General features: G+C 49.9%; 42 protein-coding genes (1 of these 42 only partly in view). 35 read left to right on the plus strand and 7 right to left on the minus strand.

Going from position 1 to position 53,411, the window contains the following annotated elements:
* From HZA49_10700 to gatE, 3 genes are all read left to right on the plus strand, one after another.
* A protein-coding gene (locus HZA49_10700) for an aldehyde ferredoxin oxidoreductase family protein (protein MBI5779903.1) crosses the window boundary here: on the plus strand, positions 1-893 show its 3' portion. The gene continues 946 nt to the left of window position 1, outside the view; 893 of the gene's 1,839 nt are visible here — the last part of the coding sequence; its start codon lies beyond the left edge, outside the window; the stop codon is at positions 891-893.
* Positions 894-923: 30 nt separating this feature from the next.
* Positions 924-2,423, plus strand: a complete 1,500-nt coding sequence (locus HZA49_10705; GenBank protein MBI5779904.1) for a glutamine synthetase — start codon at positions 924-926, stop codon at positions 2,421-2,423.
* A 112-nt stretch (positions 2,424-2,535) separates the two neighbouring features.
* Positions 2,536-4,533: a Glu-tRNA(Gln) amidotransferase subunit GatE gene (gene gatE / locus HZA49_10710; GenBank protein MBI5779905.1), complete on the plus strand. Its 1,998-nt coding sequence runs from the start codon at positions 2,536-2,538 to the stop codon at positions 4,531-4,533.
* Positions 4,534-4,982: 449 nt separating this feature from the next.
* Here gatE and gatD read toward each other — a convergent pair whose 3' ends face one another.
* Positions 4,983-6,368 carry a Glu-tRNA(Gln) amidotransferase subunit GatD gene (gene gatD, locus HZA49_10715; GenBank protein ID MBI5779906.1) on the minus strand — a complete coding sequence of 462 codons (1,386 nt, stop codon included), beginning with the start codon at positions 6,366-6,368 and terminating at the stop codon, positions 4,983-4,985.
* A 178-nt stretch (positions 6,369-6,546) separates the two neighbouring features.
* On the opposite strand from gatD, the gene HZA49_10720 reads away from it, so the two are divergent.
* From HZA49_10720 to HZA49_10750, 7 genes are all read left to right on the plus strand, one after another.
* Complete coding sequence (locus HZA49_10720) at positions 6,547-6,753, plus strand: amino acid transport protein (protein MBI5779907.1); 207 nt, start codon at positions 6,547-6,549, stop codon at positions 6,751-6,753.
* A gap of 89 nt (positions 6,754-6,842) precedes the next feature.
* Entirely contained in the window at positions 6,843-6,995 is a 153-nt protein-coding gene (locus tag HZA49_10725; GenBank protein ID MBI5779908.1) for a hypothetical protein, read from the plus strand.
* A 496-nt stretch (positions 6,996-7,491) separates the two neighbouring features.
* On the plus strand, positions 7,492-9,186 hold the full coding sequence (locus HZA49_10730; protein ID MBI5779909.1) for a M3 family oligoendopeptidase: 1,695 nt from the start codon (positions 7,492-7,494) through the stop codon (positions 9,184-9,186).
* A 28-nt stretch (positions 9,187-9,214) separates the two neighbouring features.
* Positions 9,215-9,733, plus strand: a complete 519-nt coding sequence (locus HZA49_10735; protein MBI5779910.1) for an ORF6N domain-containing protein — start codon at positions 9,215-9,217, stop codon at positions 9,731-9,733.
* A gap of 39 nt (positions 9,734-9,772) precedes the next feature.
* A complete protein-coding gene (locus HZA49_10740) occupies positions 9,773-10,030 on the plus strand; it encodes a hypothetical protein (protein MBI5779911.1) in 258 nt (85 codons plus the stop codon).
* A 207-nt stretch (positions 10,031-10,237) separates the two neighbouring features.
* On the plus strand, positions 10,238-10,654 hold the full coding sequence (locus HZA49_10745) for a DNA-binding protein (GenBank protein MBI5779912.1): 417 nt from the start codon (positions 10,238-10,240) through the stop codon (positions 10,652-10,654).
* Positions 10,655-10,802: 148 nt separating this feature from the next.
* On the plus strand, positions 10,803-12,122 hold the full coding sequence (locus tag HZA49_10750; protein ID MBI5779913.1) for a HEAT repeat domain-containing protein: 1,320 nt from the start codon (positions 10,803-10,805) through the stop codon (positions 12,120-12,122).
* Between the two features lie 836 nt (positions 12,123-12,958).
* Here HZA49_10750 and HZA49_10755 read toward each other — a convergent pair.
* Positions 12,959-13,762, minus strand: coding sequence for an Hsp70 family protein (locus tag HZA49_10755; GenBank protein MBI5779914.1), 804 nt, complete (start codon positions 13,760-13,762; stop codon positions 12,959-12,961).
* Positions 13,763-13,975: 213 nt separating this feature from the next.
* Between HZA49_10755 and HZA49_10760 the strand changes: the two genes are divergently transcribed.
* Together HZA49_10760 and HZA49_10765 are read left to right on the plus strand one after the other, a co-directional pair.
* Positions 13,976-14,410, plus strand: coding sequence for a hypothetical protein (locus HZA49_10760; protein MBI5779915.1), 435 nt, complete (start codon positions 13,976-13,978; stop codon positions 14,408-14,410).
* Positions 14,411-15,007: 597 nt separating this feature from the next.
* Positions 15,008-15,847 carry a hypothetical protein gene (locus HZA49_10765; protein ID MBI5779916.1) on the plus strand — a complete coding sequence of 280 codons (840 nt, stop codon included), beginning with the start codon at positions 15,008-15,010 and terminating at the stop codon, positions 15,845-15,847.
* Between the two features lie 86 nt (positions 15,848-15,933).
* Here the strand turns inward: HZA49_10765 and dnaK are convergent, their stop codons facing one another.
* From dnaK to HZA49_10780, 3 genes are all read right to left on the minus strand, one after another.
* Positions 15,934-17,913 carry a molecular chaperone DnaK gene (gene dnaK / locus HZA49_10770; protein ID MBI5779917.1) on the minus strand — a complete coding sequence of 660 codons (1,980 nt, stop codon included), beginning with the start codon at positions 17,911-17,913 and terminating at the stop codon, positions 15,934-15,936.
* A 274-nt stretch (positions 17,914-18,187) separates the two neighbouring features.
* Positions 18,188-18,679: a HEAT repeat domain-containing protein gene (locus tag HZA49_10775; GenBank protein MBI5779918.1), complete on the minus strand. Its 492-nt coding sequence runs from the start codon at positions 18,677-18,679 to the stop codon at positions 18,188-18,190.
* Between the two features lie 43 nt (positions 18,680-18,722).
* Positions 18,723-22,433 (minus strand): M20/M25/M40 family metallo-hydrolase, encoded by a 3,711-nt coding sequence (locus HZA49_10780; GenBank protein ID MBI5779919.1) that lies wholly within the window; start codon positions 22,431-22,433, stop codon positions 18,723-18,725.
* 205 nt (positions 22,434-22,638) lie between these two features.
* Here HZA49_10780 and HZA49_10785 point away from each other — a divergent pair, with 205 nt between their 5' ends.
* The 23 genes from HZA49_10785 (at position 22,639) to HZA49_10895 (ending at position 51,469) form a co-directional block, all read left to right on the plus strand.
* Complete coding sequence (locus HZA49_10785) at positions 22,639-23,202, plus strand: SIS domain-containing protein (GenBank protein ID MBI5779920.1); 564 nt, start codon at positions 22,639-22,641, stop codon at positions 23,200-23,202.
* 62 nt (positions 23,203-23,264) lie between these two features.
* Complete coding sequence (gene plsY / locus HZA49_10790) at positions 23,265-23,978, plus strand: glycerol-3-phosphate 1-O-acyltransferase PlsY (protein MBI5779921.1); 714 nt, start codon at positions 23,265-23,267, stop codon at positions 23,976-23,978.
* Positions 23,979-24,080: 102 nt separating this feature from the next.
* The gene (locus HZA49_10795; GenBank protein MBI5779922.1) at positions 24,081-25,076 is read left to right on the plus strand and encodes an NAD(P)H-dependent glycerol-3-phosphate dehydrogenase; all 996 of its coding nucleotides are present in this window, start codon (positions 24,081-24,083) and stop codon (positions 25,074-25,076) included.
* Positions 25,077-25,079: 3 nt separating this feature from the next.
* Positions 25,080-25,736, plus strand: coding sequence for a 2-C-methyl-D-erythritol 4-phosphate cytidylyltransferase (ispD, locus tag HZA49_10800; protein MBI5779923.1), 657 nt, complete (start codon positions 25,080-25,082; stop codon positions 25,734-25,736).
* 32 nt (positions 25,737-25,768) lie between these two features.
* Positions 25,769-26,377 carry a nicotinate (nicotinamide) nucleotide adenylyltransferase gene (gene nadD / locus HZA49_10805; GenBank protein MBI5779924.1) on the plus strand — a complete coding sequence of 203 codons (609 nt, stop codon included), beginning with the start codon at positions 25,769-25,771 and terminating at the stop codon, positions 26,375-26,377.
* A 139-nt stretch (positions 26,378-26,516) separates the two neighbouring features.
* Positions 26,517-27,278: an ABC transporter permease gene (locus HZA49_10810; protein MBI5779925.1), complete on the plus strand. Its 762-nt coding sequence runs from the start codon at positions 26,517-26,519 to the stop codon at positions 27,276-27,278.
* A gap of 70 nt (positions 27,279-27,348) precedes the next feature.
* Entirely contained in the window at positions 27,349-29,169 is a 1,821-nt protein-coding gene (locus HZA49_10815; protein MBI5779926.1) for a TIGR03960 family B12-binding radical SAM protein, read from the plus strand.
* A 63-nt stretch (positions 29,170-29,232) separates the two neighbouring features.
* A complete protein-coding gene (locus tag HZA49_10820; GenBank protein ID MBI5779927.1) occupies positions 29,233-29,928 on the plus strand; it encodes a hypothetical protein in 696 nt (231 codons plus the stop codon).
* Between the two features lie 558 nt (positions 29,929-30,486).
* Entirely contained in the window at positions 30,487-31,809 is a 1,323-nt protein-coding gene (gene mtaB / locus HZA49_10825; GenBank protein ID MBI5779928.1) for a tRNA (N(6)-L-threonylcarbamoyladenosine(37)-C(2))-methylthiotransferase MtaB, read from the plus strand.
* Positions 31,782-32,816, plus strand: coding sequence for a bifunctional oligoribonuclease/PAP phosphatase NrnA (locus HZA49_10830; protein MBI5779929.1), 1,035 nt, complete (start codon positions 31,782-31,784; stop codon positions 32,814-32,816). The genes mtaB and HZA49_10830 overlap by 28 nt, the downstream gene beginning before the upstream one ends.
* 90 nt (positions 32,817-32,906) lie before the next feature.
* Positions 32,907-34,718 (plus strand): pilus assembly protein PilM, encoded by a 1,812-nt coding sequence (pilM, locus tag HZA49_10835; GenBank protein ID MBI5779930.1) that lies wholly within the window; start codon positions 32,907-32,909, stop codon positions 34,716-34,718.
* Positions 34,719-34,767: 49 nt separating this feature from the next.
* On the plus strand, positions 34,768-35,799 hold the full coding sequence (locus HZA49_10840; GenBank protein ID MBI5779931.1) for a hypothetical protein: 1,032 nt from the start codon (positions 34,768-34,770) through the stop codon (positions 35,797-35,799).
* Positions 35,800-35,804: 5 nt separating this feature from the next.
* Positions 35,805-36,743 (plus strand): fibronectin type III domain-containing protein, encoded by a 939-nt coding sequence (locus tag HZA49_10845; protein ID MBI5779932.1) that lies wholly within the window; start codon positions 35,805-35,807, stop codon positions 36,741-36,743.
* Between the two features lie 91 nt (positions 36,744-36,834).
* A complete protein-coding gene (locus HZA49_10850) occupies positions 36,835-39,387 on the plus strand; it encodes a hypothetical protein (protein ID MBI5779933.1) in 2,553 nt (850 codons plus the stop codon).
* 132 nt (positions 39,388-39,519) lie between these two features.
* The gene (locus HZA49_10855; protein ID MBI5779934.1) at positions 39,520-42,483 is read left to right on the plus strand and encodes a tetratricopeptide repeat protein; all 2,964 of its coding nucleotides are present in this window, start codon (positions 39,520-39,522) and stop codon (positions 42,481-42,483) included.
* Positions 42,484-42,558: 75 nt separating this feature from the next.
* The gene (locus HZA49_10860; GenBank protein MBI5779935.1) at positions 42,559-43,686 is read left to right on the plus strand and encodes a tetratricopeptide repeat protein; all 1,128 of its coding nucleotides are present in this window, start codon (positions 42,559-42,561) and stop codon (positions 43,684-43,686) included.
* A gap of 43 nt (positions 43,687-43,729) precedes the next feature.
* Positions 43,730-44,491 (plus strand): MotA/TolQ/ExbB proton channel family protein, encoded by a 762-nt coding sequence (locus HZA49_10865; GenBank protein ID MBI5779936.1) that lies wholly within the window; start codon positions 43,730-43,732, stop codon positions 44,489-44,491.
* A 23-nt stretch (positions 44,492-44,514) separates the two neighbouring features.
* Positions 44,515-45,042: a biopolymer transporter ExbD gene (locus tag HZA49_10870; protein ID MBI5779937.1), complete on the plus strand. Its 528-nt coding sequence runs from the start codon at positions 44,515-44,517 to the stop codon at positions 45,040-45,042.
* Positions 45,043-45,045: 3 nt separating this feature from the next.
* Complete coding sequence (locus tag HZA49_10875; protein ID MBI5779938.1) at positions 45,046-45,534, plus strand: biopolymer transporter ExbD; 489 nt, start codon at positions 45,046-45,048, stop codon at positions 45,532-45,534.
* Positions 45,535-45,561: 27 nt separating this feature from the next.
* On the plus strand, positions 45,562-48,669 hold the full coding sequence (locus HZA49_10880) for a hypothetical protein (GenBank protein ID MBI5779939.1): 3,108 nt from the start codon (positions 45,562-45,564) through the stop codon (positions 48,667-48,669).
* A 96-nt stretch (positions 48,670-48,765) separates the two neighbouring features.
* The gene (locus HZA49_10885) at positions 48,766-49,515 is read left to right on the plus strand and encodes an HAD-IA family hydrolase (protein MBI5779940.1); all 750 of its coding nucleotides are present in this window, start codon (positions 48,766-48,768) and stop codon (positions 49,513-49,515) included.
* 159 nt (positions 49,516-49,674) lie between these two features.
* On the plus strand, positions 49,675-50,448 hold the full coding sequence (locus HZA49_10890) for an ATP-binding cassette domain-containing protein (protein MBI5779941.1): 774 nt from the start codon (positions 49,675-49,677) through the stop codon (positions 50,446-50,448).
* A 142-nt stretch (positions 50,449-50,590) separates the two neighbouring features.
* On the plus strand, positions 50,591-51,469 hold the full coding sequence (locus HZA49_10895) for an ABC transporter permease (protein MBI5779942.1): 879 nt from the start codon (positions 50,591-50,593) through the stop codon (positions 51,467-51,469).
* Between the two features lie 34 nt (positions 51,470-51,503).
* Here HZA49_10895 and HZA49_10900 read toward each other — a convergent pair whose 3' ends face one another.
* Together HZA49_10900 and HZA49_10905 are read right to left on the minus strand one after the other, a co-directional pair.
* On the minus strand, positions 51,504-52,403 hold the full coding sequence (locus HZA49_10900) for a helix-turn-helix domain-containing protein (GenBank protein ID MBI5779943.1): 900 nt from the start codon (positions 52,401-52,403) through the stop codon (positions 51,504-51,506).
* Between the two features lie 148 nt (positions 52,404-52,551).
* On the minus strand, positions 52,552-52,995 hold the full coding sequence (locus tag HZA49_10905) for a helix-turn-helix domain-containing protein (protein ID MBI5779944.1): 444 nt from the start codon (positions 52,993-52,995) through the stop codon (positions 52,552-52,554).
* Between the last annotated feature and the right edge of the window lie 416 nt (positions 52,996-53,411).

The raw sequence follows: 53,411 nt of genomic DNA on the forward strand, positions 1-53,411 counted from the left end.
TCGAAGGCCCGGAATACGAGACGGCCGCGCTTATCGGCGGCGACTGCGCCATCGGCAACATGGCTGATCTGACCTACGCCAATTATATCTGTGATGAACTGGGCATTGACACTATTTCCGGCGGCTCGGTGGTGGCCTTTGCCATGGAGTGCTATGAAAAGGGTATTATTACTAAAAAAGATACCGGAGGGATGGACTGGAAGTTCGGCAGTATCGAGGCCTTTGACAAGATAATAAATATGATTGCCCGCCGCCAGGGTATCGGAAACCTTCTGGCTGACGGCGTAAAGATTGCTTCCGAGAAATTGGGTAAAGGCTCCGAGAAATTCGCCATGCAAGTCAAGGGACTGGAGATTTCCGGCTACGAATCACGCAATGCCCCGGCCATGATGCTGGCCTATATGACCTGCGACATCGGCGCCCATCACAACCGGGCCTGGGCCATTACCCACGACATCCAGGTCGGCCGCGACATCATCGAAGGCAAAGCCAAGAAGGTGGTGGAGCTTCAGCACATCAGGCCGATTTTCGATATGGTCGGCTGCTGCCGCCTGCAGTGGGTGGAGCTGGAACTTAAACTGGATTATTATCCGCAGTTGCTCAAGGCCGCCACCGGCTTGGACTTTACCTGGGATGAAATGCTCAAGGCATCGGAGCGGGTCTGGAACCTGACCCGGCTGTTCCTGATTAAGGAACACACCCAGACCTTCGGCCGACAGTTTGATTATCCGCCGGCCCGGTGGTATGAGGAGACCGTGGTCAACGGCCCGACCAAGGGCAGTATCATCAGCAAGGCCAATATAGATATACTCCTGGATGAATATTATAATGTGCGCGGCTGGGACAAGAACGGCAAGCCCACACCGGAGAAGTTAAAGGAATTAGGGCTCTGATTTACGGATCAATGAAGAAAGAATTACATTATGAAGCAAACCGAATTAAATCCCCATCCCATCGTTCGTTATCTTCATAAGCCGTCCGCGGATTTTACCAGACAGGACTTGATTAAATTCATCGTTGATAACCAGATCCAGATGCTTAACTTCCGCTATGTCGGCGGAGACGGCAAGTTAAAGACCCTGAACTTCGCCCTGACCGGCCGGACGCACCTGGACCGGATTCTCTCGGCTGGCGAGCGGGTGGACGGCTCGAGCTTGTTTTCTTATATTGACGCCGGCTCGAGCGATCTCTATGTCATCCCGCGCTACCGGACCGCCTTTGTCAATCCGTTCTCGGTTATACCGGCCGTGGATATCCTCTGCTCTTATTATACCAGCAAGGGCCAGCCGCTGCCCAGCGCCCCGGAATTCATCACGGCTAAGGCTAATCAGGCGCTCAAATCAGCCACCGGACTGGAGATGGAGGCCATGGGCGAACTGGAATATTACATCCTCTATAACAAAGACCCGCTTTATCCCAACGACGCCCAACGCGGGTATCATGCCTCAACGCCCTTTGCCAAGTGGGAGCATCTTCGCCTCGAGGCGGCGCACGCCTTGTCTTCAATGGGCTGCCAGATTAAATACAGCCACGCCGAGGTCGGCCATATACCTGATACCGACCTGGAAATGGAACAGCACGAGATAGAATTCCTGCCGGTTAATATAGAATCCGCGGCAGACCAGATTGCCCTGGCCAAGTGGGCGCTCAGGACCTTGGCTTACAAATACGGAGTGACCGTGACCTTTGCGCCCAAATTATTGGTCGGCCACGCCGGCAGCGGGATGCACATCCACAGCCGTCTGATAAAGAACGGCCGGAATATGATGGTGGCCAACGGCGAACTGAGCGACATTGCGCTCAAGGTCATTGCCGGCTATCTTAAGATGGCATCATCCCTGACCGCATTCGGCAATACCGTGCCGGTTTCGTATCTCCGACTGGTACCCAAACACGAAGCGCCGACCAATATCTGCTGGGGCGACCGCAACCGCTCGGTCCTGGTGCGTGAGCCGCTGGGCTGGCGCAATAAGCGCGATATGGCCCGCAATGCAAATCCCAAAGAGAGGCAGAAATCATTGGGCAAAGGTGACAGCCAGACCGTGGAATTTCGCTGTCCGGACGGCTCGGCCAACGTGCATCTGCTGATGGCCGGACTGGCCTCAGCCGCCCGGCACGGACTGGAGATGCCCGGCGCGCTCAACCTGGCCCGGAAACTCTATGTCGATGTCAATATCTTCCACGATGAATATAAAAAGGTCCAGAAGACCCTGCCCCAGTTGCCACTGTCCTGCTGGCAGTCGGCTGACTGCCTGGTGCGCGACCGGGCGGTCTATGAAAAGGATGCGGTGTTTTCTCCCAAGGTGATTGACGGCATTGCCCGGAATTTAAAGAACTATAACGACCAGGATTTGAGCCGGAGGTTATACGGAAAACCGGCCAAGATAAAGGATTTGATTAACCAGTATCTGCATTGCAGTTAGGGGGATTAACCACAAAGACACAAAGGACACAAAGAATAAACGATTCTGTGTTTTCTGTGCCTCAGTGGTTAATAATATATTTAATCGGTGTAATCTGTAGAATCTGTGGTTTATGAATAAAATTGATTACAACAATCTGGCGTTTTACAGCGCGCTGGGTTTTAAGTCCGGTATAGAAATCCACCAGCAAATATTCACCCAAGAGAAACTCTTCTGCCATTGCCCGGCCGGCAGATATTCCAAGGTGCACGACGCCGAGGTGCTGCGCCATATGAGGCCGACCCTGTCCGAGCTGGGCGAATACGACGGCTGCGCCCTGATGGAATTCAAGACCAAGAAAGACGTGGTTTACCAATTGAACCGGGAAACCGTCTGCACCTATGAAATGGACGACACCCCGCCCTTTACCGTCAATCAGGAAGGACTGGATATCGCCATTGAGATTGCCTTGCTGCTAAATTGCAGTATCGTGGATGAGATGCACATCTCGCGCAAGCAGTACTTAGACGGCAGTATCCCGACCGGGTTCCAGCGCACGGCCGTAGTCGGCATCAACGGCTGGATTCCGTTCAAGGACCGGAAGATCGGTATCAGCCATATCTGTTACGAAGAAGATGCCTGCCGCCAGGTTAGTAATGTTGGGCATCGGGTAACATTCCGAACCGACCGGCTGGGCATGCCGTTGATTGAGGTAATCACTAGAGCGGATATGCGAACGCCGGAAGAGGCGCGCCAGGTGGTCAACGAAATCGGGCGCTTGGTCCGGGCCACCAAAAAGGTGCGCCGGGGCCTGGGTTCGGTTCGTCAGGACGTCAATTCCAGCATCACCGGCGGCTCGCGCGTGGAAATCAAAGGCGTGGCTCAGACCTGTATGATGCCGGCTTTGCTCCACAACGAAGCCCTGCGCCAGGAGAATCTGCTCAAGATAAAGAACATATTGACCAAACGTAATATTGGCGAGAAGAATCTTAATGTGGTTAAGCATGACCTGACCGCGGAATTGTCAGGGACGAAATCAAGGACTCTGCTTGATGCCATATATCGCAAGAAGGTTATCGGCGGAATCAAACTGGTTGGCCTAGCCGGCATATTCAATCATCCCTGCCAACCGACTACCACGCTGGCTGACGAGGTCAGCGACCGGGTGCGCATCATTGCCTGCCTGGATGAACTGCCCAACCTGTTCCATACCGATAAATACCCGTCTTATGACGGTGCGTTGGCTGACCTGGAAATAATTAAGAAGGCGCTGGCTGTGGGCAGGGATGATGTGGCTGTGGTTACCTGGGGTAGTCCGGCAGATGTCAAGACTGCGCTGGAAGAGGTGCGTCTGCGTATCGTGGACGCCATTAATGGCGTGCCTAACGAAACCAGAAGGGCACTGAAGAAGGGGATTACTGATTTTGAACGGATTCTGCCCGGCGCCAACCGGATGTATCCGGATACTGACTCTCCGCCCACCAAGATTACCCATGAGCGAGTCAACAAGATAAAGGAATATCTGCCTGAAGCGCCCTGGGCCAGGGAACAGCTCTACGCTAAGATGGGCATGGCTTATACCGTGGCGCGTGATTTAGCTATCTCTGACAAGGCATCTCTAGCTGAAACGATTATCAAGGATTACAAAGTAAATCCGACATTAGTCGGCGCAGTCCTGACCCAGCAACTGACTGCGCTAAAACATAAGGGTATGAGAGCGGATAAAATATTAGATGAATCATTCAAAGAACTCTTTGAACTCTATTCTAAAGGCCTGTTCCACAAAGAGGCCATTCCGCTGATTCTGACCCAGTTGGCTGGTAATATTCCTGATGATTCCGCGCCTGTCATTGCGACCCCGCCGGGGCGGGGGAAGCAATCTCATTTGGTTAAGGATATTATATCAAGGATGGATTTAGGCATCCTTTCGGACAAGCAACTTGACAAAGTAATCAGTGATATGCTCAAATCCGGGGAATTCAAGACATTTCACAAGAATGGGGCAGACACGCGGGGCAAGCAGATTGCCTATTACAGCGGCGTAATTATGAAGACCTGCCGTGGCCGGATTAGTGGCCAGGCGCTCCAAAAAGCGCTGGCCAAGCGGGTGAACCATGCCGAACAGTTTTAAAGGTGTTTTTGTGGCACACCGTATTCTTTTATAAACCGATACGGTTTCTGTTAATAACATTTGGCACCTCTTGTATACTTAGTGTTTTAGTAAGTTTACAAGAAACGGCGCTTGTTCGTATTTCGGATGCCGTTCGTTCGGTAAACAAATGCCGTTTCTTTGCCCATCAGATGCCATCCCTTATCAGCTTACTAAAACATTAAGTTTACAAGAAATGGCGTCTGTTTTGATTAGTAATGCCATTCGGTTATCAATCAGACGCCACTTCTTTATCAATCAGATGCCACTCCTAAGGAGCAGGGTGGGAATGTAACTCTGCCAGGGGGGTGGGGGGACTCCCCCCTGCCTGCGTAAGAGTTTGATTTATAAGGAGTTAAAGAAGGAATAATGGCAAAAAATGGTGGTTTTTAAGGCAAAAATAAGGATTTTTGTATGTGTAAATACCTGTTTTACTTCAAATGCTGTGAAATAAAGAGGTCCACCTCAGGCAGGCCGCCCTGTAGAATCAAATAGCCGTCGTGCGGCTCGCGTTCCGTTATTTCGTGGGCTATGGATGTGAGCATCATCTCCTTGACCTTGGCCGGTTCTTTGGTGTGGCCCAGCACCCAGCACAATTTCATATAGGCCACTTCAGGCAGCATATTGGCGCAGGGGATGACGCCCAGGTCCATCAAATCACGGCCCGTGTCATAGACATACATCTGGACATAGCCCCATAATGTCTGAACCGTCATCACGACCGTAATGCCTTTATCCACCGCCTTCTTTAACGGCGCATAGAGCGGCTTATTGACGTGGCCCAGCCCGGTGCCGGCAATGACAATGCCTTCATACCCGTGGTCAATCAGGGAATCAATCATGTCCGGCTTCATATTGGGATAATAATAGACAATGGCCACCTTTTCGTTAAAGGCCGTGTCTATCTTGACTTTCTTATCCGCGCGCCGGCGCTTGTAATCATCGGTAAAGAACTTGAATTCGGTCGGCGAGGCCAGACCTATGGGAATCCCGCCGATGGTCCTGAATGTGCTCCGGTAGCTGGAATGCATCTTGCGCACCCGGGTGCCCCGATGGAGCAGGCAATACTTATCGCTGGTCGGGCCGAACATGCAGACCATGACTTCAGCTGCGTCGCTGTAGGCCGCGGTCCGGACCGAGTTTATCAGGTTTAGGGCTGCGTCACTGGATGGCCGGTCGCTGGAACGCTGTGAGCCGACCATGACAATCGGCACCGGCGTATCTTGGACCATAAAAGAAAGTATGGCCGCGGTGTGGTGCATGGTATCCGTGCCGTGGCCGATGACAATGCCGGCCGCGCCGGCCTCGATTTCCTGGCCGATGGCCTGGGCCGTGGCGATATACTGCTCCGGGCCCATATTTTCGCTAAACACCCCGAAGAGTTTTATGGTCTTGAGGTTGCAGATATCAGCCAGTTCCGGCACCGCGCCGTAGAGTTCGCCCGGCGTAAAGGCCGGGATGACCGCGCCGGTCCGGTAATCCAGCCGCGAGGCAATGGTTCCGCCCGTGCCCAGCAGCGTCACATTGGGCTTGGCCGGGTCAAACGGGAATGCCTTTTCGGGAATCTTATAGATGGCTTCTTTATAGCCCAGTTCCTTGATGGCAGTGATGGAATCGATATTGATGCCGGTATTATATCCGGCCCGGATTTTCAGGACGATATGCTGGCTGTCGCCGGTCTCGGATCGGGGCAAGATGATGCCCTCGAACTCGCCTTTGGTGGTATTGATGATGACATCGCTCCAGACCTTGACGTTGAACTGGATGAGCTTCTCTTTGGCCTTGCCTTTATAGCCTTTATAAAAATCAGTGGTCATAAAATTAGAACACGAATCACACGAACACCGCAGTGACCGCGAAGCGAATTAAGCGAATCACACGAATAATATTAAATACAATACAATTATTATCGGAATAATCGATAAATAAGAATAGGCGGATTATTAAAGCTGTTATTCATTGCCAATCAGGGCGGGGTTTTATAGGATATATCGTATGACATTCACTAATTTATTCGGCGGGCTGTTATTTGGATGCATCGGGCTGGCTGCCTTCACGATAGGCAGGAAACGGGCCAGGTTTAAGATGATGATAACCGGTATCATTTTGATGGGTTTCCCTTATTTGATGGGTGATAGCGCCATAGCACTGTATGCCCTGGGTGGGCTTTTAACCGCGTCATTATTTGTGTTTAAAGAGTAATTTATAACAACTGGATTCAACTGATTAAACGGATAAACCTAATCTGATAAATCCGTTAAATCCTGTTGTCTAAATAAGGAGATTAACTTATGGTAGAAAGAACCGAATACAAAGGCAATCCGATAATCGTGCTCAAGCGCGACGAGAATGATAAATTCCCGTTCTCATTCGGATTATCCAAGGCCAAACTTATCCTGGAGAACCTAGAAGAAATCAAGAAGTTCGTCGAGGAAGGGAAATAGGCCCGGCAAGTAGGTAGTAGGTAGGATGTGGAATGTAGGTGGCCGGCGCGCGAGGGCCGGGACGGGAAATATATGACACGCGAAACCAGAAATAAAATATTGACGGTAGGTTTCATGTCTTTATTTACCATAGGGTTTTTAGTGGTATTGTATATCGGTCTAAGCGAAAAGAGCGCACAGGGAAGGATAAATGAATCCGCCAGAACGCCTATTCTAATCGGCCTACCAATAATGATTGTTGTTATGTCGGGTTTTTTATATGCGGCATATTATTGGAATTGGGGAAGTAAGCATTTTGATACTATGCCGAAGTTTTTTAAGATGTTCTGCGGCTCAACGACACGATCCGAATACGATTTCTTTTATAAAGCGTCAATAATTGCAACATTAATATTTTGTGTAATCTTGTTTATTTTCTTTCTATTTTGGAAATGGTAACTCTCATCGGTGAATAATATATTTAATCTGTGCAATCTGTGGTTTAGAAAGGTCTTGAATGAAATTCGGCGAATTTGGATACCTGCGACCGGATATCAAGGATGTCCAGACCCGTTACCAGATACTGCTGGACAAACTGGAGTCCGCGCCTACGCCTCAGGATATGGAATCCCTGATGGCTGACATCAATAAACTCCGGATTGAATTCGGGTCAATGGGCGCGATTGCGGCCATCCGCCACACCATCAACACCACGGACGAATTCTATAAGAACGAGCAGGCCTATTTCGACCAGGCCGGCCCGTTGCTGGGCCAATACGAGACCCGGTATTACGCCATCCTGATAAAATCCAAGCACCGGGCCTGGCTGGAAAACAAGGTGGGCAAGCATCTTTTTGTCATGGCTGAACTGGCCCTCAAGGTCTTCAAGCCCGAAATTGTGCCGGACCTGCAGGCCGAGAACAAACTCTCCACCGAATACACGGCCCTGCTGGCCTCGGCCCGGATAATGTTCGAAGGCCAGGAGCGGACCCTGTCCCAGATGGGTCCGTTCCTGATTTCGCCGGACCGGCAGATGCGCCAAAAGGCGGCTAAGGCCAAATACGCATTCCTGTCCAGCCACGAAGCCGAACTGGACGAACTCTATGACAAGCTGGTCAAGACCCGGGTGGCTATTGCCCATAAACTCGGATACAAGAACTTTGTGCAACTGGGCTATGACCGGATGGGCCGTTCGGATTACGACGCCAAGATGGTGGCCAATTTCCGCAAGCAGGTCAAGGAATTCATCGTGCCCATCGCCTCGGGTTTAAGGGAACGGCAGCGGGTCCGGCTCGGGCTGGACAAACTAAAATACTATGACGAGGGCCTGAATTTCCAGGACGGCAACGCCAAGCCCAAGGGCGACCCGGACTGGATTATCAACAACGGCCGGCAGATGTATTCCGAACTCTCGCCTGAAACAAAAGAATTCTTCGACTTTATGCTGGACAGCGAACTCATGGACCTGGTCAGCAAACCCAACAAGGCCGGGGGCGGTTACTGCGCCTTTATCGGCAAATACAAGGCGCCGTTTATATTCTCCAACTTCAACGGCACCTCAGGCGACATTGACGTCCTGACCCACGAGGCCGGACACGCCTTCCAGGCATACACCACCCGCGATTTTATTGTGCCGGAATACCAGAGCCCGACTTCTGAAGCGGCCGAGATACATTCCATGAGCATGGAATTCTTCACCTGGCCCTGGATGGAAAAATTCTTCAAGGAAGATACCCGCAAATACCGGTTCGGGCATCTCAATAACGCTATGCTCTTTATTCCCTACGGCGTCACCGTTGATGAATTCCAGCATTTCGTTTATGAGAATCCCAATGCCACGCCAACCGAGCGCAAGAAACAATGGCGCGAGATAGAAAAGAAATACCTGCCGCACCGGGATTATGATGATAACCAATATCTGGCCAACGGCGGGTTCTGGCACCAGCAGTTGCACATCTTCAAGAGTCCGTTTTATTATATTGATTACACATTGGCTGAGATATGCGCCTTCCAGTTCTGGAAGAAGTCGTTGGAAGACCGGACGAACGCCTGGTCGGATTATGTCAGGTTATGCCAGACCGGGGGCAAGCAGGCATTTGTCGGCCTGACCCAAGTGGCCAAACTGATATCCCCGTTCCAGGACGGCTGTGTCAAATCCGTGGTCGGGACCATCAAAACTTGGTTAGACGACGAGCAAAATAGTAGAATGTGAGGGTTTGAAAGGGAAAGGATATTAAAATATGAACAATAAAATTTCTATTATTCCGGCAGAACGTATTGAGCATTCCATCCTGTTAATTCGGGGCCACAAGGTCATATTAGATAAGGACATGGCTGCGCTTTATGGCGTAACGACTTTCAACCTTAATAAGGCGGTTAAACGCAATCTTAAAAGATTTCCGCCTGATTTTATGTTTCGGCTGACATCGGCTGAATTCAAATCTTTGATATTCCGGTTTGGAATATCAAAGCCAGGCCGAGGCGGAACACGATATTGCCCGTATGCCTTTACGGAACAAGGTGTGGCAATGCTGTCCGGAGTTCTCAATAGTGAAAGGGCGATATTGGTTAATATTGAAATCATGCGGACATTCGCCAGATTGCGCCGGATACTTTCATCGCACAAAGCAATGGCCCGTAAACTTGATGCATTAGAACAGAAATACGATACTCAATTCAGAGTGGTATTTGATGCGATTCGTCAATTGATGATAGAAGAGACCAAGCCAAAGCCGCGGATAGGATTTCGTAAACAATAGTCCGGCCGGTGCGCGGGGGTGTAAAGGAGGAAGGTAGCGATGAAAGTTCATGAGAAAATTGATTCTGTTAAGTCGCGAGAGGACTTTATAGATTTTCTTAATGCTTTAAGTAAGGATTTTCATGATAACCATGAATCCTGGGAACACATTAATTTAGAAGGTTATTTTGAGACTATTGCAGCTTGGTTAAAAGATACAAAAAATCCTGGTCCTTTGTATCAGGGGGCGCTTATTCCCGCAGATATTGATTGGAAATCTCTAGCGACAATATTTTATGTGGGTAAAATATATGAGTAGTTGAATTCGGAGTTTGGAGCGCAGAATAGTGAATTCTTTGTGGTCTTTGTGTGCTTTGTGTTGAATAATATATTTAATCTGTGTAATCTGCGTAAGTACCCGGTGCGCTTCAGCCACTGGCTGAATGCTGTCCGACCAGTGCTTCGCTTCGCGGTCTCTGCGGAGTTCGCACAGGGCTGTGGCTAATATTTATTTAGGAGTTTGATTATGAAATACCATAAAAGTTACGACCATTTGCTGATAGTGCTGGCCAAAGGCGATAAGATAATTGAGAAACTGAGCGAGGTCTGCCGCAATGAGAATATCCTGTCCGGATTCTTTAATGCCATCGGCGCAGTCAGTGCGGTGGAGATAGCGCACTTTGACCCGGCCAAAAAACAATACAGCTACAAACAGATGTCCGGCGCCCTGGAGATTGTCAGCTTAACAGGCAATATAACACGCAAGGACGGAGAGGTAGTAATTCACAGCCATATCTCAATCAGTGCCGAGGATATGCTCTGCTACGGCGGCCATCTCAAGGAGGCCGTAGTCAACCCGACATGTGAGATTACCCTGACCGACCTTAAAACCACCATATTACGCACCCTGGATAAAGACACCGGCCTGAATCTGATACAGTAAATCTATAACAGGGATACCCACGGAATTCAGACCTATTGGTAAAACGCCCGAATTAGCCGGAAAAGGATTGACAAATCCATTTGCGTGAGTATAATCAAACACACAATTTCAGTAAGGTATTCCCGGAATTGCAGATTCTTAAAATGGAATGGGAATGATTCCAGCGATGAAAATACGTAGTTTACTAATATTCCTGATTACTACCATTGCAATTAGTTCCTGTAGTAACTTTTCAGAAGAAGTGCAAGAAGATTTCATACCTATTCCAGCAGAAAAAGTTTACGGCAAATACTATCGAGGAGATGGCTTGGGTGTAAATCACTATTTGGAATTAGTGATGAATGGCAGGTTTATTTTCCGCTGGGATGGTTGCCTTGGGGAATACGACAAGAATGAAGGTGCATTTAAGATAGAAGGAGATAAACTGATTCTTTCGCCTGAACTTCCTAATATTCAGAAAGGTTTCCAGGGGACGCCTACTCAGTTTATCATCAGGCAGGCAGGTGAAGATATTTTCTTAATAGAAAAAGGAGATTTAAGAAAATTTGAGAAGGACCTAATGGGAAATGTAAGTTCACATGGCATATATTACAGGAAAATAATACTGGATGTTCAAGAAGACAATAGATATGAAGTCGGGATTGATTCTTCACTGCGCATTTATGACCGGGAGAGGACGAAACTCCTGGCAACATACACATCAAAAGACCTGTTTGGCGAGCTGGATAAATCATCCCCGTTTTCTCGTAGACATGCCCTTAGAAAATATAACGAATTAGATGATTGGCCGCTCTTTTTTATTTCCAATAATGACGCTAAATTAAATGTAATAACACGACGCAATAACCGGGCGTCGATTAACCTTGCTGATGGGAAAATTATTAGGAGTATTTCAGAATTTGATACAGAAGCAATTACGCCTGCATTAAAGAGTCTTGATTCTCCAATACCCCGAAGAAAGAAAACTGGTCTTATAGTTCTGGGCTATCTTAAAGTCGCTGAGTCAATTCCGGCAATAATAAAAATGCTTGATGACGAATCGTATCAACATACAATAACATCGGGTGAATATAAATACGAGCCTAAAACTATTCGGATAGCGGCTATTCGGGTACTGGCTAAAATCCAGGGGGATAAAGCATCTGATTTATTGCTGAAGTATTCCAAAGATGATGACCCTCATACCCGCGCTGCTGTTGTCTGTTCTTTCGTTGATATGAAACAAACGGTAAATGAGGGGTTGCTGTTGGAATTTATCAAAGACAACGACCCTTATGTAAGGTTAAGTGCAGTAGAGACAATAGGTCGAATTGGCGACAAGAAATACAGGGGATTGTTAGAGGTTCTTAAGGATGACAAGGAGGGCTATATCTGCGATTGGGCAAAAAGCATATTGGATTTATGGGACGGCAAAAGAACCTCTGTCGCCATACTTTCCGGGGATAATTATCCGCAGGATGACGATTAAGTATCGGAATCTGTCGAATCTGGGGTGGCTGGCAGGATATGGGGACGTCATATCTAATTATTCACCACCCCGTTAGAAGCGACCTAAATAAGATAGCAGAACAATCACCAAATCTAATCTGCCCCGATGGTTAATCGGGACTCCGTTCCGACTCCGCTGTCATTGAACCTGTCTGCGTGCGGATACGCACAGGCAGGAGCTTCTAACGGGGCTAACGAAAAACTTGCACAATCCCGCTGGCGGGGAAGAAATCCGCCTTGGTGGGAAAGAAATCCGCTTGAGCGGGGAAGAAATCCGCTTGAGCGGGGAAGATTTCCTGCCTACCGGCAGGCAGGCCGCCTTAGGGATGAAAGTTTTCGCCCAAGGATGAATGACTCAGACCAAGGGATGAAAGAGTCATCCCCAGGGATGAATGACTCAGCCCAAGGGATGAACGGCTCAGACCAGGGTCTGATTGGGTCAGACCAGGGTCTGATTGGGTCAGACCAGGGTCTGATTGGGTCAGACCAGGGTCTGATTGGGTCAGACCAAGGTCTGATTGGGTCAGACCAAGGGATGACCGGGCCAGACCCAGGGATGAAAAGTTCCGCCCCGGGGGTTGATTATTAGTATAACTGCTTTATTTTATTGGGTTGTAGTTAATTTACCCTTCGCCCTGCCCTCTCACGTCCCGAAGTTATCGGGACTTCGCTTCGGCTCCGCAAGGGGAGAGGAAATTAACGACCTAAAGGTCGTTGTCTACCGGGATTGGTAGACAACGCAATTTATTACGTTGTCAGGGAATAAAAAATCCCCCCATCCCTCCGTACGGAGGGAAAGGGGGATTAGAAAGATGCTTATTTATCCTTGGTCTCGAATTCGGCGTCTATGATGTTGTCGCCGTCCTTGCCTTTGCCTTTTTCACCACTGGGCGGTTGCTCCTGCTGAGGGGGTTCTTGGGTTCCCGACATATCGTCGGGACTACGCTCGCCTTGGAAAGAGCTCGCTCCGCCTGCCTGACCGCCGGTCTGTTTGTTGGCCTGTTCATACAATTTCTGAGCCAGGGTATGGCTGGATTTGGTTAGTTCCTCCATAGCGCTTTTGATTTCGGCTACGTCTTCCTTTTCCTTGGCTTTCTTGAGCCGCTCCAGCGCGGAGTTAATCTTGCCTTTTTCGTCCGGAGTGACTTTGTCGCCTAATTCGGCTACGGTATTTTCCGAGGAGTAGATTAACTGGTCGGCCTGGTTGCGCGCCTCGGCCAGCGATTTCCGCTGCTTGTCGTTCTCGGCATATTGTCCGGCGTCCTTGACCATCCGTTCCACCTCGTCCTTGGCCAGTCCTGAAGACGCCTGGATAACGATGGACTGCTTTTTGTTGGTGGCCTTATCAAGCGCCGCGACATTGAGTATGCCGTTGGCGTCTATGTCAAATGTTACCTCGATTTGTGGCACGCCGCGCCGCGCGGCCGGAATCCCGGCCAGGCGGAACTTGCCCAGGGTCCGGTTGTCGGACGCCATCTCGCGTTCGCCCTGGAGGATGTGGATTTCCACCTCGGTCTGGCTGTCGGCCGCGGTGGAGAATATCTCTTTCTTGCTGGTCGGAATCGTGGTATTGCGGGGTAATCCGGGGACACGTACCAATTTCTGACCAATCCGCAGTATTTTTCAAATCCAGCTTGACTAAACCATAATAATAGTTATATTATATTGGGAGAGGGATTTACTAATTAATCCTTGACTGTTTATAAAACAAGCCCCCGCCGTAAGCGGGGGCCTAACTCGCTGTCCCTTGCGGGATTCTATTATAATGGAGTCCCGTAGGGATAACGCCCCCGACTCCATCTGGGGACTAACAGCGAGTAAGAAAGGCATTTTATGGCCTACAAATCATTCAAGAGCAAGCAACGTTGGGAGGCATTCGGCGACAAGCCCGTTATCAGTATCCTTTCCACCGGTCTCATCTGCCTTAACAAGGTTTGTTACGATACATACATCAAGCCGACCAACTGCGGCTATGTGAAACTTTATTATAACCCGGACGAGAAAAAGATTGCTTTTGAGATGCGCCCGGCCAAGGCATACGGCGAGCCGGTATTCCTGGTTACGATGGCCAAGACCGGACCCATCGCCATCGTCAATGCCAGGTCGTTCCTGAAGCAGTGTGGCATAAAATATAATGAAAAATCCAGGTCTTATTTGGTCTACCCTGTCCCCCTGCCTGAAGCTGCATCGGGATATAAGCGCAAGTGGAGCGAGATACCCAGAGGCATTGAGATTCGCCTTACTGATGAGTATAGTAGTCCGGAATAAAAAATTCGTAAGGGTGGATATACCAAGATAGAGCGTAGCCTCCCGTCAGGGACAAGACGGTATGAGTATAGACACAAGACAGTATAGGTATAGACCAAAGACGTTAGGGGGATAGACCAAAGGCAATAGGGGTGTAGAGCAAAGGCAGTATAGGGATAGGTCAAAGGCAGTATGGGTGTAGGCCAAAGGCAGTATGGGGACAGGCCAAAGGCAGTATAGGGATAGGCCAAAGGCAATATGGATGTAGAGCAAAGGTAGTATAGGGATAGAGCAAAGGCAGTATGGGGATAGACCAAAGGCAGTATAGGGACAGGCCAAAGGCAATATGGGTATAGACCAAAGACGGTAGGGGTATAGAGCAAAGGGAGTATAGGGATAGAGCAAAGACAGTATGGGGATAGACCAAAGGTGGTATAGGGATAGGTCAAAGGCAGTATGGGGATAGACCAAAGGCAGTATAGGGGCAGGCCAAAGGTAATATGGGTATAGACCAAAGACGGTAGGGGTATAGAGCAAAGGGAGTATGGGGTGAGGTGGGAGAGGGGGGTAGGATAACTCCTGTTTTGCCTAACCCTATAATTTACAGGAGATATAAAAATGGGGCAAATTAAGTTTAAAACCAGCTTGGTTGCGCCGTATTTTACCGAGGCGCCTTCGGAAATCAAGGAGAACTGGCTGAAAAAGATGATAGCGAATAGGCAAAAGACCTTTCGCGGTCTGAAAAAGGCCATCAAGACCCAAAAGGATTTTAAGGAAAAGATTGCCAAACCGGCCCAGAAAGGGATTGCCTCTTTCATTAATCCGGAATATATTACCAGGGGCGGCCGGAGTTACCAGAATATAATGGACAAGACCAAAGATAGTTTTGGCCGGTCTGTAAAGCACTATTTCCAAAAACGGAAAGACGCCTTTGAGAGCGGGAAATATGAGGAGAAGTTGGAATCCGGTCAAAATGAATATGCCCGTCAGTGGTGCAGATACCTTGGACCGCTTAGGGGCTATAAGAAAGATAACATATTAGGGCTTCCCGCAATGGCCATAATGGCCCTGACCGGAGCGAAAGGCCTTGTGTCTTACCTGAGAGAACGAAAGGTTCAAGTGGATGGCGAATCGGTAAATATCATCACCCCTGAGAAACTCAACCAATTCAAGCGTCGGCTGAACGGCCGGATTGTCCATTGGGGCAGTGAGATAATCACCTTGGACTATGAAGTCACGGTCATCACGCGGGCCAATGAGGAATTAAATGAATTGGTTAACGAATATCGCCGCCCCGAAATTGCGACGTTCAGTCCTGCGGGCGCTTCGTCCCGATTAGGTCGGGATTCCGCTGTCGCTTCACATATCGACTTTATAATAGAAAAGATTCCGAATCCGGCCAAGCCGGGTGAACGGATAAAACAATTGGGATTGGATATCAGTATAGTTGTGGAATAATGGGACGCCCCGATGTAGTATCGGGACGTCCCTTAATAATCATATCCGCCAGAGGCGGATCTAATAGTCCCGCCTGAAGCGGGACTCTAAGATTTATCCTTGGTCTCGAATTCGGCGTCTATGATATTGTCGCCTTCCTTGCCTTTACCCTTTTCGCCACTGGGCGGTTGCTGTTGAGGTGGCTCTTGTCCCTGCTCAAATCCGCCACCCATCGGCCCGCCGGCATCTGGGCCAGCGCCGGGTCCTGCCTGGCCGCCGGTCTGTTTGTTGGCCTGTTCGTATAACTTTTGAGCCAGGGTATGGCTGGATTTGGTCAGTTCTTCCATAGCGCTTTTGATTTCGGCCACGTCGTCTTTTTCCTTGGCTTTCTTTAACCGTTCCAGCGCGGAGTTAATCTTGCCTTTTTCGTCCGGGGTGACCTTGTCGCCTAATTCAGTCACGGTATTTTCCGAGGAGTAGATTAACTGGTCGGCCTGGTTGCGCGCCTCGGCCAGCGATTTCCGCTGCTTGTCCTGTTCGGCGTATTGCCCGGCGTCCTTGACCATCCGTTCCACCTCTTCCTTGGCCAGTCCGGAAGACGCCTGGATGACGATGGACTGCTTTTTGTTGGTGGCCTTATCAAGCGCCGCGACATTGAGTATGCCGTTAGCGTCAATGTCAAATGTTACCTCGATTTGGGGCACGCCGCGCCGCGCGGCCGGAATCCCGGCCAGGCGGAACTTGCCCAGGGTCCGGTTATCGGATGCCATCTCGCGTTCGCCCTGGAGGATGTGGATTTCCACCTCGGTCTGGCTGTCGGCCGCGGTGGAGAATATCTCTTTCTTGCTGGTCGGAATCGTGGTATTGCGGGTGATTAACGGGGTCCGGATGCCGCCCATGGTTTCTATACCTAAGGTCAGGGGCGTCACGTCCAGGAGCAGGATGTCCTTGATGTCGCCTTTCAAGACCGCGCCCTGGATAGCCGCGCCCACCGCCACCACCTCGTCAGGATTGACCGAGCGATTGGGTTCTTTCTTGAAGTATTCTTTGACCAGTTCCTGGACGCGCGGGATTCTGGTTGAGCCGCCCACCAGGACCACCTCGTCCAGTTCTTCGGGCTTGAGTTTGGCGTCGGCCAGCGCCTGCTTGCACGGCGCCAGCGACGAGACCAGCAGGTCTTCGATGAGTTGCTCCAGCTTGGCCCGGGTAATGGTCAGCTGGAGATGTTTCGGGCCGGTGCTGTCAGCCGTGATAAAGGGCAGGTTGACCTCGGTCTGGACCGAGGATGACAGTTCGCACTTGGCGCGTTCGCAGGCCTCTTTCAGGCGCTGTAATGCCATCTGGTCTTTGCGCAGGTCAATGCCTTCCTTTTTCTTGAATTCGTCAGCCACGAAATTAATCAGGCGCTGGTCAAAATCATCGCCGCCCAGATGGGTATTGCCGTTGGTGGACAGGACCTCGACCACGCCGTCGCCCACTTCCAGGACTGAGACGTCGAAGGTGCCGCCGCCCAAATCATAGACGGCCACCTTTTCGTTCTTCTTCTTATCCAATCCGTAGGCCAGTGCCGCGGCGGTCGGCTCGTTGATGATGCGCTTGACGTCCAGGCCGGCGATTTTTCCGGCGTCCTTGGTGGCCTGGCGCTGTGAGTCGTTGAAATATGCCGGCACGGTAATGACCGCGTCAGTCACCTTTTCGCCCAGGTATGCCTCGGCGGTTTCTTTGAGTTTCTGGAGAATCATGGCCGAGATTTCCGGCGGCGAATACTGCTTGCCCCGGGCCTCCACCTTGACCATTTCATCGCCTGAGCCGACCACCTTGTAGGGAACCATCTTTTCCTCCTGGGCTACTTCGGAGCGCCGGCGGCCCATAAAGCGCTTGATGGAATAGACGGTATTGGCCGGGTTGGTGATGGCCTGGCGCTTGGCTAATTGTCCGACCAGCCGTTCGCCCTTGTCCGTGAATGCCACGATGGACGGGGTCAGCCGTCCGCCTTCGGCGTTGGTGATGACGGTGGTCTCGTTGCCTTCGCGCACGGCCACGACTGATAAAGTGGTGCCCAAATCAATGCCTATAGTTTTTCCCATATAAAACTCCTTTTTAGAGCCAGTTAAACAGACAGACACGAAGTGGCTGTATGTTGTTACTGGGTCTTATCCCGATGAGTCCCACAGGGACGACATCGGGGCTTTCCTTTATCTAACCATAATATACATTATTCCGCCTAACTCTCCTTGACTTAGGTCAAGGGACACGCAATTTTACCGGTTCCGCAATCAATGAGTATATATTAAGTGCGCGGGTTTGTCAAGTAAAAATGAAACCGCAGATGAACACAGATAAACACGGATAATCAGCGTTCTATTTCTTTTCTTTCGCCTTATTAATTTCCTCTTCCGGCACGCCGAGTTTCCTTAATGCTTTCTCGGCGGCTTCATATACATCGTTGCCTTTATAATCAAGAAACTTCTTTATCTCAGGGATGGATTTCTTATCTCCCAATTTAGCAAGCGCAGTAATAGCAGCTTTACAGCAAATTGGGTTTTGACCAGTAAGAAATTTTCGTATTTCCGGGATAGATTCTTTGTCTTCTAAATTGCCGAGAGCAGATATGCATGCACTTTGTAACACTACTTCGTCATCGTGAAGCAATTTACGGATTTCCGGGATAGATTCTTTGTCGCCAGATTCTCCAAGGATAAGGACATTATGATAACAGACACGTTTATCTTTATTATGAAGTTCATGACGTGTATAATAAATAGAATTACGGTACCAGACGAATCCGGTTATGGCGATTACGACAAGAGTAATCTCGCCTATCAAAATAATCCATTTGGTTCGTGTGGTCATATTTTAATCTGCGTAATCTGTGCAATCTGTGGTTTCCGACTACCTATTTCCCACCCGGACGGCCGCCTGGATGCCCGCCGCCCATGCCTCCACCCATTCCACCCATGCCGGACGGGAACGGGACTTCCACTTCCTTGGGCAAAGGGAATGTTATGCTGGAATTGGCAATATCCAGCAGGGCTGCGGATACCAGATTGATGGCGTTATCAATCTTCTCGATGTCGAGCTTGTCGGCCGTGTCGTTGACAGTATGCTGTTCCATAAAACGGCTGGAGGTGAAGTTGAGGGACGGTATCTTCTCCTCGTAAAATGAATAATAGTCCGAGCCGAACTTGAAGGTGAATTCGATATTATCCTTGAGGGTCAGGGGTAGTCTGGATTGGCCATTGGCTTTTTTAATGACATCGTAGATCTCAGGATTTCTCAGCACGCCCATGACAGTAAGTTCGGTCGGATTGCCCCGGCCGAGCATATCCATATTTAACATAGCAATGGTCTTGGACGGCGCGGTATTGTGTTTAGCATAGTATCTGGAGCCAAAGAGCCCCATTTCCTCGGCGCCGAATGCCACGAATACGATATTGCGTTTGGGTTTTATGCCGGAGCGGGCCAGGGTCTCGGCAATGGACAGCAGTCCGGCCACGCCTGAGGCGTTATCATTGGCGCCCGGGAAATATTTACCGTCTGCGGTTGAACCGAGATGGTCATAATGCGCGCCCAGGACCACGCTGGCCAGCAGTTCGCCCTTGAGCGTTGCAACTACATTATATGTAGTGCAGTCTTTGGCCCAGGTGGTATCAGTGGTGATGCCAACTGTGGCCGGCGCGGCCAGCAGTTCCTTGGCCACCTCTTCGGTTACTACCACGGCCGGCAATATGGGGTCGGTAGCGACTCTTGATTGCCCGCCCAGGATAACGAAACGCAGGGTCAGATTGGATGCCGCGGCCTCCGGCGACCTGAGCCGTTTCTGGATGGCCTCGGACGGGAATTCCTGCCAGACCGCGCTGTCGTCTGCCAGGCCCTTGGCTGAAACAACGACGATGCCCTTGGCGCCGCGGTTCTTGGCGTTGGCGGCCTTGAGGATTGATGACGAGTATTTGGCGGCGGTGATAGTGCCTGAGACAACCAGTTGGACCAGCGGCTCGGGCAGTCCGGCCTTGACCACGACTATCTTGTCCCTGACGTCAATGCCTTTGTAGTCGTCATATTTGAATTCTTCGGCGGTGACGCCGTAGCCGGCCGCCACCAGCGCGCCGTTGACTTCGCCGTTAGCGCTTAAATTAAGGGGCAGGAAATCCTTGCCCAGGGTGTACGGCTTGATTTCCCATTTGTCGGTTGGCTTCATCCCCAAGGCGGTCTTCTGGCCCAGTTTCTGCATCTGGATATCAAAGGGCTGGAGTTCGGTGGCCAAGCCGTATTTCCGAAATTCAGCGGCGATGTATTCAGCCGCGGCCTTGTCGCCTTCAGCGCCGGCAGCCCGGCCGGCTAACGCCGGAGATGCCAGAAAGGCGCAGTGTTTCCGGATGGCATCCAAGCGGGGGTTTTGGGCCGGCGCCGGAGTGGGCGCTGCCTGGGTAATCTGGTCGCCGGTAAAGCTGTATTCCAGCGAGTTGAACGGGGCATTGAAATCGCCCTTGCGGATCATCTGGCCCTGCTCAAAGATGATATAGTTGTCCCAGCGGTAGAAGAATATGACCCGGGCCGGCCGCTCGGACGCCTGCTGGGACAGGCCCATAAAAAGGGTGATGTATTTCTTGCTGTTATACGGGCTCCAGCACGAGGCCATGACCGCCTGGCCGGGCGAGTTATAGGTGGTGTTGTTGATGACGAAGCCGTCCTTCATCAGTTTGAAATTATCGGGCTTGAACCTGGCCTCGTTCATCAACTGGGCCGCGGCCAGATTGATGGCCGGCGAGCCGAGAATCATGAGCGAATTATTATTTAGGTCGGCCTGGACGAACTCGCTGTCCGCCTTCATGGCCGCTTTTTGGTTTCCGGCTACCCGTTCGGCCACCTTTTTATAGAGGGCGTTTTCCTCGGGCGTTCCGGCCGAGGGATAAACCACCAGGAGATTCTTGTCGCCCATGGTGGCGCCCAGGCAGGGCCAGAGTTCCTTGTCCTTGAGCCGGCGGAAGATGTTGTAGTCCGGGTCAACGGCCAGTGACAGCGGTTTACCGGACTTGACCTCGATGGTCTTTGGGTCTACGAGGTTGGACACCTCGACGATACTTTCTTCCTTGCCCTGGTCAGTAGTGACGACCACCGGCAGCATTATTTTGAATGGCGGGACCGTATTCTGCCTGATGGTAAATGAGACATTCTGTTTGTCGAGTGATACATTTTCCAGTGCCAGGTCCGGGATGCCGGTCCGGTCCAGCCACTGGTCAAAGAACCACTGGAGTTTCTGGCCCGAGGTCTTTTCAAAGGCGAACTGGAAATCCTCCCAGTTGGCTTTGTTGCCGCCTTTTTCCTTGATGACCAGGCGCAGGGCATCGACGAACGCCTTATCGCCCATCATCTTCCGGAGCATATGGAACATGGCCGATGGCTTGCCGTAGCCGATTTCGTTGTCGATTTCGGCCTGCTTGCCCACGAAGGTCCGGACCGGCTTGTCATTGCCTTCGTTGACAAAGGCCGAGAACTTGACGCAGTTAATCCGGCGGTAATTCAGGGCGTCAACCGGGGTTTTCTTGAGTTCCAGGAAATAATAATTGGAGCAGTAGGTGGTCAGGCCCTCGCACCAGTTGCCGCGCGATTCGTCGACATTGACGTAGTTGCCCCACCAGCAGTGCATTATTTCGTGGCCCAGCCCGCCTTCGTTGGCGTGCCGGCCCATCATGATTACATCCGTGCCGAGCAGGGTATATGAAGGCATGCCGTAGCCGGTGGTGAAGAAATTCTCCACGATGGAGAAGGACTTGAATGGATAGGGCGTGAGAAAGGTCGGGAAGAGCGCCAGGAAATTCTTGGCCGCCTCGATATGCGCCTGGGCAAACTGCTGGGAGTCCTTGTAGAAATAAGACGCCACCCGGATGCCGTTGAACTGTTCCGCGGTGATGACGTATTTTCCGGCTACTAAAGTGTAGCTGTCAAACAGGATATCGCTGGTCCAGGTGGTCCTGACCTGGTTGCCCACGACCGTGCGGGCCTTTAATTCGTTCTGGCCGACTACCTCCCATCCGGCCGGGGTGAGCGTGGTGACCTCAAAGCGAATCATCGGACTGGACGGGACTCTGGGATACCAGCCGGAGCCGTGGTGCAGATACACGCCTTCCTCGGAGATGATGCCTGAGGTCCGGCCGCCGGCCACAAAGCCCAGGGTCTTTTCAGTTTCGGGCTTGTCGTATATCTTGCCTTCGTATGAGGCGATGAGCGTGAACTTGTCCGGGGTTTGGGTGCTGGCCAGCGGCAGGGAGAAATTATATGATTGCAGGCCTTCTGATTTGCCTTTGGTGAATTTGACGGGTTTGGATGTTTTGCCGTCGCTTAATGCCAGCGATTTCAGTTCCAGTCCCGGATGCAGGGCGAAAAAGAAATTGCCTACCTTGGGCGGCACACCCTGTTTCTCAACCGTTGCTTCCAGGGTATCGGTGGCCGTGATATAATGGATGGTCGGGTCGAGTTCAGCCGTAATCTTGTGGCCTGTGATATTAAGCGGCTCCGGGGCTGACGATGGCGTGCCGGCCATACCTGAGGATTGGCAGCCGCAGATTACACAGATTAATACCAGGGAATAAAGTAGTACTTGTTTCATAGTTAAGGCCTTTCTATATTAATAATATGAGGTTAGAAATAGTTCTTTTACCTCTCCGGACAGGGTGAGTCAAGCAAATAATGTAATGATTAAATTGACCTCGTCGGGGATTTAAGGTATTTATTTTTAACCACGAGATTAACACGAGATTCCACAAGATAATAAGTAATAATCTGTGAAATCTGTGGCTAAAGAGGATGAGTATATGAATAAAGAGATTATCAGCCGGATAATAGAATCAGCCGAGGCCAAGTACCTGATGCTCAACCAGGCCGAGGTGATTGCCAAAATAGCGGATAAGGTTATCAGCGCGCTCAAGAAGGGCAACAAGGTGGTGCTGTTCGGCAACGGCGGCAGCGCCTCGGACAGCCAGCATCTGGCGGCTGAAATCGTGGGCTGTTTTACCAGGCGTAGCCGCCGGCCATTGCCGGCCATTGCCTTGACTGCCAATACATCCAATCTGACCGCCATCGGGAATGACTATGGGTTTGAGAATGTATTCAGCCGGCAGGTTGAGGCGCTGGTTAATCGGGGTGATGTGGTGCTGGCGTTTTCCACCAGCGGGAATTCGGTTAACGTGATAAAGGGCGTTCAGGCCGCGCGTAAGAAGGGCGCTTATGTTATCGGCTTTACCGGCCATAAGAAGAATAAACTAAAGTCGTCCGTGGATTTATGTTTCTCGGCCCCGGCTGATACCTCAGGCCGGATTCAGGAATGCCATATTACCGCCGGGCATATTGTGTGCGAGATGGTGGATAGGGCGTTTTAAACCACAGATAGATTCGCTGTGCTCACTACAAGTTTGCACAGATTGACACAGATTAAATACGAATGATTTACTATTACATTATTTGCGCTGTTGTCGGGTATCTGATTGGCTCAATTCCTTTCGGTTATATCATTGTCAAACTCAGGAAAGGCATAGACATTCGCACTGTCGGCAGCGGGAATATTGGGGCAACTAATGTTGTAAGGATTGCTGGATTACCTTGGGGCATACTTTGCTTTTTGTTAGATGCAGCCAAGGGGTTTTTGCCTACACTGTATGTTATTTATAACTTAACTTGTTCACCGCGAGCGGAAATCGTCGTGACCCATGGTGATTTCGGTGGTTGCACCGTAATAGAAATGACAAGCGGGGCAATAATAGGATTAAGCCTTATTATCGGACACCTTTTCCCTGTTTATATCCGTTTTAGAGGGGGCAAGGGAGTGGCCACAGCGCTTGGGGTGTTTTTAGCGCTTACACCTGAAGCAACAATTGTTTCATTTATTATTTGGTTGGTATTATTTTCGTTATTTCGTTATGTTTCTGTTGCGTCAATTATGGCTGCGGTCTCATTGCCAATAAGTTTTGGATGGATAACACAAAGTAAATATCCCATAAGGAGTATATGGGAATATTATTATGGATTATTTATTGTTTGTATCATTGTTGCCATATTAGTTATTATCAAACATATTCCCAACATCAAGCGGTTGATTAAGGGAACGGAGCCGAAAGTTCGCCTGTGGGGGCGAAAAGCGGAGGAGAAGTTACAATAGGTTACAGCGTCCTGCGGACTGTTACAAGAGGTTACAGGAAGTTGCTTTTAGTAACCCTTTGTAACCTATTATTGTAACCTCGTGTAACTATTTGTAACATTTATGAGAATTCTTGTACTCGGCGATGGCGGTTGGGGCACGGCATTAGCTCTAGTCCTGCATCACAATGGGCACCAGGTCACGCTCTGGAGCAAATTCCCGGAATACGCGCAGTATATAAACCGGAAACGGGAAAACACCAAGTTTCTGCCCGGTATCAAACTCCCGCCAGCAATTACTGTTACTTCAGAACTCGTAATTCATAATTCAGAATTGATTGTCATGGCGGTTCCGACCCAATTCTGCCGTTCAGTGCTTAAGGATGTAAAATTCCGCATTCCGCACTCCGCATTCCGAATTCCAATTGTTTCCGTAGCCAAAGGCATAGAGCAGACAACCCTCAAACGTCCGAGCCAGATTATCAAAGAGGTGCTGGATTATCCCAATGATAAGATTGCGGTCCTGTCCGGCCCGAGCCATGCCGAGGAGGTGGCGCGCCAGAAACCGGCCAGCGTGGTGGTGGCATCAAGCAATAAGAAATTAGCCCGCGATTTGCAGGCCATCTTCAGCAACGAGTATTTCCGGGTCTATACCCAGGATGACGTGGTCGGGGTGGAGACGGCCGCGGCGGTTAAGAATATCATTGCCATTGCCGCCGGTATCTGCGACGGCCTGGGCTTGGGGGATAATGCCAAGTCCGCTTTATTGACCCGGGGCATGGTCGAGATTTCCCGGTTAGGCGAGGCGCTGGGCGGAAACAAGAAGACATTCTTCGGGCTGGCTGGCATCGGCGATTTGATTACCACCTGTATCTCGCCGCACGGCCGGAACCGGGCGGTCGGTGTGCGTATCGGTAAAGGCGAGACCCTGAAACAGATATTGAAGTCAATGCAACAGGTGGCTGAAGGCGTCTGGACCACCAAGGCCGTAATTAATTTGGTCAAGAAGTATAAAGTAGAAATGCCGATTACACAGGAAGTGTATAATATTTTGTTTAAGAACAAAAGTCCTATTAAAGCGGTGTATAGCTTAATGACCCGTAAACCCAAGGGGGAGTGATGGATGAAAGATATTTCCGTAATTATCGTAGCCGCCGGTGAGAGCAAGCGGATGGGTATGGGAATCCGAAAGCCATATCTGACGCTTAAAGGAAAACCGGTGCTGCGTCATAGTATTGATGTCTTCAGGGGTATCTCGGCTGTAAAAGAGATCATTATTGCCGTAAATCCCAGAGATACCCAGATAACGGAAAATATTATCAGGAGGTTTAAGGAGGTAAGAACGGTGGCCGGCGGGGCGCGCAGGGTTGATTCGGTATTTAACGCCCTGATGGCGACCGATAACCAGAGCCGGATGGTCCTGGTGCACGACGCGGCCCGTCCTTTTGTCAGCCGCCGGGATGTGCTAAGATTGATTAACCAGGTGCGCCGGAGCGGAGCGGCCATATTGGCTGTGCCGGTAAAAGACACTATAAAGAGGACGAAAGAACTAAAGAACCTTATTATAAAAGAAACCGTAACACCGAGGGAATCATTATGGGCGGCGCAGACGCCACAGGGATTCAGGCGGGATTGGTTGGTCAGGGCCTATCAGGACAGGGGAGTTAATGTGACGGATGACGCGTCCCTGGTGGAGAGAATGGGATTGCCGGTACGCATTGTCCGCGGGTCGGAAGCCAATATCAAGATTACGACTAAGGCGGATATACGTGGTAAGTAGACAATAAACAGTTGTCAGTAGACAGCTATAAGATGAAGAAGATAATCATATTCGGCGGGACGTTTAACCCGATACATAATGGACATCTGCGCATGGCCCGGGTACTCCGGAGTAAATTCAGGCCCGATAAAATTCTTTTTATTCCCTGCCACATCCCGTATCACAAGAATTATCAGGGATTGGCTGATCCGAAACACCGGCTGGCGATGGCTCGACTGGCTATTGCCGGAATGCCCGGCTTAGCGACCTCGGATATGGATATAAAAAGGGGCGGACGGACATTTTCCATTGATACCGTTAAGGCGCTGAAGCGGAAATACAAAGCCGGGACGGAATTATATTTCGTCATCGGTGCTGATTCGCTGATTGACCTGTCGCGCTGGTATAAGATAAAAGAACTGAGCCGGCTGTGCAGGTTTATCACCATAGCCCGGACCGGGTTTGATTCCGGCAAACTAATCAAGGGATTGCCGTTTCCGAAGGATGTGATTGATGAAATGAAGCGGTTATATCAGTCAAGCCCGAGGATAAATATTTCCTCAACCCGGATCAGGGCCAATATCAGGGCCGGAAAACCGATAAAATCTCTTGTCCCCAGGGCAGTGGAGAGTTATATTAGAAACTACGGTTTATATAAGTAAGTCTCATTGTGTCATTCCCGTGACCCCTAACGGGATTCTTATTAATGAGAGTTCCGTAGGAAAAACGGGAATCTAGGTTTTCCAACGATGTTCTGGATTCCCGCCTACGCGGGAATGACATATAAGTGTGTTAAGTATTATGAATATTCTTTTTACCAGCATGGCCAAGGACTTTTTCTCGAGTATCGGCCGGCATCTGGTCCTGCTGGGCGATACGGCCAGGTCATACCGTTACATCGGCAAGCGGAAGTCCGCCATCCTGGCCGAGGTAGAGCGGGGCGTCTTCGGTTCGTTCCCGGTGGTGATGATAGTCGGCGTCTTTACCGGCATGGTCCTGGCGTTCCAGTCCGGCAAGGAGCTGGCTGATTACGGGCAGGAGTCGTCTATCGGCGCGCTGGTGGCGGTGACCATGTGCCGCGAGATGGGACCGGTCATGACGGCCTATATCCTGGCCGGATTGATCGGCTCGACCATTGCCGCGGAACTGGGCACCATGAAGGTCTCCGAAGAAGTGGATGCACTGTCGGTCATGTCTGTTGACCCGGTTAATTACCTGGCCCTGCCCCGGATTATTGCATTGGCCATCATCAGCCCGATTCTGACCATTTACACCAATATCATCGGCATATTGGGCGGGGCAGTGATTGGAAGACTGAAACTGGAGATTAGTTTTCCGTTTTATTTCCGCCGGGCCATGGAAAGCCTGGAGATGATTGATATTTACAGCGGGTTATTCAAGGCATTCATATTCGGGCTGACCATCGCGATAGTCGGCTGCGTCCAGGGGCTGAATGCCGAGAACGGCGCGGCCGGCGTGGGCAAGTCCACCATGAAATCCGTGGTTATCTCCTTCGTCTCAATATTGATATTGGATTTCCTGCTGACCTGGATGTTTTACTAAGCATAGAGCAAAGGGCGTGTAGCATAGAGTTACTATACGCTCTACGCTCTACGCTCTACGCTTATTTATTATGTCTAACAATCTCTGGCCTCAAATTGAATCCATCCTTCTCCAGATTACCAATCCATCCCAATACACCGGCGGGGAGTTTAATAGCGTAACCAAGGACCACAATTCGGTTGATGTCAGGATAGCCCTGGCATTTCCGGATAAATACCAAATCGGAATGTCGCACTGGGGCCTGCAGGTGCTCTACGGGCTGGTTAACAGCCGGACCGATGCCCTGGCCGAGCGCGCCTTTGCACCGCAACTGGATATGGAGCAGATGATGCGGGCCAAAGGCATACCGCTGTTCACATTGGAGAGCCACACGGCGGTCAAGGATTTTGATATCTTCGCGCTCTCGCTCCAGTATGAACTGGTCTATACCAATGTCCTGAATATGCTCGACCTGGCCGGGATTCCTCTGGAGCGGACTAAACGTGATGACTCGCATCCGCTGGTTATTGCCGGCGGTCCGTCTGTATTCAACCCTGAGCCGATGGCGGATTTCATTGATATATTCGTAATCGGCGATGGCGAAGAGGTACTGGTTAAGATAGTAGATGAGTTCAAGAAGTGCAAGGCGGAAAAACTCGGGCGCACGGAGACAATTAAGCGTTTGGCGCAGAATGTGCCGTCTGTATATGCGCCGGCATTGCATGAAGTCACATACAATTCTGACCAAACCATAAAAGCCATAACACCGTTTGCGGTTATTCCCAAAGCCACGGTGGCAAACCTGGATGAGGCGTTTTATCCGATTGCGCCGATTGTCCCGTTCGGAGACGCCATCCATAACCGCATCAATCTGGAGATAATGCGGGGCTGTCCGCATTCCTGCCGGTTTTGCGTCTCCAGCGTGATTAAATCGCCTTTGCGCTTTCGTTCGGTCTTCAAACTCCTGGAACTGGCCGAGCGGATATACCGTAACACCGGCTATGATGAAATCTCCCTGTTGTCGCTGTCCAGCGGCGACCATCCGGATATAGACGAACTAATCCTGCGCCTGACCAGCCGGTTCAAGAGCAAGCGGGTGGGGCTGTCCCTGCCGTCCCTGCGGGTGGATGAGCGGTTGATGAATTTACCAGCGGTCTTGAATGCGGTGCGCAAATCAGGGTTTACCATGGCGCCCGAGGCCGGGACCGACAAACTGCGCGCCATTATTAGCAAGGACATCAAGGACAAAGACCTTTATGAAGCGGTCCGGGCGGCATATAAAAACGGCTGGCGGCTGGTGAAACTATATTTTATGGTCGGACTGCCCGGCGAGACCATGGACGATATCAAGGCCATTGCCAATATGATACGGCAGGCATCGCAAATCGGCCGGGAATTCCATAAACAACCGGGTAATATTAATGTAACGATTTCGCCATTTGTGCCCAAGCCCCACACGCCGTTCCAGTGGGCCGGGATGGACAGCATAGAAACCCTGCGGGCAAAGCAGGCATTTCTCAGAGACCAATTAAGGTCCAGGCATATCAAGGTCAAGTTCCATCCGCCGGAACGCAGTTTTATTGAATCAATCTTCTCGCGCGGTGACCGGCGATTAGGCCGATTGCTTATCAATGCCTTTAAGCAGGGGTGCAAGTTTGACGCCTGGGACGAGCACTTTGAATTCTCCAAATGGCTCAAGGCGATAGAACAAAGCCAAAAAGAACTGGAGGGATTTAGCCAGCGGAGCGTGAGCGAAGTCCCGATGGATATCGGGAAATTCTATGCCATTCGCAAGAGAGACATTTCAGAGGTCTTGCCCTGGGATATGATAGATGGCGGACTGAGCAAGGAGCATCTCAAACAAGATATGGCTTCTGTGACCCAGGCCGTTGGTGCGCCGATATCTGAATAGTAGTTATAGGTGAAAAGGGAATTAAGTGTGGAGTGTTCCCCGAATAGAGAGAATATTTTGCATATGAAGTTCTTTATCACTTTGTTTTTATGTTTAAGCTTATCTGGTTGCACAAGTACTTTAGTAGGGGGTGGTATACCAACTATAATAGTTCCATATATGGCAGCGGCTATTGACGGTCGGTTAGATAGTTCTTCATCTAAAGAAGGAATATTTCTGAAAGTCACATCGACTAATACTAAAGGTTGGGATACCACTTCTTTTAAATTCTATGATTCGGCGACATCACAAAAGATAAACTATGGAGAAGGGCAAAAAGAAGATTATGAAATTGGATTTATTAATAGTAAAATGTATGACGGGTGGTCATTTGCATTCTCTAAAGGGCAATATGATGCTACAGTTAACGGTATAAAAGACCGGCTAACCGAAAGGCAGTATTACATTAATCATACCTATCTTTTTAAGGAGGAATTGTATGGTATTCAGCCGTTCATTAAAGCAGGATTTGGGATAATGCATCAGGACTTCAATAATTTAGATTTAGGTCGAACAGATTATCCCGGGTCTAATGCTGGAGCGTTGCTTAATGGCGCCCTTGGTCTTAGAATCTCTGTTTACAAGGAAATATTCTTATCAATTGGCGGTCAATGGGAACGGTTTGCTGTTGGGGAGGGGGACCCCACGGGATGGTGGGAGCGTAACGATGATGTAACGCATCGTTTCAACTCGTTTATTTCTATTTCGGGAGGACTTTGACCGAGTTTGGGGGACAGCATACTTTATAATCGGGGGGATGCCCTCCAGAGGTGGGCAAGCGATACCGCCCTTAAACAGGCGGTGGGCCTGCCTGCCGGTAGGCAGGTAGCCACCGAATTGCACTAACCCTGCCCTCTGGCGGGAATATCGGGGGATGTTCTGCTAACTCCCCAAAAGTTTCCGGAGTGTCCACGGATGGTTCGGGGACATCCACGGATGGTCGGGGGACGTCCACGGATGGTTCGGGGGCGTCCACGGATGGTTCGGGGGCGTCCACGGATGGTTCGGGGGCGTCCACGGATGGTCGGGGGCGTCCACGGATGTTCGGGGGCGTCCACGGATGGTCGGGGGCGTCCACGGATGTTCCGGGGACATACGGCAAAGTCATGGGAATGTTCGCCAAACATAGATAGAATAAGTGGTTATAAGAGATTGCCACGCCCTACGGGTTCGCTGGATGCGGTCCCTTCGGGCTCGCAATGACTGTCATTGCGAGGAGTCCCAGCGGAACGACGAAGCAATCTACTTTAATAAGAGATATTTTAGGGGTTAGAGTATATGCTTAATTGTGTTAGTATAGGTTGCAAGGTCAATCAGGCGGAGATGGCGGAGATAAAGGACGGCCCAGCCCTGGCCCCGAAATTATCGGGACTTCGTTGCGACTCCGCACGCACGGGCTGGGTGAATGTCTGCGTGTTGAATACCTGCGCTGTGACTGCCACGGCTGAGGCCAAGTCCCGCAAACTTATCCGCCGGCTCATTCGTCAGAATCCCAATTCCCGGCTGATTGTTACCGGATGCCTGGCCCAGGCCAAGCCGGAGGAGGTTAAACGGTTGATACGGAAAGATGATGTGGTGATTGGTAATAAAGATAAAGTACGCATACCGGAGATGGTTTTGCAACTTAAGAACCCCGCATCAGGGTGCGGGGTAAACTCCAGAACTGAAAAACTAAAGAACAGTTCTTTAGTTCTTGAGTCCTTTAGTCATTCAGTGTGCGCCGAAAGGCGCACCAGGGCTTTTGTAAAGATTCAGGATGGGTGTAATAATTTCTGTTCATATTGCATCGTGCCGTTCCTGCGTTCGGAAATGTGGTCCAAGCCGCTAAATACAGTTGATAAGGAGATAAGGGAATTGGTTAATAAGGGTTATCAGGAAGTAGTTCTGACCGGGATTAACTTAGGCAAGTATGATGATTTAACGGGGTTGCTAAAGAGATTGCTCAAGATTAAAGAACTTAAGCGGCTTCGGCTGAGTTCCATTGAGTTAGAGGATGTCAGCGATGAGCTGATTGATTTGATAGCCGAAAATCCCGTTATTTGTCCGCATCTGCATATCCCGTTGCAGAGCGGGAGCGACCGAATTCTTAAATTAATGAAGCGGCATTATACTTCCGGGGATTTTATAAAGCGGATTAATCTGCTCAAGCGCCGGATAGCGAATCCGGCTATTACCACGGATATAATAGTAGGATTCCCAAGCGAAACCGATGATGATTTCCGGCAGACCCTGGCGGTCTGCAAGGAGGTAGGTTTCAGCAAGATACACATATTCCCGTTCAGTCCGCGTCAGGGTACGGCGGCTTTTGGGATGACGGATAATGTCAAGTCCGATATAATAAAAAAGCGTTTTAATATTCTCAATAATCTTGCCAGCGAATTATCTTTAAAGTATAAACAACTCTTTATCAATAAAGAGGTTGAGGTCCTGACCGAAGATTCAAATGAAGGTTTTACTGACAGGTATATTAAAGTCAGTATCAAACCAAGCGGAGAGATAAAGCCCAACCAGATAGTTAAGGTTAAGATAACCGGAATTAAACCGGATTGGGTGAGCGGAATTCGGAGTGCGGAATGCAGAATGCGGAGTGGGAATCAGTGAATAATTATAAAACTGTTATAAGCAAGATTCTGGGCGTGGTAAAGAAGCACCGGCGGTTCCTGATTACCGGGCATGCCCGGCCGGACGGCGATTGCCTGGGTTCGGAACTGGCTATCGCCCGGATGCTTACCCGGATGGGCAAATCAGCGCATGTAATTAATTACGGTTCGATCTCCCGGGAATTATTCTTTATGCCCGGGGTAAAGCAGGTCAGGTTCTATCGCAAAGGCGATAGGTTACCGGATGATATAGAGGTTGCTTTTGTCATTGATTCCGGGGGCTTAAGCCGGCTGGAGGAACTGGAACCGGCTGTCCGCCGGATGCTGGCAGCAAAGAGCAAGCCCTTCCTGATTAACATTGACCACCATCCCTCCAACGGAGATTTCGGGGACATTAACTGGGTTAACGCGAAAAGTTCTTCGGTAGGCGAGATGATATATTTGCTGATTAAACAGAGCGGCGTAAAGATGGACAAGGATATCGCCACCAATCTCTATGTTTCGCTGGATACCGATACCGGGCATTTCTGTTTTGAGACCACCACGCCGATGAGCCATCAGATAGCCGCCGACCTGATAGAAAAAGGCGTTAAGGTTCGGGATATTTACCGGAAGATTTACGAGGACAAGACCATCGGCGAGATGAGATTGTTTGTTGAATGCCTGAGACAAACCAAGCTGGCGTTTAACGGCCGAATTGCCTGGAGCGTGCTGACCCGGCAGATGTACCGGAAATTCGGAGCCACGCCGACCGATTCCCAGAACTATCTGTCTACCATCAGGGCCATCGAGGGCGTCAAGGTGGCTCTGCTGTTCAAGGAAACCGAGCAGAATCCGCTGTCCATCAAGGTGAGCATCCGGACGGACCGTCCGATAGATGCGGATGGATTGGTTAAGGCGCTGGGCGGCGGCGGCCATCACCGGGCGGCCGGCGTGACCATGAAGCCGCCGGTGCAGCAGGCGTGCCGGCAACTGATTAAACATATAGCCGGGCTGATAAAAAGTTAGTTTTTGCTTGACCCGGTTAGAAACAGATTATATAAATTTTCGTGCGATAAAACTTTGATATTATTTCACGGCAAGGTATAAATAATACTTATGAAAAGCGCATGGGGATTTGATATCAGCAAGTCGTCTCTCAAGGCGGTCCGGCTGGAATTGTCCGAGGACGGCGTAGAGATAACCGATTTTGACGTGATTGACTACGGTCCTTCGCCCAGCCGTGATGAGGCCACCTTTGAGCAGGATTTCCGCCTGGCTTTTAATACCTTCCGGAGCCGTCATAAGCTGAGGGGCGAGGCCATCGTGGTTTCGCCGCCTTTCCACAATGTTTTTAACCGGTTCGTCAATCTTCCGTCGGTCAGCGGCGAGCGCCTGCATGAAATAGTCAAATACGAGGCCCAGCAGCACCTGCCGTTTAATATTGAAGAAGTTATCTGGTCGTACCAGAAGATAGAGCGCGCTTACCAGCCCGGCGAGGAGATAGAAGTGGTTTTCTTCGCGGTCAAGCGTGACTTGATCGAGCAATTCCTGGGGCTGGTGACCAACAGCGGCCTGCGGGTGGACGCCATCCAGTTTGCGCCGGTGGCGCTCTACAATTATATCATGGCCGATTACGCCGCGCTCGGGACCGGAAAGAATTTCGTCATCCTGGACATCGGCACCAATAACACCAACCTGGTTCTGGTTGAGGGCAATAAATTCTGGATTCGGAACATACCGATTGTCGGCAACGACATCACCAAGGCCATCCAGCAGAAACTGGAGATTCCCTTTGAAGAGGCCGAGCGGATGAAGGTCAGCACGACCTCCAAGGAATCACCCGAGGCGGGCAAGATATTTGCCGCCACCCAAAACATCCTCAAGGATCTGGCCAGCGAGATTCACCGTTCCATCGGATTCTATAAGAGCCTGGCCAGCGGCCGCTCGGTCAATTTTGACAAGATAATCCTGATGGGCAATGCTTCCAAGACCATCTATTTCGAGGAATTCGTTTCCCAGCGCCTCCAGATTGCCACGGTGAAATTGTCCGGATTGGGCAAACTGGAGCTGGCTGACGAGGTGAATAAAACTGAGTTCTCATTTAAGTTGCAGGGTTTGGGAGTGGCGACGGGACTGGCCTTGCAGGGACTGGATAAGTCGGTCAACAAGATAAACCTTCTGCCGCCTGAGGTTCTGCAACGCCGGGCCGTTTTGCGCCGCAAGCCGTTTGTGGCGGCCATTGCGGCGGTTCTTATCCTGATTCCGTTGCTACTGCATCTTTCAGCCCAAGGTGAACTGAACCGCTTGACTAAAGCCAACGAGCAGATTAGGGAAGTGCTTGATAAAAGCGAAAAAATAAGCAAGAACTATAAAAAGCTAAAAGAGGAAGGCGATAAGATAAAGCAGTTGACTGATTTTACTTCGGTCGGCTGGCAGAGGGATATCTGGATAAAGATATTGAACAATCTCAATAAGTTGGGCGTATTTGCCCAGCCCAATATCGCGCCGCCCAAGGGGTATGTCGAAAAGGGCAGCGAAGCTGATGGGAAATACGTCAAGGAACAGGAACAGAATAAGATATGGGTATTGGAAGTAAAGATGTCCAGGATTGGCAAGCCGGATGACAAGGCGGTCAGCCCGGCAGGGGGGTTTGTCAATATGGAGATTATCTGCGGATTAACGGCCCGGCGCAAGGCCGACGGCGAATTTGACCCGGTCAGCTCCCAGTCGTTTATTAAAGACCAACTGGTCAAGCCGCTGTTAGCCGAGTTTAATATACCGGAGTCAGCTTCCATGGTGAATATGATTGGCAGCCATCCGGTAAACGAATTGAAAACCGACCAGGAAATAAAGGAAACAGAGCGCGTTTCCGAAGAGCCCAGGTATTACCGTTTCCAGGTGAATCTCCAGATTCCGGTGGCAAAATAAATGAGTAATGAATGATGCCCCGCCAAGGCGGGACTCTAAGAGATTTGAAATGAAGAAGAATTTGTTTGTATTCGCAGTAGCGGGAGCCGTAATCGCCGCTATTGTTGTTTTTTACTTTGGGGTAATCAGTTATTACAGCCAGATTTCTGGGCAAGCAGACCAATTGAAAGTTTATAAGGAAGATATAGAAAAAATTATGGCCAAGAAGGGCGAAGTGCCTTCCCAGAAGTGGGTGGAAGCATATGAAGCCCGGCAAAAGGAACTGGACAGCGAGATTGCCGGCTGCCGGAATTATTATATAGAAATCGACAAGACGCTTGAGAAATGGTTCCCGGGGCTGAAGATTGACAAGAATGAGATGCCGGCGGTGGGCGATTTCAAGGCGACCTACCTTTCAGAAAAGGATGTTACGATAAGGCAGCTTAAGGCAAAGAAGTTATACGGCGCTTCAGAGGAGGAATCTGGTGAAGAGAATAAGGCGGAGGAAGGAAAAGACCTGGGATTCGGGGAGCCCACCGCGGATAATCTTAAGAAGCTCCAGAAGCAGTTCTGGATACAGAAGGCGTTGTTTAACTCAATAATGGAATCCAATGTGGTGAAGTGCGAAAAGTTGGAATTCCCGGATATCAACCAGTCCAAAGCAGCCTCGTTCACTTACGGTGTTCTTATTCCGTTTAACCTGACGGTGGCCATACAGAATAAGGACATTCCGGGATTTGTGCATAATACCATGAAATTCCGCAATGATAAGGATGCGTCCTCCATATGCGTTTTATTCAAGAATATTTCGATTGCCCGGATACCGGATGAGATCAAGAATATACCGGAGAATATAGAGGCGAAACCGGTACCGGACAAGAACCGGGATACCTATAAACCGGAGCAGGTCAGGCTGCCGCTGAGCAAACTGGTTATTGAAGGCGAGGCGCTGGATTTTGACTTCGCGCTGGCGATGCAGGCCGCCAAGGAAGACCAGGCGGTTAAGGATAAGGCGGCAAAAGATAAAGCGGCAAAGAATAAAGCGGCAAAGGGCAAGCCGGGCAAGGACAGTAAAGACACGGATAAGGAAGAGAATAAGTAACCGATATGAAATTATCAAACATAAAACAATTTATTGCCAGCTATCCTGAGCGGATAATATTCGGCGTCTGCGCCATTATATTTCTGGTGGTGCTTATCGGGTATTTTACCGGAGGGAAAGATAATGAAACGGTTTCTTCGGCAATCCGGGAATCAGACGAGCTGAAAAAGGTTATTACCCTGAATGAGTTGGCCGCATTGGGGAAAGTAGAATGCCTGAAGAAGATAAAAGGTAACTGGGAGGAGATTCAGCAGCCGACCGAAGGCAAGGCCTGGCTGATGTATCGTCCGCCGGTAATAACCGTCGAGTTTACAAGAGAAAGCACTTTTATTATTGAGAAGAAAGCCAATCTGCCCCCGGCAGCTAAGAGCGTTATTACCGACACTAACAGGCCGGATGAGATTACCCTGACCTGGGACGGGAATATGAGCTCCACGGCCCAGATTAAGGGTTACAGGATTTACCGCCGGGCCCAGGGCGAAAAGGATTTTGCGGCAATCGCAGAGATTCCGGCTGTGACTTCCACGGAAAGCAGTTATACCCATGTTGATAAGGGATTGAAACCGGAATCCGAATATTCTTATTATTTTACGGCCTTATCTGAGGAGCCGGAGGTTATAAAACCGGAAAGCGAGAAGAGCGGAGAATTGAAGGCGACTACGTTGAAAGATTACAAGATTGAATTTAAGTCAGTAGACGAGAAAAACAACCGGGTTTGGACTAAGATTGATAAATATCTAAATGGGAAATGGGATAAAAAAGAGGGCTTTGTGATTAAAGGCGAGAAAATAGATATGGATAAATTTGTTACCGGATGCACTTTGAAGGATTTCCAGGCCGATATGAAAGAAGAAATAGTTGCCGGTAATACCATGAAGGTGGCAATATTTAAGGTTATTTATATTGACAAAAGCATAGAGTATATTAAAGAAGTTAAGAAATAGTTCGAAGTCGGGTAATACTGTTGTGAGTGAAGCAATGAGAATAAAGAATTATCATTGGTTAGTACCTGCCTATGGGCTTCTGTGCTTTATAATGATTACGGGATGCGGCGGCAAGTCCAAATTGCAGCCCGCGAAGATGAATACCCAGCCGGCGCCGGCAATTGCAGGAACTGAGAACGTTCCGGAGCCGAAGCCTTCCGAGGATACCCGGCCCCAACCGGGTCCAATCACGCCAGATGACTTAACCGAAGCGCTAAGACGTCTGGAATCAGAGAAGGCCGTTGATATAGAAAAACAAAGAGTATTAGCGGAAAATTATTACCAGGTCGGTCTTAAGCTATATCAGGAGCTGAGATTTGCCGATGCCATAGACGCCCTTAAGAAGGCCTCAGAGCTTGACCCGTCCCATGAAAAGGCCAAGGTGCTTTTAGAGGAAGCGCGTCTGGCCCAGGGAGAATACCTGTCCGGCGAGATGGGCGCGGTTTCCCGGAAACTCTTTGCGGAAGTCCGGGCCAAAATCCAGCAGGCAAAATTGGAAGTCGAATATCATCTTAATAAAGGGATCCAGTATTATAACGATGAGGATTATGTCAAGGCCGAAGAGGAATTTAAATGGGTGGTTGAGACCATTAAATGGTTCCCTTACCGGACTGATTTGATGAACTACCAGACCCAGGCGGAAAATTATCTGCGGGTGAATACGGAGAAGAAGGAAGTCAAGGAACGCGATATGACCAGGCGCCGTGAGGTCGCGGCGCGGAAGCTGGCATCCCAGGAGGAGGAAAAAAGGCGGGATGATTTTATCAAGAATATCGACATGCTTTTCCGGCAGGCCCAGATTGAGTTCGAAAAGGAAAATTACCAGGAAACCATGCGGTTATGCGAAAAGATAAAAGAAAAGAGTCCCGGCAATTTTGTGGCTGATAAGCTTAGGATGATCGCATTGGTCGCCTATCGGTATAGGCAGAAAAAGCTGACCACCAACACCTTGATTGAAGAATGGAAACGAACTTTTGAGAGCTATGACAGCAAAACGCTCCCTTATTTGGACCCGATAACCTTCCCTGAAAAGGACGTCTGGGAAAAGATTGAGCGGCGGGGACCGAAGAAGATATTCAAGGAGAAGCCGGTTTCTGAGTTGGATAAGCAGACGGAATTGCTGCTGAGAAGGAAAATCAAATTTCCCTTTACCGATCCGACACCGCTGAGCCAGATAATCCAGTATATCAAGGAGTTCATCCCCAACCTGAATATAATCATCGATACCAGCGCCGGCGTAGACCCGCAGGAGCAGATCAGTTATACCGGCGCGGAGTTGCCGCTGGATTTTGTTTTGCGGGATATGCTGTCCCTGAAGCAGTGGGGTTATTTTATCCGCGAAGGAGTGGTTTATATTTCCTCGTTGGAACGGATAATCCAGGAGCAGATGGAAACGAGATGGTATAGCATCCTTGATCTGACTATTCCGATAATAGATTTCCCCAGCCAGGAAATAGCCTTTGGGATAACGCCGGAAGCAGGCGATTCGGGAACCGTTCAGATGCCCGCCATTTCCGGTGATGAGCTGGTTAACCTGATAAAAGAAACCACGGCCAAGCAGGAAGGCGGATGGGAAAAAGGTAATGTAACATTCCAAGCGACGACCGGGGTTTTGGTTGTTATACATGTGCCTAAGGTGCATAATCAGATAGAATCGCTTCTTAACCAGATTCGCGCTCAAGCAGATGTAGTGGTTACCATTGAAGCGCGATTCCTGTCCGTTCAACAGAACTTCCTGGAGGATATCGGCGTAGACCTGCGTGGTCTTCCAAATACCTTGCCGACTTATTTCCAGGCGCCGCCTCCGGATGGCCCCGGTTTTAGCGACCTGTCGGCCGGTATTGCCGGCGTTTATGCCAGCGGGCAACGGAGTCTGACAGCGCGGGTGGAAAACTTTATCACCAATGCCGACCCCTACTCGCGTTTTATCAGGGATGAAAGGGTATCCCCGTTGGGCGGCGCGGTTTTATCATATTCGGTATTGGGACAGACCTCCTATCAGGCATTGCTTACCGCAGTCCAGAAAGATATACGCACCACGGAGGTTTTCGCCCCCAAGATTACCATTGCCAACGGACAACGGGCGCATATCCAGATGACGGACCAGTTCACCTATATAAAAGATTTTGACGTGGTTATTGTCAATGCCGCCAGTTCTTTGGCAATGGGAGAGCCGATAATTGACACTTTCCGGACCGGCGTTATTTTGGACGTCCGGCCGGTGGTCAGCGCCGACTTGAAGTATATTATGATGGAACTCCGCCCCTCTCTTTCGGCATCCGAAACCAGACTGCCGACCATCAGAACGGTTCCTTTTCTTATTGGTAATGTAAACACTCCGCTTCAGTCAATAGAGCTGCCGGAAGTGAAAGTCCAGCGCGCCCGGGGTAATGCCATTATACCGGACGGTGGCATATTATTGATGAGCGGTTATGCTTCGGGGAAAGATACCATGGCATCCTCAAACGTGCCGGTGCTTTCCAAAATACCTATTTTGAGTTTTATGTTTGGGAGGAAAGCCAAGGGAGAAGCGCGCAAGAATCTTATTATTCTGATTAAGGCAAAAATTAGTATTCTGAGCGAAGAAGAAAAGAAGAAATTCTGATATCCACCGGCTGCCGGTTGTCAACCTCTAAAAAACCATTTATTTTAAGCCGTAAGAGGTATTTTTCGTTTATATATATGGGGAAAGACCCATAATATCAGATTGCCGGTCAGAGAAAGGGGAATGTTTATTATGATAAAATATAATACGAATCAAAAGACTGCGGTTATCCTGTTATTTCTGGTCGCGCTGGGATTCATTGTCTTTAACGGGCATACGCCGTCGTTTTCCGAAGCGAAACCGCAGGAAGGCCAGCAGGAAAGTGATTTGGATTTCGCCGACAGGTTAGCCGAGGAATCCACTCCGGGCGGGCTTAATTTCCTGGATATTGCCGAGGAAATGGCGCAGGATATCCTCAAAAACACCGCCTCCAAAAAAGTCCAGCAGCACGCCACACTGGTATTGGGAAAAATAAAGAAATTCAGCTCAACGATGGAAAGAGACCCGGAAAAGCGCGCCCAGCTTATGAATGAGTCGGTTGATATATTGACTAAATTCATCCAGGAAAATGCCGATTACAGCGGCATATCGGAAGCCAAGTTTGAGTTGTCCGAGCTTTTACAGGGAAAGGCCATCTTTTTGAGCAATGTGGCCAAGGTGGAAGCGGATCCGGCTAAGAAGCAGGGGCTGATTGAGCAGGTGGAGGCAACTTATATCCGCATCAATGAAGACCTGAATTCCATGATTGGGGAATACCAGAAAACACTGGATGGTACTTCGGCAGAAGACAAAAGAGAGGAATTGGATAACAAGATTATGCGCGCCTCTTATACACTGGCGCAGAACTTTTATTTAAGGGGGATGCTCTATAATAAAGGCGATGAGAACAATAAAAAATATATCCAGGAGTCCATTAAGTCTTTCAATACTTTCGCGCTGAAGTATGGCGATAAGCTGCTGTGTTACGAAGCAGCTGATTATATCGGCGAGTGTTATTACGAACTGGACAATTACCGGGACGCCAAGACTTATTACAAGATGACGGCTAATCTATATAAAACCATCAAGGATGATGAAGAAAAAACTCCCGAGGAAAAGACCGATATTATTAATGAATGCCAGGATATTATCCAGCGGGGATACGCCCATCTGGCCAAGGCGGCAAATGCCACCCGGGATTATGCCGAAGCCATCAAGACTATTGACGAGTTGATTAAGATATACCCCAAGGGCCAATCAGAGCAAGGGATGGAAACCGGCCTGCTGGAAAAAGCCTATGCCTTGTTCGCCACCAATAATAAGGATAAGGCGCTGGCGATTGTCCAGGATATCAAGGATAACAGCAAAAACAGCGCGTCCCGCTCAGCGGCCAACGATGCCTTGAATAAAATTATAAAGACGGACGTTAATGTTCCGCCGGTTATTGTTATTGCCACCATGCGCGACCTGCTGGCGAAAAGCAAATACAGCGAGTTAATCCTGCAGGGCCAGGTATTAATGGCCCGGTTAAGCAATTCATCTGAAGCGGAAACGGTCCAGTATCTCCCGGAGGCGTTGCTCATTATGGCCGAGTCATATAAGACCCAGGAGCGTTTCTGCGAGGCCATAATTCTTTACGAAACCGTTTATCTTAATCCGAAGTATAAAGACGCCAAGAGCACCCAAAAAGAGGACCTTGCCCCGCTGGCTGCTTATGGCGCCGCTTCATCATATCTGAGCATGGGGGCGGCTACCGGTGATGAGGCCGATAAGGCAAAATACAAGGAAAGCTTTGCCTATCTGACCAAGACCTGGCCGGATAACGATATCGTGAAGAGTATCAAGTATTTCCAGGCCAAAGAGTACGAGGGGGAAAACCGGTACTTTGATGCGGCAAAAGCATACGAGCAGGTCCCGGCCTCTAATAAATATTATTACGATTCGTTGTTCCGCATTGGAAGAATGTATCATCTCCAGTCAGATAATATCCTGGCGCCGTCGTATAGAAAAGAGAAAGATGCCAAGAAGAAGGATGAGATTAAGAATGAGATTCTCCGCGCCTTTGCCTCGGCCGAAGAATCATACAAGAAAGCCCTTAAGTTATACGAGGAAAAATCAAAAGAGGCCTTAGACGAGGAATCCAAGAACAAGATAGCCCACAATGAACTGCAGACGCGCATATTTTTATCCCGGATGTATCTCAGCGAGTTTTTGGGCAAATACTCAGAAGTCCTGGCAATCTTAAGCGGCCTGGAAAAGAAATACGCCTCAAAAGCTGATGCGGTCAGGGAGATTCTGCAATTGAAGATAGAGGCGTATATCAATATGAACGAGCTCGATAACGCCGAAGCTCATTTTAAATCCCTGCAGGAATACGCCCGGAAGGACAACAACCCGGAAATTACCGCTCCGGCTATGCAAATGATGGCCCTGGCCTACGTGAAAAAAGCGGACAGTATCGTGCCCCAGCCCGAATCGTCGACGCCCGAGGGTAGGAGGAAAAGAGCGGACGCGATTAGGGAAAAGAAAGAGAAGTCTGCGGAGGAATACAAGAAGTTTGCCGATGCCCTGCAGCGCGCCGGCAGTTATTTCAGCCAGTGGGTGGAACTCAGGAAAAAGACCATAACTCCGGATGAGGTGTTATCGGTGGCGGAAAACCTGTTGCAATTCGCCGAGGAAATTGGAAAGAACGATTTCTATACGAAAGCGATTGATTTATACGAGAGAATCCTCAGCAAGGAGTTCCAGGGGAAATTGCCGCGCCAGGAAGCCTGGCTGATTAAATGGCGGTTAGCCAGAGCGCTGCGCGCGCTGGGTGAGAAGGATAAGGCCGTTACCATCCTGGAGAGTCTGGATGCCGAGAAGAAGAATAACGTTGATATCATAAAAGAGCTGGCATTGGCTTATGAAGCCGCCGGCTCAAAGGATAATCAGACCCCCTGGCAATCAGCCCGGAAAACCTGGGCCCGGCTGGGCGGGTTGTTAAAGAGCGGGACAGAGGAATGGTGGGAGACGAAATACCATTTTGTAACCATAGAATATTGGCTGGGCAATTTCAAGGAAGCGCTTTATGCCATGAAGATGATTGAACAGGGCGTCAGCCCTGATTATGACAACAATAAATGGGGTTATAAGGATAAATTCAGCGAACTGAAGAAGAAAGTCGAAGCCAAATAGAAGAGAAAAATAGGCGTATAAAACTTGACAGAAACCGTATTTTAGTATTGCCTGTAACGGAAAGGAAGGGTGAAAATGAAAGCGTTGAGAGTATTAACCGTCCTGACTTTTCTTGTCTTCCTGATGCCCGGGTTATGTCTTCTGGCCCAGGAAGTCGATGTGGTGTCTTCATCATCTCCGGATGGTAAATCTGTCCAGGATGATGCCGGTGAAATCACCAGTGAAACATACAACGGTGTGGAAATAAAAGTAAAAGGGACCAGCGCCGTTAAGACCATTAAATTAGACCTGATTAAAAACATCACCTACCGCGATGAGCAAAAGGATTACCTGAACGGCAAGCAACTCCAGCAAGACGGCAAATATCCGCAGGCCATCGAGTCGTATAAAAAGGCGCTCAACGATACGCGGTTGAGGGCCATATTCAAACAGCATGTCCTTTATAATATCGCCGTGTGTTATCATAACGCCAAACAGCTTGATGAGGCGATTCAGGCCTATGATGAGGTGCTTAAGGCGTTTGAGAAGACCCGTTATTTTAAACAGGTGTATTTCAATAAGAGCGAGTGCGCCGCAAAAAAGCCAGACCTGGAAAAGGCATTGAGCATCCTGGATGACGCCAAGGTTAAAGGTCAGGATCTGGGCGATAAATTCAAGCTGGAGGTTGACCTGCGCAAGGCCAATCTCCTGGAGGACAATAAGAAACTGGATGAGGCCAAGGCTATTTATAACCAGCTTAAAACCAGGGCCCAAATGCAACCGGCCATACGAGACCGGGCCATGATCGGGCTGGGACGGGTGGAGTTGGCAGGTGGAAATATTTCCGGAGCAGAAGAGGCATTTAACGAGGTAATAGAGAAATCAACTGACGCCGTAGCCAAGGCCGGCGCCTATAACGGAAAGGGCGATTGTCTTATGGCCAATCCTAAGGCCGATTATAAAATAATAAAGAACGCCCTTTTCGCCTACCTGCGCTCCAAACTTCTCTATCCGGCCCCGGCCGGCGAGCCGACCATGGAAGAGGAAAAGGCCATTTATAACGCCGGGCTGTGTTGCGAGAAGTTAGCCCAGGCATTGCCCCAGGAAAAGAAGAAGGTTTATATCAATAATGCCAAAATACTCTATCTGGAGGTGAAGCAGAAATTCCCCGGTTCCAGGTTCGTGCCGGAGGCGAATAAGAGATTGTCCGAGCTGGGCAAATAAATTATTAACTGTAGAAAAGCAGCAGAGAGAAGGAGAGAGAACTATGTTTTACGGGAAAAATAAGACCGGCCAGGCCGCTATAATCGTCACCATTTTATTGGTAACTCTGTTTATCAGCGCAGTAGGATTTAACTATATCTATGCTCAGGACGGGGGCGATAAAAAGGCAGGCGGAGAGTCGGGTTTTATGGAGTTAGTTAAGGCCGGTTCCTGGGTCGGGCATTTTATCATCCTGTGCAGTATCGCCGGCATGGGTTTTGTCATTGAGCATATTGTGAATATCAAGCGGGACAAGTTATGCCCGCCTGATGTGGTTGCCGAGTTGGAGGCATTGGTGGAAGAAGGCAGATATGAAGAGGCGGTAACCCTTTGCAGCGCCAATCCCAACTTTTTCTGCAATATTGTGGGCGCGGCCCTGTCCAAGGTCAATGAGGGTTATGATTCCATGGTCGAGGCCATGGGCACGGCCGGCGAAGAGGAGGCCGCCAAATTGAATATGAAAATCAGTTACATCTCCCTTATCGGCAATATCGCCCCTATGTTAGGCCTGACCGGGACCGTCACCGGTATGATTGCGGCATTCGGTATCATCAAGAAAACAACTTCTCCTTCGCCGGCGATGCTGGCCCAGGGTGTTGAGGAAGCTCTTGTCACCACCGCTGAGGGGCTCTTTGTGTCGATGCCTCTGATGACCGCATTCTTCCTGTTCAAGAATAAGGTGACCATGTATATCATTGAAATCGGCATCATGGCCGGTGAATTCGTGGATAAATTCAAGAACCTGACCGTGGAACAACAGCAATAACCTGATTTAGGACTGATAAAAAAATGAGATTGAAACGTCCGGCAATGCTGGAATCAACCGGGTTGAATATGACCCCGATGATTGACATCGTTTTCCAGTTGATTGTTTTCCTGATGCTGGCCTCAGACTTTGCCAACCAGGAAATGGAACGCGTTTACCTGCCCAAGGCCGATGCGGCCGTGGCTGACGACCATCCGGATAAAACACGGCTGATGGTCAATATCAACCACGAAGTTCCAAAGGATACAGAGTGTCCGCAGTTAAAATATAAAAGCGGTATTTTGCAGCAACCTTGCCAGATTGATGAACACTGGAAAATAAAGATAAAGGGCAGGGAGTTGACCATACCTGAGCTGGAACAGCAACTGGTTTTGGAAGGCAATATGGACCGGGAAATCAAGGATAATCCCAAAAGTCCGTCAAACCGGCCGGTGATGATACGGGCTGACGGCAGCGCTCCTTTTAAACTGATTACCAAGGTTTTGGAGGCGGCCGGCAAGGCGCTGGTCTGGAAGATAGAAATAGGCGCTGAAAAACCACCTGAGGACTAAAACATGGCGAAAAGAATTTCCAGTAAAGTAGAAGAAGCCAATATGGAGTTGAATATGACTCCAATGATTGACGTCATATTCCAGTTAATCATATTCTTTATGTGCTCCATACATTTTAAGTCGCTGGAAGGTAAGTTATATTCCTATCTTCCCAGAGACAAGGGAATGGCCAACACCTCGGTTACCGACCCGATTTTAGAAGAGGTCCGGATAAAATTGGCGTATTCTGATACCGCGGATCTCTTGACCAAAATCAAGGTGGGCGATAAGGATTTTGGATCTGGTAAGGACGCCTGGGATGCTTTATATAAGCATATGCAGGGCATGGCTTCAAGCTTGGTGACGCCCAGCGGCGATGTGATACCGGTCAAAATAGATTCAGACGAGAAAATACCTGTTCAGTCGGTGGTTAACGCCCTTAATATCTGTAAGAAGGCGGGTGTGCAGAAAACGGAATTCGCGGCCAAAACCTCTCCGGGCAAGAAGCCATAATAGCTCATAATGAGGAAGATACTTGTAATGAGTAAATCTGACTTGCTGATTAAAACCGATTTGGGACTTTTATCCCGATTGCTCATCGGGGTCGGCATCTCTTTAATCGCCTTATTGGTTTCAGTAAATTGCGGCGGCCCGGCGGTAGCCAAATCGAGAAGTCTTTCCATCACGTCCCAGCTTCCGGCCAAGGTTTCGGGCACGGCAGTCGTTATGGAAAACGTCGCGCCGGCGGCAATCCCGCCTAATTCAGCCAATGTGCCGGTCGTTCACTTCGCTATGGCTACTAACCAGCCGGATATTATCCTGAAATCCGTCCGGTTTGACCAGACCGGAACCCTCAAGGATAACGATATCAAGGGTATTAAGCTCTTTCTGGATAACGGAGATGAAGCTTTCAATGCCATCACCGATATCCTGCTTTCCTCGTCGGTTCTCAAGAACGATGCCTGTGAATTCAAGCTGGAACAACCCATCATCAGCCGGGCCCAGTCATTTTTCATAACCGTTGACGTGGTCAGCAGCATTGTTGGCACGGTTTCATTCTTGTTTACCGCCGAATCAATCGGCACCACCGATATAGTCGGCGTCACCGGCAAATTCCCGTTTTCCAGCGCTCCGATGTCTGTGTCGGCTGTATCCGCTCCGGCGGTTGGCGCGGCGGAAAAACCGGCCGTCAAAGCGCGCGAAGAACCGGCCCGGGAAACCGGCGAGGCCGGAGATATCATGTCCGAACTGGAAAAGGAAAAATCGGTCAAGATGCAGGAAAACGAATTCCTGGCCCAGAAATACTACGAGACGGGTTTAAAATTATTCAAGGAGTTTAATTACAGCCAGGCAAAAGACACCATAGACCGGGCATTGGAACTAAATCCCCAGCACAAGGAAGCCCGGAAGCTCTACTCGGAGATACAGTTGATTCTGGGCTCCCGGTCCGACGAAATCAAGGTTATAAAGGAATTTATGCAGGAACAGCTATCGGTCAAGATTCAGGAAACCGAGATTGTGGTCAGGAACCATTTTCTGAGCGGAGAAAAACTGATAGCCGAAAAGAGATACAACGAAGCCCGGCTGGAATTTGAAGCGGTTATAAACAAGTTGAAATGGATACCGTATGAAATAGGATTGAAGGATTACCTGGTCAAGGCGCAGGAGCGCTTAAAGCAGATGCAGGATATGATAATCCGGCAGGAAGAAGAGATAAACCGGCAGCGCCGTGAAGCTGCCACCAGAATCGCCCAGGAAGAGGAGTTCAAACGCCAGCAGGAATATAACGAAAAAATCAAATCGCTCTTCAAAGAGGCGTTGGTTTTCTTTGAACAACAGCGGTTTGAAGAGGTGGAGCGCTTGGCGGTGACCATACTGGAATTGGCCCCTAATTTCAAGGCCGCCGAGGAATTAAAGAAAGAGGCCATCAGGTCAAGGCACTATGAAGTGTCCGAGAAATACCTGCAATTGCGTTCGGAGCGTTTTAAGGCGATGTATGACGAATTCAAGGAAACCGTCATACCCTATGCCGGCGACCGGGTGGTGCGATATGACCCGGATATCTGGAAGATAGCCAGCAAGCGAAAACCGCCCGGGATGGTTACCAGCAAGACCGAAGAAGATCCTGATATCGTGGAAATAAAGCGTAAACTCAAGACCATCAGGCACGATTTCAAGCTGGAAGGCAATGACACCCTATACGACGTGACGGATTACATCCAACAGCAGTATAAAATACCGATTATCTACGCCTCTGATGTCAAACAGGAAGGCATTCCGAATGAGAAAAAGACACTGGCGTTAACCGGGCTGCCTCTGGAGATAGGGTTAAAGAACCTCCTGGAGCAATACGGGCTGTCATACGGATTTGACCGCGAGGTAAAGAGTTTAAAGATAACCAAGGTCACGGCCCTGGAGGAGGAATTGGAATGGCGGGTGCACAATGTGGATGACCTGGTCCGGGACATACCGGAATTCCCCGGACCGAATGTGGAGCTGCCGCTGACGCCGGGCGGAGCGCCGGGTTGGACTATGCCGCAGGCCGATATTCCGGGGGTCAGTAAAATAAACATAGAAGAAGTGATGGATTTGATTAAGAAGAATACCGGTAAGGACCGCAAGGGGCAAACCACCTGGGAAGGCAGTATCCCGGGTGTGAATATCCGCCGGATCGGGGACAGCAATAAGATGATGGTGGTGCATAGCGCCTCGGTCCAGGAAGAGATACTGGAATTCCTGCAAATCTTAAGGTCATTCAGAAGCGCTATGGTTTCCATTGAAGCCACCTTTATGACGACCACGGACGACTTCCTTGAAAGCCTGGGCGTGGAATTAAGGAATATTCCCCGCCAATCCATACCCAATGCGCCGGACATCCCCGGACAGTCCAACCCGACCGCCGGTTTGCTTTTGGGCGGGACCAGGGATGCCCGGTTCCGGACTGCCTATACCTTGCGGGACCAGAATAACCAGGTTGAGTCCGCATTGCCGCCGACGGCCGTAGGCGGCTTGGGGCTGCAATTTGCCGTATTGGGCTCTCCGCGTATCAATATGCTCATGACCGCCCTGGAAAAGACCGGCAAGGGAACGGTCTTGGATTCGCCCAAGATTACCGCCCTTAACGGCCAGCGGGTTAACGTCTCATTTGTAAAACAGCGCCAGTATATCCAGGACGGCGATATTCAGGCCGGCGCCGTGGCCTATGAGCCGGTCGTAAATACCTTTTCTACCGGAGTGGTGCTGGATGTCAAGCCGGTCATGAGTTATGACCGGAAATTTATTACCATCCATGTCTTCCCGACCTTATTGGAGCTGATAGATGTCCGGGAAGTGACTATGGAATATTTGGCCGACCCGCCGGGAATCGGCGTTGAATTACGCACGGAAATTACCATTGAACTGCCCTGGCTGCGGCTCCAGAGATGCCGGACCAGCGCCGTTGTGCCTGATGAAGGCGCCCTGGTCCTGGGCGGAATGAAGACCATCTATGACCGGGATATCACCAACTCCACGCCGTTAATGGATAAAATCCCTATTCTGGCGCCATTCTTCAGGCGCAAGGTTACCTCCGAGGAAAAACGCTACCAGATGGTTATTATCAGAGCTAAGATTGTGGAGCTGCCTGAGATTGAACAAGACCTCAGATAGTAATAATTACCTTGAGCCCCGTTAGAAACGGGGACTATCATACAGAATAATAACCATCAATCCTTTATGCGTGTATATTAAGGAGTTTCTAACGGGGTGAGCACATTAAAAGCCGTATTTTTTGACATAGACGACACCTTATATTCCACGTCTCTTTTTGCCTCGCGCGCCCGGCATAATTCCATCAGGGCTATGATGGCCCTGGGCCTTGATTTCCCAGAAAAGGCGTTGGTCCGTGAACTGGAGGAGGTCATCCGGGAATTCTCCTCTAACTACGACCGGCATTTTGATAAACTGCTCCTGCGCATCCCGAAGCGCGCCTATGACGGCGTAAATCCGGCTACCCTGGTGGCTGGGGCGGTCATTGCCTACCACGAAACCAAATCCCGCGAGTTGCTTCCTTTCCCAGATGTCGCGGCAGCGCTCAAGGCGCTGGCCCGGACCGGTGGCGCCGAAGCGCCATGGTGCCCTAATGGCACCACCTTGATTCGGGGTGTGATTACCGACGGACTATCGGTCAAGCAGTCCGAGAAACTCATCCGGCTCAAACTCTATCACCTCTTTACCCCCGGCGCTATATTTATATCTGATGATATCGGTATCAGCAAGCCCAATATCAAACTCTATCAGCGGGTTTGTACCGAGCTCAATCTCGCGCCTGATGAGGTGATGTATGTGGGCGACGACCCGGTCAACGACATTGACCCGGCTAAGGCGCTGGGAATGATAACCGTTTTAATGAAGCGGGGCGGAAAATACCAGATTCGGCATGGCAAGCTCCGGCCCGATTATCAGAGTGATAACTTCCGCCAACTGTTGAAAATAGTAAATAAGTTGATAAAGTGACAATACTGTTTGTCATTCCCGCCCCGCTTGTCATTCCGTGCTTGACACGGAATCCAGCGGGGTAAACTCCGACGGGAACTCTACTGAGACCGCGTTAGCGAATCCAGATGTTTAATTATTAATCGGCGTTCACCTGCGTTAATCTTTTGTGTATTAATTATGTCCGATATCATCCTTAAAACCGAAAACCTGTCCCGACATTTTGGCCGGTTCCCGGCAGTCGAGAATCTTTCTCTGGATATCTACAAGGGCGATATCTACGGATTCCTGGGCCTCAACGGCGCCGGCAAGACCACCACTATCCGGATGCTCCTGCGCCTGATTAGGCCTGAATCAGGCCGGATATCCATCTTCGGCAAGGACCTGAATTTAGATTACCTGGAGATAATGCGCTCTATCGGCGGTCTGGTGGAAACCCCGGCCTTTTATCCCTATCTCTCGGCCCGGGATAACCTGTTAATACTCACCCGGCTGCGGATGATTTCGCCCGGTTCTCTGCGCTATTCTATCGTGGATGAACTGTTATCCGCCGTGGGCTTAAAGGACCGGGCCGATGACCGGATTCGCACCTATTCGCTGGGCATGAAACAGCGTCTGGGCGTGGCCGGCGCCTTATTGCCGGCCTTTATCCCCCAACGCATACCCAACCAGACCCCGCTGATTATCCTGGATGAGCCGACCAACGGCCTGGACCCCCAGGGCATTGCCGATATCCGTAACCTGATTAAGAAACTCAATAAGGAAAAACAAGTTACCTTCTTTATCTCCAGCCATCTCCTGTCTGAGATGGAACTGCTCTGCAACCGGGTGGGCATTGTCCGGCAGGGCAGGTTGATAATCTCCGAGGAACTGGCCAAGCTTCTCAAGGAGGAGGGCATAGAAATAACTGAACCCAAACGGCCCCTGGAAAAATACTTTATGGGCCTTATGTAATATAGCCACTAAGGCGCGAGGTTGTAACACACCCCGTCCCTTCGGGACACCCCTCTCAAGAGGGGATTTTCCCGAAAGTCCCCTCTAATAAGAGGGGATTTAGGGGTGTGTAGGTATTGATGCCTTTGTGGTGAAGGAATTTATGTTATCAAGAATCTGGTCCTTAACGAAGATAGAACTCTTCAAATTCTACCGCCAGAAGATATTCTTTATCTCACTGTTCCTGGTGGTGCTGGTGGTGGTGGTGTCGGTCCTGATGGAAAAGATAGCGCCGACTACCAAGGCCCAAGTCAATGGCATTGCGCCGCTGATTTCCGGATGCCTGAACGGCTTCCGGCTGGTCACCTTCCTGCTCCTGGTTATCGGCGCCTTGCTGGTTGCCTCGGAAACCACCTTCGGCACGATTCGGACCGTCCTGATTGCGCCTATCAGGAGAAGCGAGATTGTCCTGGCCAAGGCCATCACCGTGATTATCCTGGCGCTCCTGTTCACCCTGCTGATTGAGACCATCTCATTCGGGCTGGCCTGGTCGGTTTACGGATTCCGTAACATCACCGACCCGACCTTCCCGGAAATAGTCCATCTGGCCCGGGCTGAGATGCTGCTCTATGTGCTTTACACATTTCTGTATATTCTTTTGCCGCTGGTGGCCATCGGTTTGATGGGATTGTTTATCTCGACGCTGGTGGAAAACGCCGGCATCTCGGTGGCTATCAGCATCATCCTCTATCTGGTCCTGGATTCATTTGTGGCCAACCTGTTTGAAGAGGCCTCGTCGTTTCTGTTCAACCCTTATTGGAACTATTACCTGGACACCCTAAAGAGCATGTCGGAAGGCGCGTTGCAGGAAATCTGGCGCTTCAAGGCCATTAACTCATTCCTGGGCATCAAGTCCGGCGAAGAGGTCATGCTTGACTCGGCCCGCAACCTCTCGGTCCTTAAGAGTTTCGTTATCCCAATCATTTACTCCATTATCTTTGTTATCACCTCAATCATTGCGGTTAATCGGAAGAATTCGTAGTCCTGCCTGATCGTTAGGTGATAAATTTAATTGGCTACAGCTGCAATTGTTTTAATTGCTTATCCGGTATGTGATAACCGGACCAGTGCGCGTATTCCTCTTTAGGCAGGCAGGCATATTGTTCGTAACTGATGGTCAGGATAAATCCGCCCTTGACCGGCACTCTGCGGTAATGCGCCTCGGCAAAGAGTATATCGCCTTTGGGAATGGCCTGCAAACTGCGCAAGGTTTTGTAATCGTGATAGGCCTGGCGGCTGCCCACAAACCCGTCGTAGGCGTTTTCGGTTACATAATATTTCCGGTTGTCCTTGCGGTATTTGTCCAATACCTGTTCAGTAAAGAAGATGCCGTGGATGCCGTCCGGGGCATATCTGTATTTCCGCTTAAGCATGTAGTTTGCGACCTCTGTTTTTATCAGGCGCCAGACCCCGGCCACCCTGGTGGCCGGCAGTTTGCCGTCCTTGATTAGGCGGTAGATGGTCCGGCGATTCACGCCTAATATCGTTGACGCCTGGCTTAAGCTCAATACGCCGGATTCCAGATTCACCCAGCCCCTGCACGCAGGGGCTGGGTTCATTCCCAGGACGTGCGAAGGCACCTCCCGTCCGTGGGTCAGGAATTGCCGGACATCGTCCCTGACGAATTTCCACCGGCCGCCGGCCTTTACGGCATTCAGTTTCCCTGAATCAATTAATCTGTATATGGTGAACCGGCTTAAACCCAGATATTCGCAGACCTCGTTTAAGGTCATCAGGTCGGGCTTGATAATGTATTCGGCAGGGGACTTGTATGCAGTTAGTTTATCAAGGTCGCGCATCTCGAAACGCCACTGGCCGGCAAAGCGCTTGGCCGGTAGTTTGCCGCTCTTGATTAGGCGGTAAGCCGTACTGATGGATATACCGAGATATTTACAGACGTCTTTTACAGTCAGCATAAGATTAAGTTCGGGTTCGTTAATATGCCATCAACCCGGCCCGGGCGGAGATAACTCCTTATTTATAGTGTGGCAGTGCAGCCCAGCCTGCGTATTTGCGGGCTGGGCTGAATACTGCCAACTATAGTCGGCTGTAACTCATCCCGCTTCAGCGGGATTCTAACAGCCGTACTATAATCTGCCTGATTCGTTCGGCTGAAATAGTAATCTGCCACTGCTCGCGCACCCAGTTGGCCGTCTTCTGATAACTCCAGGTAGGCAGGTATTTTCTGCTCCGGGCCGCGGCCAGGTATTGGCCGACTTCCAATATCTTCTTGACCTGTTCGGGCGTTAATTTAACCGGTCTGGGCGGCTCGGACAAACCGGCCAGTTCTTTGGCCCGGTATGCCTTAAGCCAGGCATAGACCGAACGGGTGGAGCGGTTCAGTTCCTGGGCGATTTGGTCAACCTTGCGGAAGTGATGGGAGAGCCAGACGGCCTGGGCGCGTAATTTTACCCGGTGGTTTCCCTTGAGCGTCATCCGATTCATAAAGAAGGTCAGCCGGGCGCACTCGGCCTGTTCAAGATGTATAAAAAGCGGTCGTCTTGGCATCTTAATATCAAATCAGTTCTTCCTGATTCCGCAAATCAATATTTCCTGATTCGCAAGTCCATCTTTCCACTTATCCCCTAAAACCGGCATTTTTCAGCAGAAATCTCCCTATTTAACCGTGATTTTGCCCGGTATCCGGCCATTAGTTGCCCAAAGATAGGGATAAAAATTCCCTGGAACTGGTTAATCCCTATTATCTGAATTATCTTACTTAATACCAGACGTCGCAAATCCTGTCAAGGAATGTAGTAGAATGTTGCAAGGTATGACACAGTATGTCACTGGCCTATATCCCCACCCCCGGTGGGGGTGTAGATGACCCCTATCCAGGGTGTAGATGACCTCTACCCAGGGTGTAGATGACCCCCACCCAGGGTGAAGATTACCCCCACCCAGGGTGAAGATTACCCCCACCC

This window comes from Planctomycetota bacterium (assembly GCA_016235865.1).
In the GTDB taxonomy this organism is placed as follows: domain Bacteria; phylum Planctomycetota; class MHYJ01; order JACQXL01; family JACQXL01; genus JACRIK01.

What these genes read in the sequence shown, in the direction of transcription:
- HZA49_10705 (MBI5779904.1), top strand. Translation starts at nt 924, where the DNA reads ATGAAGCAAACCGAATTAAATCCCCATCCCATCGTTCGTTATCTTCAT.
- gatE (MBI5779905.1), top strand. Translation starts at nt 2,536, where the DNA reads ATGAATAAAATTGATTACAACAATCTGGCGTTTTACAGCGCGCTGGGT.
- gatD (MBI5779906.1), bottom strand. Translation starts at nt 6,368, where the DNA reads ATGACCACTGATTTTTATAAAGGCTATAAAGGCAAGGCCAAAGAGAAG.
- HZA49_10720 (MBI5779907.1), top strand. Translation starts at nt 6,547, where the DNA reads ATGACATTCACTAATTTATTCGGCGGGCTGTTATTTGGATGCATCGGG.
- HZA49_10725 (MBI5779908.1), top strand. Translation starts at nt 6,843, where the DNA reads ATGGTAGAAAGAACCGAATACAAAGGCAATCCGATAATCGTGCTCAAG.
- HZA49_10730 (MBI5779909.1), top strand. Translation starts at nt 7,492, where the DNA reads ATGAAATTCGGCGAATTTGGATACCTGCGACCGGATATCAAGGATGTC.
- HZA49_10735 (MBI5779910.1), top strand. Translation starts at nt 9,215, where the DNA reads ATGAACAATAAAATTTCTATTATTCCGGCAGAACGTATTGAGCATTCC.
- HZA49_10740 (MBI5779911.1), top strand. Translation starts at nt 9,773, where the DNA reads ATGAAAGTTCATGAGAAAATTGATTCTGTTAAGTCGCGAGAGGACTTT.
- HZA49_10745 (MBI5779912.1), top strand. Translation starts at nt 10,238, where the DNA reads ATGAAATACCATAAAAGTTACGACCATTTGCTGATAGTGCTGGCCAAA.
- HZA49_10750 (MBI5779913.1), top strand. Translation starts at nt 10,803, where the DNA reads ATGGGAATGATTCCAGCGATGAAAATACGTAGTTTACTAATATTCCTG.
- HZA49_10760 (MBI5779915.1), top strand. Translation starts at nt 13,976, where the DNA reads ATGGCCTACAAATCATTCAAGAGCAAGCAACGTTGGGAGGCATTCGGC.
- HZA49_10765 (MBI5779916.1), top strand. Translation starts at nt 15,008, where the DNA reads ATGGGGCAAATTAAGTTTAAAACCAGCTTGGTTGCGCCGTATTTTACC.
- dnaK (MBI5779917.1), bottom strand. Translation starts at nt 17,913, where the DNA reads ATGGGAAAAACTATAGGCATTGATTTGGGCACCACTTTATCAGTCGTG.
- HZA49_10775 (MBI5779918.1), bottom strand. Translation starts at nt 18,679, where the DNA reads ATGACCACACGAACCAAATGGATTATTTTGATAGGCGAGATTACTCTT.
- HZA49_10780 (MBI5779919.1), bottom strand. Translation starts at nt 22,433, where the DNA reads ATGAAACAAGTACTACTTTATTCCCTGGTATTAATCTGTGTAATCTGC.
- HZA49_10785 (MBI5779920.1), top strand. Translation starts at nt 22,639, where the DNA reads ATGAATAAAGAGATTATCAGCCGGATAATAGAATCAGCCGAGGCCAAG.
- plsY (MBI5779921.1), top strand. Translation starts at nt 23,265, where the DNA reads ATGATTTACTATTACATTATTTGCGCTGTTGTCGGGTATCTGATTGGC.
- HZA49_10795 (MBI5779922.1), top strand. Translation starts at nt 24,081, where the DNA reads ATGAGAATTCTTGTACTCGGCGATGGCGGTTGGGGCACGGCATTAGCT.
- ispD (MBI5779923.1), top strand. Translation starts at nt 25,080, where the DNA reads ATGAAAGATATTTCCGTAATTATCGTAGCCGCCGGTGAGAGCAAGCGG.
- nadD (MBI5779924.1), top strand. Translation starts at nt 25,769, where the DNA reads ATGAAGAAGATAATCATATTCGGCGGGACGTTTAACCCGATACATAAT.
- HZA49_10810 (MBI5779925.1), top strand. Translation starts at nt 26,517, where the DNA reads ATGAATATTCTTTTTACCAGCATGGCCAAGGACTTTTTCTCGAGTATC.
- HZA49_10815 (MBI5779926.1), top strand. Translation starts at nt 27,349, where the DNA reads ATGTCTAACAATCTCTGGCCTCAAATTGAATCCATCCTTCTCCAGATT.
- HZA49_10820 (MBI5779927.1), top strand. Translation starts at nt 29,233, where the DNA reads ATGAAGTTCTTTATCACTTTGTTTTTATGTTTAAGCTTATCTGGTTGC.
- mtaB (MBI5779928.1), top strand. Translation starts at nt 30,487, where the DNA reads ATGCTTAATTGTGTTAGTATAGGTTGCAAGGTCAATCAGGCGGAGATG.
- HZA49_10830 (MBI5779929.1), top strand. Translation starts at nt 31,782, where the DNA reads ATGCAGAATGCGGAGTGGGAATCAGTGAATAATTATAAAACTGTTATA.
- pilM (MBI5779930.1), top strand. Translation starts at nt 32,907, where the DNA reads ATGAAAAGCGCATGGGGATTTGATATCAGCAAGTCGTCTCTCAAGGCG.
- HZA49_10840 (MBI5779931.1), top strand. Translation starts at nt 34,768, where the DNA reads ATGAAGAAGAATTTGTTTGTATTCGCAGTAGCGGGAGCCGTAATCGCC.
- HZA49_10845 (MBI5779932.1), top strand. Translation starts at nt 35,805, where the DNA reads ATGAAATTATCAAACATAAAACAATTTATTGCCAGCTATCCTGAGCGG.
- HZA49_10850 (MBI5779933.1), top strand. Translation starts at nt 36,835, where the DNA reads ATGATTACGGGATGCGGCGGCAAGTCCAAATTGCAGCCCGCGAAGATG.
- HZA49_10855 (MBI5779934.1), top strand. Translation starts at nt 39,520, where the DNA reads ATGATAAAATATAATACGAATCAAAAGACTGCGGTTATCCTGTTATTT.
- HZA49_10860 (MBI5779935.1), top strand. Translation starts at nt 42,559, where the DNA reads ATGAAAGCGTTGAGAGTATTAACCGTCCTGACTTTTCTTGTCTTCCTG.
- HZA49_10865 (MBI5779936.1), top strand. Translation starts at nt 43,730, where the DNA reads ATGTTTTACGGGAAAAATAAGACCGGCCAGGCCGCTATAATCGTCACC.
- HZA49_10870 (MBI5779937.1), top strand. Translation starts at nt 44,515, where the DNA reads ATGAGATTGAAACGTCCGGCAATGCTGGAATCAACCGGGTTGAATATG.
- HZA49_10875 (MBI5779938.1), top strand. Translation starts at nt 45,046, where the DNA reads ATGGCGAAAAGAATTTCCAGTAAAGTAGAAGAAGCCAATATGGAGTTG.
- HZA49_10880 (MBI5779939.1), top strand. Translation starts at nt 45,562, where the DNA reads ATGAGTAAATCTGACTTGCTGATTAAAACCGATTTGGGACTTTTATCC.
- HZA49_10890 (MBI5779941.1), top strand. Translation starts at nt 49,675, where the DNA reads ATGTCCGATATCATCCTTAAAACCGAAAACCTGTCCCGACATTTTGGC.
- HZA49_10895 (MBI5779942.1), top strand. Translation starts at nt 50,591, where the DNA reads ATGTTATCAAGAATCTGGTCCTTAACGAAGATAGAACTCTTCAAATTC.
- HZA49_10900 (MBI5779943.1), bottom strand. Translation starts at nt 52,403, where the DNA reads ATGCTGACTGTAAAAGACGTCTGTAAATATCTCGGTATATCCATCAGT.
- HZA49_10905 (MBI5779944.1), bottom strand. Translation starts at nt 52,995, where the DNA reads ATGCCAAGACGACCGCTTTTTATACATCTTGAACAGGCCGAGTGCGCC.